We start from the raw sequence: 57,671 nt of genomic DNA on the forward strand, positions 1-57,671 counted from the left end.
AATTTTTCCAATGCGAAAATGCCTTTTTACCATTCAACAGAAACGGAGTTTTATTCCCGCAAAAAATCAACGGAAAATATGCCATGTTAAGCCGTCCAAGTGATAATGGACACACTCCTTTTGGAGATATCTGGATCAGCTATAGCCCAGATATGAAATATTGGGGAGAACACAGATTAGTGATGAAACCATCTCCATTTGAGCAAAGTGCTTGGCAGTGTACAAAAGTAGGTGCAGGACCAATTCCGATTTTAACTGACGAAGGTTGGTTAATGATTTACCACGGAGTTATCAATACCTGCAACGGTTTCCGTTATGCAATGGGTTCAGCATTATTAGAAACAGACGCTCCAGATCAAGTAAAATACAGAACACAACCTTATTTATTAGGGCCTGCAGAAACGTATGAGATGGTTGGAGATGTACCAAATGTAGTTTTCCCATGTGCTGCTTTACACGATTTTGAAGAAGATAAATTAGCAGTATATTACGGTGCTGCAGATACTCACGTAGCGATCGCCTTCGGAAAATTAAGTGAAGTAATTCAATTTACAAAAGATAATAGTTTATAATATAAAGATGCATAGTAGAGGTAAATTATTGTCCCTTGCCGTTTTTTTTGTTGGTTTGATAGGGTATGCGCAATCTGAAAAAGAGGTTACACCAAAAAGTTATATTGCGTATAAAACGTCAAAAGAAATTGTTATTGACGGCGATGAAGCAGATAAAGCTTGGGAAAAAGCAGCTTGGACAACACCTTTTGTCGACATAGAAGGTGTTGAAACTCCAAAATACAAAACTCAGGTTAAAATGCTCTGGGACGATAATTACTACTATATTCTAGCTAAGATGGAAGAGCCGCATGTTTGGGCAAATCTTAGACAACGCGATACTATTATTTTCTATAATAATGATTTTGAGGTTTTTCTTGATCCAGATAATGATACTCACAATTATTATGAATTGGAAATAAATGCATTAAACACCGCTTGGGATTTATTTATCAATAAACCATACCGCGAAAAAAATACCGTTTTAAACGATTGGAATATCGATGGTTTAAAATCGGCTGTAAAAGTAGACGGAACTTTAAATAACGCATCAGATATTGATAAAGGCTGGACATTAGAAATTGCCATTCCGTGGTCGGTTTATAAAACATCTTATCACGATAATATTGTTCCTAAAGATAAATTCTGGAAAGTCAATTTCTCTCGAGTAAATTGGCAGCATTCTGTTGTTGACGGAAAGTACGAACGAAAAAAAGATATAGAAGGAAAGTTTCTCCCAGAATACAATTGGGTTTGGTCGCCTATGGGAGTCATTAATATGCATGAGCCCGAAAAATGGGCTTATGTATACTTTTCTTCAAAAGAAAGCGAAGACAAATTTGTAATTCCGCAGGAAGAAAAAGTAAAATGGGAACTGTATACTTTATACAGAGCTCAAAAAAGATATTTCGAAAAGAATAAATCTTGGGCAAAATCCATTCAGAATATCAGTAAAAAAAATATAGTGGTTGACGGAAAGACTTTAAAGCCAATTTTAGAAAATCATTCATCAGGATTTAATATCTTGGTAAAAAGTCCTTTTTCAAACAAAACCTTAATAATTAAAGAAGATGGTAAAATTATTACGAACGAATAGCATTCGAAAACTATCAAAAGTTTTAGTATTAGCGCTTTCGCTGAGTTTATTCTCTTGCGGACAAAAAGAAACCAAAGATCAGGAAAATGGTAAATTCACTTTTGGTGTTTGGACCACTGCTGACGCTAAAAAATCGGATGCAGATTATTCTAAAGAATTCAAAAAATACAAAGACGGCGGAATCGATGAAGTTTTAATTAACACGCAAACAGATCCGAAACTATTAGCAAGATTAGTTCCGCTTGCAACAAAAGAAGGACTAAAAGTACACGCTTGGATCATGGCAATGAACCGCCCTAATGATTCTATAGCGTTACAGCATCCAGATTGGTATCAAGTAAGTAAAGAAGGAAAATCTTGTTTTGATAATCGTCCGTATGTAGATTATTACCAATGGCTTTGCCCAACTAAAGAAGAATCTAGAAATCACGTTTTGGGCTTGGTTGAAGGTTTAGCAAAAGTAGAAGGAATCGAAAGTGTACATTTAGACTACATTCGCTTCCCAGATATTTTCCTGCCAATCAGTTTATTGCCAAAATACAATTTGGTTCAAGATACAGAATTACCACAATTTGATTTCTGTTATTGTGATGCCTGCGTAAGTAAATTCGAAAAAGAACATCATAAAAATCCAAAAAATAGCCACAATACTTCAATTGATATGGAGTGGAAAAATTTCAGATTAAATGCGGTAAAAGCTGTGGTTGACGACGCATACAAAATTGCTCACAAACACAATAAAAAATTAACAGCAGCAGTATTTCCTTATCCAGAAATGGCAGATCATATGGTGCGCCAGCGTTGGGATAAATGGAATATTGACGAAGTGTATCCAATGATTTATCATAGTTTTTATGATGAAGAAATTGACTGGGTAGGTTATGCAACAAAACAAGGTGTAGCAGATCTTGAAGGAAAACAAACGAAAGTAAATACAGGAATTTATATTCCAGGTTTAAAATCGGATGCAGAATTGAAAGAAGCGATTCTAGAAGCTAAGAAAAATGGCGCAACAGGAGTTTCATTTTTTGACGGAAATGCTTTATCAGAGAGTAATTTAAAAACAATTAAGTCGGTAAAAGCGTCGTTATAGTCGATTTTACTGGGATTAAAAATTATTACTGATTAATTTAGCAACATTAAGAAAACTTAGTTTCTTAGAGTTGAACCAAAAATAAACCACATGTCAAATAGAAGAGATTTTATCAAGAAAACAACTTTAGGCACTTTAGCCATAAGTTCTGTTTTGGGCGTAAGCGGATTTGCTGCAAATCACGAAAATGAACCAGAAGCTGAATTAAAAGAAAAAAAACAGACTAAACCGATCATCATCTCGACATGGAATCATGGTTTGCCTGCTAATAAAGAATCTTGGAAGAATTTAAAAGAAGGAAAATCAGCTTTAGATGCCATCGAAGCTGGAATGAAAATACCTGAAGCCGATCCGACTGTTCGCAGTGTGGGTTACGGTGGATATCCAGACCGCGAAGGGAAAGTTACTCTTGACGCCTGTATTATGGATCATAACAGCAACTGCGGTTCTGTTTGCTTTCTGCAAGGAATTATGCATCCAATTTCTGTTGCGAAAAGAGTATTGCAAAATACGCCTCATGTGATGTTAGCAGGGCAGGGAGCGTTGCAATTTGCGTTATCTGAAGGCTTTAAAGAAGAAAACTTATTGACTCCAGAATCGGAGAAAGACTGGAAAAAATGGCTGGAAGATTCTAAATACAAACCAGTTATTAATATAGAAAATCACGATACCATCAGTATGCTAATGTTAGACCAAGAAGGCAATCTTTCTGGCGGATGTACCACGAGCGGTGCAGCTTGGAAAATGCACGGACGCGTCGGTGACTCCCCAATAATCGGCGCGGGTCTTTTCTTGGATAACGAAGTAGGAGCGGCTGCAGCAACTGGTTTAGGCGAAGCCGTAATTAGAACAGCAGGAAGTGCAATGGTTGTAGAATTAATGCGGCAGGGAAAATCGCCTTATGATGCTTGTAAAGAAATTACAGAACGTATTTACAACAAACATAAAAACCACAAAGACATGGAATATCTGCAAGTTGGTTTTATTGCTTTGAATAAAAACGGAGAATATGCCGGTTACAGTTTAAGATCTGGATTTAATTTCGCCGTTTCTGATGATGTAAAAGGTCACAGAATGGAAGATGCGAAATTTAAAATGTCTTGGGATAAATAATTGTCAAGTTTAAAACTTTATTAAAGTTTCAAACAACAGTTTGTCATTCCGATCCCGAGGCTTCGGGAGAGGAATCGCACTTGCGATTCGACAAAGATTGGCGACATTCTGTGAGGAGTTTCTAGTGTGATTTCTCCTTTCAGTCGAAATGACATATAAAAACTAAAAAACTATATCTCTAAAAGTAGCTTTATAAGTAACTGTTAGAGAAACCAAAAAACAAAGAATGAAAAAATTATTATTCCTATTAACCCTAATCACTTCAATTTTCTCGGCTCATGCGCAGAAAGTTTACACAGAAAGTGATATTAACATTATTCCGAAACCGAGTCAGATTCTTATTAAAACTGGTGTTTTTGAATTTACAAAAGATACAAAGTTTGTAGTAAATGGCGATTTCCAAAGAAATGCTGCAAATGCTTTAGCTTCTAAATTTGAAGTGGCTGCGGGATGGAAACCAGAAACGACAACTAAAGCTCCAGTAAGCAATTTTATTCAGTTTAAAGTAGATCCTAATTTAAAAAATGAAGCTTACGTTTTAGATGTAAATCCGACGAGTATTGTTATTTCTGCAAAAGGAAATGTTGGTTTTCTATATGGATTAGAAAGTGTTAGGCAATTACTTCCGGAAGCGATTGAAAGCAAATATGCAATCACTTCTGCAAAGTGGCAAATTCCAAATTTAACGATTACAGACGAACCACGTTTTAAATGGAGAGGTTTAATGTTGGATTTATCTCGTCATTTCTTCGATAAAAATTACATTTTAGCAACAATCGATCGTTTGGCGATGCACAAAATGAACGTTTTACATTTGCATTTGGTTGACGATCAAGGTTGGAGAATTGAAATTAAAAAATATCCAAAACTAACTGAAGTCGGCGCTTGGAGAGTTGATCAAGAAAATACTAGCTGGAATGCGAGATTAACAACAAATCCTGATGAAAAAGGAACCTACGGCGGCTTCTTTACGCAAGATGAATTAAGAGAAATTGTAAAATATGCTTCGACAAAAGGAATTGAAATTATTCCTGAAATTGAAATGCCAGCGCATGTAAGTAGTGCTATTGCAGCTTATCCAGAATTAGCTTGTTTTAATCAGAGAATTGGTGTTCCGTCAGGCGGAGTTTGGCCTTTGACTGATATCTATTGTGCAGGAAAAGAAACTACGTTTGAATTTTTGCAAAATGTAATTGATGAAGTAATTACTATTTTTCCATCAAAATATATTCATATTGGTGGTGATGAAGCAACGAAAACCAATTGGGCAAAATGTCCGCACTGCCAAAAAAGAATCAAAGACGAGAAATTAAAAGATGTCAACGAGTTGCAAAGCTACTTTGTAAAACGTATGGAAAAATACATCAACTCAAAAGGAAAAAGAGTTATCGGCTGGGATGAAATTTTAGAAGGCGGTTTGGCTCCAGATGCGACGGTAATGAGCTGGAGAGGAATGAAAGGCGGAATCGAAGCTGCAGATCAAGGTCATGACGTAATTATGACGCCAGAATCTCCTTGTTATTTTAACTTTTATCAAGGTCCGCAAAACGAAGAACCTTTAGCTTTTGATGCTTATAATCCGTTAAGTGAAGTGTACAAATTTGATCCTGTAGTTTCAACAATGACACCTCAAGAAGCGGGACATGTCTTAGGAGGACAAGCGAATTTGTGGGCAGAACATTTAGCGCTGCCAAAAGATTCAGAATACATGATTTTCCCAAGATTAGCGGCATTATCAGAAACTTTATGGAGTCCGAAAGAGAAACGCAATTGGAATGATTTCACAACAAGATTGTTTTCATTATTAAAACGTTACGATTATTTAGGAATCAATTATGCGAAAAGCGCTTATTTGGTAACGGCTTCTTCTACAGCTGATTTAGCTAATAAACAGATTAAGGTAGAATTGAAAAACGAGTTTCCTAATCCAGACATTCGTTATGTTTTAGGAAACCAGACCATTGATCACCATGCTATAAAATATACAAGCCCAATTGCAATAAAAGAAACAACGGTTTTAAAAGCTTCTTTATTCCAAGATGACAAGCCAGTGGGAAAAACATATACAGATACGATTGTTTTCCATAAAGCATTTTCGAAAAAAGTGAAATACTTGACGCCTTATAATTCGAATTATAAAGGCGATGCCAATACAATGGTAAATACGATCAGAGGAAGTAAAAATTTCCATGACGGACAATGGCAGGCTTGGTTAGTTAACGATATGGAATTGGTTATCGACTTAGAAAAAGTAGAAAGCATAGAGCAAGTAAAAGTTGGAGCTTTAGAAAGTCAAGGAGCAGGAGTTAATTTCCCAATTCAAGTTAAAGTGTTGATTTCTACAGATGGAATTAAATACACTCAGGTAGGGAAAATTATGCGCCCTTATGCAGTAAATGCTGTTCCAGAATTGAAAGATTTCCAAATCAATTTCCAAAAACAAAATGCACGTTTTGTGAAAGTTATTGCAAGCAACTTAAAGAAAAGTCCAAAAGGAGAAAGCTCTTGGTTGTTTGTCGATGAAATTTTAATTGATTAAATATTAAAAAAATGAAGAAGGTACTATTTAAGCTCGGGATATTATTGATTTGCTTGATGCCGTTTTTTACTAAGGCACAAACCAAAGGATTTTCTATATCTAAGGGAGAATTTCAACAAGACGGGAAAATAATTAAAATACATTCGGGAGAAATGCACTATGCACGTATTCCTAAAGAGTATTGGAGACATAGATTGCAGATGCTTAAAGCTATGGGAATGAATACCGTGGCTACTTATGTGTTTTGGAATTATCACGAAGTAGCACCAGGTGTATGGGATTTTAAAACAGGAAATAGAGATCTTTCAGAATTTTTACGTATTGCCAAAAGTGAAGGCTTATATGTAATTCTTAGACCAGGTCCGTATGCATGTGGCGAATGGGAATTTGGAGGATACCCTTGGTGGCTGCAAAATAATCCAGATTTAGTAATTCGTACCAATAACAAAGCATTTTTAGACGCTTGTAAAACGTATATAGAACATTTGTATGCAGAGGTAAAAGGTCTTTTTGCTAATCAAGGAGGACCTATCATTATGGTTCAGGCCGAAAATGAATTTGGGTCTTATGTTTCTCAAAGAACCGATATTAGTGCTGATGATCATAAAGCCTACAAAACTGCAATTTACAATATACTTAAACAAACGGGATTCCCAGAGCCTTTTTTTACTTCTGACGGTGCCTGGTTGTTTGAAGGTGGTATGGTAGAAGGCGCGTTACCGACTGCAAATGGGGAATCAAATATAGATAATTTAAAAAAACAGGTTGATAAATACCATAACGGACAAGGGCCTTACATGGTCGCAGAGTTTTATTCTGGCTGGTTGGATCATTGGGCAGAACCATTTATTAAAATTGGATCTGAGGAGATTGCAAGTCAAACTAAAAAGTACCTTGATGCAGGTGTTTCTTTTAATTATTATATGGTACACGGCGGTACTAATTTTGGATTTACCTCCGGGGCAAATTATAATGAAGAAATGGATATTCAGCCTGATATTACAAGCTATGATTATGATGCTCCTATTAGCGAAGCAGGTTGGGCAACACCAAAATTTATGGCTATACGTGAAGTAATGCAAAAGTATTCTAAAACAAAATTAGCCTCAATTCCAGCCAAAATACCAGTTGCAAAATATCCTAATCAGACTATCAAATCAAGCATGGATGTTTTAAGTTGGATAAAAAAAGAAAAACCAGTTGTAAATGACCAGCCTTTAACATTTGAAAAATTAGATCAAGGACATGGATATGTTTTGTATCGAAAAAGATTTACGCAGCCCATTTCTGGTCAATTAAAAATTGAAGGATTGAGAGACTTTGCTACAGTTTATGTAAACGGGGTTAAAGCAGGTGAGTTGAATAGAGTTTTCAAAAACTATGAGTTGACAGTTACGATTCCTTTTAACGGTATTTTAGAAATTCTAGTTGAAAATATGGGTCGCATTAACTACGGTGCCGAAATCGTACATAATACTAAAGGAATTATTACTCCAGTATATTTAAATGAATTTGAAATTAGCGGCGGATGGGAAATGTATAAAATGCCAATGAATGAAGTTCCAGCTGTTAAAAATGAAACGATAAAACCTGGACGTCCCGTCTTATATGAATCTACTGTAAGCATAGATAAACCTGCTGATACTTTTCTGGATATGACAGGTTGGGGAAAAGGAATTGTATTTGTTAACGGACACAATCTTGGACGTTACTGGAAAGTTGGACCGCAGCAAACGCTTTATGTACCAGGTTGTTGGTTGAATGCAGGCGAGAATAAGGTTGTTGTATTGGAGCAGCTTAATGAAAATAGCAAAACAGAATTGACTTTTACAGATCAGCCTATACTTGAAAAATTAAATTAAGATTACCTAATTAAACTAAAAACAAAGAATAATAAATTATAAATTAGATTAAAGATGAAAAGAGGAATATTCATTATCGCCCTTTTATTTTCAGCTCAGATATTCGCGCAGGCGATATATGAAGATGAAAGATACGTACCAGAAACAGATCCGGCAGTATTAAAAAACTTAGATGAATGGCAAGGCAAAAAATTTGGTCTGCTAATGCACTGGGGAACTTACAGCCAATGGGGTATTGTAGAATCTTGGTCTATTTGTCCTGAAGATTACGGATGGTGTGAACGTAAAAAAGGAAGTAATCCATCTAATTATAATGATTATATAAAAGATTACGAAGGGTTAAGAAAAACATTTAATCCTGTAAAATTTGATCCAGAAAAATGGGCAAAAGCAGCGAAATATGCTGGAATGAAATACATGGTTTTTACAACAAAACACCATGACGGATTTAATATGTATGACACTAAATATTCTGATTACAAGATAACTAGTAAAGATGTTCCTTTCCATACAAATCCAAAAGCAGATGTTTTAAAAGAGATTTTCAACTCTTTTAGAGGGGAAGGTATTTCAACTGGAGCTTATTTCTCAAAGCCAGATTGGCATAATGAAAACTACTGGGATCCTTATTTTCCACCATTTGACAGAAACGTAAACTACGATCCGTCTTTGTATCCAGAAAAATGGCAGAAATATGTTGACTTTACACACAACCAGATTTTAGAAATTTTGACTAATTATGGTAAAGTGGATATTCTTTGGTTAGACGGAGGATGGGTTCGTAAAAGAGATCAAGTAAACATCAAAGAAAACTATGACGAGAAATTTACTGAAAACGAATCTAAAAACGGTTTCATCAAACACAGAGTTGTAGATCAAGATCCAAAAATGGACGAATTGGTTGCAAAAGCACGTGCAAAACAACCAGGTTTAATTGTGGTGGATAGAGCAGTTCACGGTAAAAACCAAAACTATTTAACTCCAGAAGGACGTGTTCCTGCTAAGACTTTGCCTTATCCTTGGGAATCTTGTATACCTGCAGGCGGTGGATGGTCTTATTCTCCAGGTGCTACTTACATGACTGGAAGACAAGGTATTCACATGTTAGTTGACATTGTGGCAAAAGGCGGAAACTTATTATTAAATATTGCGCCAAGTCCAGAAGGAGAATGGGATAAAGGTGCTTACGATTTATTGCAGGCTTACGGTGATTGGATGAAAGTAAACAGCACAGCGATTTACAACACCAAACCAATCGAGCCTTACAAAGAAGAAAACATTTGTTTTACACAAAATAGAGCGGGTAATGTATTTGCATTTTATTTAGCTAAAGACGGGGAAGATAAAATTCCTGCTGAAGTTACAGTAAAATCTATCAGTCCTAAAAAAGGAACAAAAATTACCATGTTAGGTTCTAAAACTTCTTTAAAATGGACAAAAGAAGGAAACGGATTTAAAGTAATTATCCCAGAAAGTTTAAGAAACAACCTTCCTGCAAAAGAAGCTTGGACTTTAAAAATTGAAGCGATCAACAGATAAGAACAAAGCCTATGGTTTTAAATACTAAAGATAAATTTAAGACAGCATGTATTTTATACATGCTGTTTTTTAGCATAACAATTTTTGCGCAACAGCCTGCTGATTTTGTAAATCCGTTTATTGGGACTTCCAATTATGGGGCGGCTTATCCAGGACCAATTGCACCACGCGGAATGGCAAGTATTAGTCCGTTTAATGTGGCTGGAGTAAAAAACACACCGATGGAAAAAGACAGTCAGTGGCTTTCTAATCCCTATGTGAATGAGAATACCTTTTTGACAGGATTTAGCCAAGTGAATTTAAGCGGTGTTGGCTGTCCAGAATTGGGCGTTATTTTATTAATGCCAACGACTGGAAATATAGAAATCGATCATTTAAAATACGGTTCTACTTATTCTAATGAAGTAGCTAAGGCAGGCTATTACAGCGTAAACATCGACAAGTATAAAGTAAAAGGAGAGTTTACAGCTTCAAAACGAGTGGGAGTAAGCAGATTTACTTTCCCGAAAGGGCAATCTAATATTTTATTAAATCTTGGATTGGGATTGACAAATGAAGAAGGTGCAATGGTAAAAGTAGTTTCTTCTACAGAAATTGAAGGAATGCGATCTGTTGGATCCTTTTGTTATAACAGTCCAGAAGATGCATATCCAGTTTACTTTGTAGCTCAATTTTCGAAACCTGCGGCTAAATTTGGTGTTTGGAAAAAAACTTCAAAATACAACGGTGTTGAAGCACAATGGATGGGTTACAACGGAAAAGCTAGAATAATGGAGAATACAATCAAAACTGTTGTAGGTGATAGTATTGGAAGTTATTTTACTTATAAATTCGAAAAAGAAGAAACAGTTGAAGTGAAGATCGGAATTTCGTACGTAAGTATCGAAAATGCCCGTGAAAATTTAGCAAAAGAAGTAGGTAACAGATCTTTTGACGCAATTTACAAAGAAACCTACAACGAATGGAATGAAGAACTTTCTAAAATTTTAGTTGAAGGTGGTTCAAAAGATGATAACACGATTTTTTATACAGCTTTATATCACACTTTAATTCATCCCAATATTTTAAATGATATTAACGGACAATATCCCGTAATCAAAAGAAGTAAAATTGCTAAAACTGATGACACCCGTTATACCGTATTTTCTTTATGGGATACGTACCGAAATGTACATCCATTGATGTCTTTGGTTTATCCAAAACAGCAATCTGATATGGTAAAAAGCATGTTGACTATGTTTGATGAAAACGGCTGGTTACCCAAATGGGAATTGAATTCGACTGAAACTTTTACCATGGTTGGAGACCCTGCAAGTATTGTAATTACAGATAGTTACATGAGAGGAGTTCGTGATTATGATGTTAATAAAGCCTATTATGCGATGTTGAAAGGCGCAGATAATATTGAAAATAATCCGCTTCGTCCTGGATTGAAAGATTATATCAAAAAAGGCTATTTAACAACCGACAATAAAGGTCCAGTTTCTACAACTCAGGAATACAATATTTCAGATTATTCTATTTCGCTTATGGCCAACGAATTCGGGGACAAAGACAATGTAAAACGTTTTAAAGAACGTTCATTATCCTATAGAAAATTATTTGATAAAAACTTAAATCTGCTTCGACCAAGAACAGCTGACGGAAAATGGTACGAGCCATTTGATCCTGCTTCTGGAGCTAATTTTGAAGAAAATGTTGGCTTTATCGAAGGAAATGCTTGGCAATACGCTTTTATGGTTCCGCACGATATTAATGGATTAAAGAAATTAATGGGTGGTGATCAAGCCTTTTCGGCGCAATTGCAGAAAATCTTTGATATCAAACAATTTGATATGGCAAACGAACCAGACATTGCCAATCCTTATTTATTCAATTATGTGAAAGGTGAGGAGTATAAAGCTCAGGAAATGGTAAAGAAATTGGTTCGCGAATATTTCAAAAATGAACCAAAAGGATTACCAGGAAATGACGATACAGGAACCATGTCGGCTTGGTTAGTTTATTCGATGATGGGAATTTATCCAATATCGCCGGGAGATCCAGTTTACACCATTACAGCGCCAATGTTTCATAGAGTGACTATTAAATTAGATCCAAGATATTATAAAAAAGAGAGCATTGTAATTGAAAGACAAATCAATAATGACGGGAAAATCAATTCGATTGAGCTAAACGGAAAAACACTTAACAGCTTTTTTATTTCGCACGACGATTTTGTGAATGGAACAAAGCTAAAAGTGATTCAAAACTAAACACAACACAACTATGTTACAATTAAGAATGAAGAAAACGGCCATTATTTTTGTAATGGCTGTTGGTTTTTTAAACCAAACCCATGCCCAGAAAAAATATCCGTATCAGGATGCAAAAACACCTGTTGAAGACAGAGTAAAAGACTTGTTGAGCCGTATGACACTTGAAGAAAAAGTGCGTCAGATGGATATGTATAGAGGAGATTTTTTTAAAGATAAAGAAGATTTTGCGAAATCTAAATCGGCAGAAAAAATCGGGAATTTAGGAATTGGAGCTATTCATGATCTTTATCCGCGTTCGGCGAAAATGATCAATGATTTGCAAACCAATGTAATCAAAGGAAACCGCTGGGGAATTCCGGCACTTATTATGTGTGAAATGCTTCACGGTTATTTAGACGAAGGAAGTACGGCTTTTCCAATGAACATTGGACTTGGGGCAACTTGGGATGTTGCCGTAATGGATAAAGTTGGTAAAGTAATTGGTATGGAAGCCAGAGCACATGGAGTTCATTTTGGTTTTGGTCCAAACTTAGATTTAGGACGCGAACCAAGATGGGGAAGAGTTGCTGAAACTTTCGGAGAAGATGCATTTTTAAATAGTGAAATTGGTTTAGCATTCATTAAAGGATTACAGGGAGATGATTTAAAATCGGATCGATCTATTATTGCAGAGCCTAAACACTTTGCCGTTCATGGTATTCCGCAGGCGGGAGGAAATTCTTCGCCAATTTTGGTTGGAGAACGTTCAGCAAGAGAAGACCATTTACCATCTTTTCAAAAAGCATTTACAAAAGGCGGCGCTTTGGGAACAATGTGTGCGTATTCTGAATTGGACGGAATTCCTTGTGCAGCAAACCATTGGTTATTGACGGATGTTTTGAGAAACGAATGGGGTTTTAAAGGTCTTGTAGTTTCAGATTTAGGAGCAATAAAATACATTCAGACGACTCACAAAGTTGCTGATTCTCCAAAAGATGCTATTAGAGAAGCGGTTTCTGCAGGTGTTGATATGCAATTTTATGATTTTTCAAACGAGTTCTGGCAAAATACTGTTATTGAATTGGTAAATGAAAAAAAATTGACAATGGAAAATATCGACCGTGCGGCGGGAGCAGTTTTACGTTTGAAATTTTTATTAGGATTATTTGAAAATCCGTACACAGATAAAAATCTGATTAAAGAGCGTTTTCATACTAAAGAAAACCAAGCTGTTGCTTTAGAAGCTGCTCAAAAATCAATGATTTTGCTGAAAAATGACAATAATATTTTACCGTTGAGTAAAAGTATTAAAAACATTGCTGTCATCGGACCAAATGCAAACGCTTCAAGAATGGGAGGTTATGCTCCTAAAAATAGTGTTGGAACAACAGTTTTTGAAGGTATACAGCAAATTGTTGGAAAAACTGCCAATGTAGTTTACGAAGAAGGTGTTCCTTTAATTGTAAAAGGACAAATTATTCCATCTAAATATTTGTTTACTCCAGACGAGGCTCAAAATGGATTAAAAGGAGAATATTTTAACAACAGAAATCTTGAAGGAACCCCAGCATTGACTCGAATCGACAGTCAATTAGAGTTTGACTGGCCTTGGGCGCCTGGAGACGGTGTAAATGTGGATGATTTTTCTATTAGATGGACAGGATTCTTAAAATCAGATCAAGCCCTTGACGGTTGGTTAGGTTTAAGTTCTGATGACGGAATCAGAATGTATATCGATGACCAATTGGTAATTGACAACTGGACTAAAGGTGCGACAAGCATGGTTACAGTTCCAAAAAATATTGAAAAAGGTAAAAAATACAAAGTCCGCATTGAAATGTGGGAAGGAGGCTGGGGTGCCAGAGCGCATTTCCGTTGGAATTTAGAAAAAGTAAACTTACAGCCTGCAATCGAAGCTGCTAAAAAAGCAGATGTTGCCATTGTGGTTTTAGGAGAATCTAACGAATTGGTAGAAGAAAACAGAGACGTTGCTTCTTTAGACTTATTTGGAATACAGCAGCAATTGATCGAAGAAATTCAAAAAACGGGAACACCTGTAGTTTGTGTGTTATTAAACGGTCGCCCGCTTTCTACAAATTGGATTGCAGAAAATATTCCAGCAGTAATTGAAGGATGGTTCCCAGGAGAATTTGGAGGAAGAGCTGTTGCAGATGTTTTATTTGGAGATTATAATCCAGCTGGAAGATTACCAATAACAGTTCCAAAATCGGTTGGGCAGCTACCTATATATTATAACCAAAAACCATCTGCGATACATAAATATGTAGCAGAAAGCGAACATCCGTTATATTCATTTGGTTTCGGATTGAGTTATACGAAGTTTGAATATTCAAATTTAAAAATCAGTGCAAACGAAATCAAACCTAATGGAGAAGTGAAAGTTTCTGTTGATGTTAAAAATATTGGAAATCTTGATGGAGATGAAGTTGTACAATTATATATTAATGATGTTTACAGCTCTGTTACCACTCCAGAAAAAACGCTAAAAGGATTCAAAAGATTGAATATTAAAAAAGGAGAAATAAAAAATGTTGAATTTACACTTACACCAGATGAGTTATCTATCTGGAACAGAGAAATGAAGAGCGTTGTAGAGCCTGGAGATTTCGAAGTTATGGTTGGCGGAAATTCGACAGATTTACTAAAAACTAAATTTAAGGTTTCGAACTAAAATCGCTTAAACGCAGAATAATTTTAAACGTTTTTTAGATAAAAAAAAGAATACAATTGAAAAAGGCCAAAATCTATTAGATTAATAGATTTTGGCCTTTAAAATAAGGAAGAGTTAGATTACAAATGAAAACGTTTTCTTTCAATAAAACGCGAAACTTTCACCAACACCTTTTCAAAATTGTCATTTGTCGAAATTATGTATTGTTAACAAAACGTATTCTTAAATTTAACATGTTATTAACTCTAAAAAAACAACTAATATGATTAAAAACGTACTAAAATTACTGTTGGTCATATGCCTTTTCGGATTCCAAAGCCTTGAAGCGCAGACTACAGTAAAAGGAACGATAACAGATGCTCTTACTGGAATTCCGATTCCTGGAGCAAATATTATTGTTAAAGGAACAAAAACAAGTGCTTCATCAGATTTTGATGGTAAATACAGCATTAGTGTTCCAAATCAATCAGCAGTTTTAGTTTTTACTTATGTAGGATCTGCTACAAAAGAAGTTGCTGTAGGATCTCAAACTACTATTAATGTAGCTTTAGGTGCAGACACCCAGCAGTTGGGAGAAGTTGTGGTTACGGCTCTTGGTATTAAAAGAGAGAAAAAAGCCATTACGTATTCTGCACAAAACGTTTCAGTAGATGAACTTTCTGAAGCTAGATCATTAAACGTTGCCAACTCTCTTTCTGGTAAAGTTGCAGGTCTTAACTTCTCGACTACTTCAAATGGTGTTGGTTCTTCTTCCAGAATTACTTTAAGAGGTAACAGATCTCTTAATGGAAACAACCAGCCTCTTTATGTAGTAGATGGTGTGCCAATTAGTAACGGAACAACAACAACAAATCCTGATATTGATACAGGGGGAACTACACAGCCAGATGGTATTTCTAACATTAACCCAGAAGATATTGCTTCGATGACTGTTCTTAAAGGACCTTCTGCAGCAGCACTTTATGGTTCTAGAGCATCAAATGGTGTAATCGTTATTACAACAAAATCTGGTAAAGCAGGAAAAACCTCAGTTTCGTTATCATCTAACTTTATGGCTTCTTCAGCTTATAACTTGATGAATTTACAAAACGAGTACGGTCAAGGTACGAATGGAGTGTATGTTCCAAACTCATCTTCAAGCTGGGGAGGAAAATTAGACGGAAGCCAAGTTTCAAACTGGCAGTTAGTTCGTAACCCAAATTATGCTGGACCAGCTACACAAAGCTATTCTCCACAGCCTAATAACGTTATTGATTTTTACAAAACAGGTTACAACTTAGCAAATACATTAACTGTAACTGCTGGTAACGAAAAAGCGCAAGGTTATTTCTCTTATACCAACACACGTGCTGAAGGTATCGTTGGAGGAAACCAAATGGATAGACACAATCTTAACTTAAGATTGACGAGCAAAATCTCTGATAAATTATCATTAGATGTAAAAACAAACTACATCGTTCAAGATATTGATAACTTATTGAGAACTGGTGAAGAGTCTATTGGTACATCTGCATATTTATTACCTCGTAGTATCGCATACAACGATTACAAAAATTTCGAATATTTTGATGCTGCAGGACAAAGACAAGTCAACTATTTCCTTGACGAAACTGGAGCTCCAGGAGGAAACCCATTTTGGTCTGCATTAAGAGATGATGCTCGTACAGATAAAAGAAACAGATTTATTGGTTTAGCGTCTCTTAAATATGAGTTTACAAAAACGTTAAGCTTACAAGGTAGAGCTGGTTTAGACCAAATGACTAACAAAAACGTAAGAAACAGATATGCAACAAATGCATTTAACAGCAACATGGGTTCATACAGCGAGTCTTATGAAACAGTGAGCGAATTAAACGTTGATGCTTTACTTTCTTACAATGAGAAATTTGGTGATTTTTCTATCGGACTTAATGCTGGTGCAAACTCATTGCAACAAAATAGTTCAGCTTTAAATTCTGGTGGTGTTTTAAGTAAAAGAAACTTCTTCGCATTATCTAATGTGCAGACAGTTCAATCTACATCTACTGCTTCAGAAAAAAGAATCAATTCAGTTTACGGATTTGGTCAAATTGGTTATAGAAACTATTTATTCTTAGACGTAACAGCTAGAAATGACTGGTCTTCTACATTACCAACAGATTATTTCTACCCATCTTTTGGTCTTTCTGCAGTTCTTTCTGACATGTTTACATTGCCAGAAGTAATCAGCTTTGCAAAAATTAGAGGTTCTTATGCACAAGTTGGTAACGATACAGATCCATACCAAACACAACAAAGATTCTCATATATTGGAGGAAATGGTGGTATGTTGTACGGACAAAGCACAAAAGCTAATCCAAACTTAAAGCCTGAGATTTCTTCTTCTACAGAGTTTGGTGCAGATGTTAGATTCTTTAATAACCGTTTAGGTTTAGATTTTACATATTTCAATACATTAACAGACAATCAGATTTTCTATATTAACACTCCTGAATCTTCTGGATATTCTAGAGCAATCGTAAATGGTGGAGATATTGAAAATAAAGGTATTGAGCTTACGCTTACGGCAACTCCAATTCAAACTGCAAACTTTACTTGGGATATTACAGCAAACTATGCTTCTTATAAATCAAAAGTTAAGTCTATCTTTGAAGGAAGAGATGAGTTAGTTCTAGGTGAAGGACGTTTAGTTAGAAGTAAAGTTGTTCAAGGTGGTGAATACGGAGATTTATATATTAAAGGTTTCCAAAGAGATCCAAACGGAAATATTATTGTAAACAGTGCTGGTATTCCATTGGCAACAAATGGTTTCGATGTTCGTGCTGGAAACTTTAACCCAGACTGGACAGCAGGTTTCAAAAATAATTTCAAATACAAAGATTTCTCTTTAAGCTTCCTTGTTGATTTTAGAATTGGTGGAGAAGTTATTTCATACACTCAAGCAAGACAAGCTGGTTTAGGGGTAAGTGATGTTACACTTGCTGGAAGAGAAGGCGGAATAATTGTAGATGGTGTTGTTGCGGCAGGAAATGGTACATACACTCCAAATACTACAAGTATTACAGCAGAACAATACTGGACAGCTATTGGGCAAAGAACTCCAATTGCAGAACCATTTATTTATGATGCTACAAACATCAGATTAAGAGAACTTGTTTTTGGTTATTCTTTACCAAAACGTTTATTAGGCAGTTCAGGATTTTCAAGTATTGACTTCTCTTTAGTGGGTAGAAACTTATTCTTCTTCTTAAACAAAGCAGAACACTTTGATCCAGAAGCTGGAGCAGGTACAGGTAACTTACAAGGGATAGAATCTTTCAACATTCCTTCAACTAGAGATTATGGAGTTAATGTTAAATTCGGATTTTAATTAAAAAAGAGATATCATGAAATATAGTTTTAAAATAAAAACACTAGGAGTCGCTGTAGCGATGCTATCTACTTTTTCTAGTTGTACAAAGGACTTCGACGAAATAAATACGGATCCAAATTCGCTTACAGAAAGTCAGTTAGATCCAACTCTTGCTGGTCCTGCATTTGCATCTGCATTATACGCAGGTATCCACAACGGATCTTATTCTTCTCCAGGTGTAGATGATCAAGGTACTTGGGGTATTGCAACAGGTATTTTATCTTCAACTTTTATTCACTACTTAAATTGTGGATACGGAACGGAAAGAAATGCTTTCGTTAACGGATACGAAGGAAGAGGATGGACAAGATTTTATACAGTTGCTGCGCCAGCTTTGGCAAATGCTTTCAAAGCATCTGAAGGAAATGCTGAAGCTTTAGCAGTTCTTAAAATTTGGAAAGTTTTCATGTACAACCAAATGGTTGATGCTTACGGACCAATTCCTTACACTGAAGCAGGTAATGGTAAAGAAAAAGTTCCTTATGACAGCGTAGAATTCATCTATGAAGATTTCTTTAAATTGTTAGATGAAGCAAACGCAGTATTGAGTTCTTCTTCTACTGCATCTGTAGCCTCTCTTGCCCCAAATGATAGAGTTTATTCAGGAAGTGTTGACAAATGGAGAATTTTTGGAAACAGTATGAGATTGCGTTTAGCTTTAAGAATTTCGGATAAAGATCCAGGAAAAGCAAAGACTCAAGCTGAAGCTGCTGTAGCTGCAGGAGTTATGCAGACAAATGATCAAAGTGCATTCTTTAAAGCAAGTAACATTACTCCAAACAATTTAAACATGATTGTAAACAGCTGGGGTTATGTAATGACAGCTTCTATGGAAAGTATCTTAGTAGGATACAACGATCCACGTTTATCAAAATGGTTTGCCCCAATCGATACTGGAGTTTATAGAGGTAACCCTGTTGGAGGTTTAGAAGATCAATTTGGAACTACTAAATTCTCTGCTTTCAATAATGACGTAATGGGTAATGGTGCCACTAACAACCTTAGTGAAACTAAAAATATCGAAATCTTCATGGCTTCTGAAAACTATTTGAGCAGAGCAGAAGGTGCATTGAATGGATGGAACATGGGCGGAGATGCTAAAACTTTGTATGAAACAGGTATTAGATTATCTCTAGCACAATGGGGAATTACAAATGCTGCTGAAGTAGATGCATACATCAATGGTTCATCATTGCCAACTTTACCAAATATCCTAACAGTTTACCCTACTTTAGACTTAAGAGATATCCCTGTTAAATTGCCAGTAGCTTGGTCTGCATCTACTGCTGATCAACGTACACAGATTGCAGTTCAAAAATACTTAGCAATTTTCCCAGAATCTTGGGAAGCTTGGGCAGATTTACGTAGAAGCGATGCTAAAGTTATTTATCCTGTATTAAACACAGATAACCCAGACCCAGGAGTTGGAAAATCTCTAATGAAGAGAATCATTTATACTACAAATGAGTATTCTTCTAACAAAGAAGCAGTTGATGATGGTATCGCAAAATTAGGCGGTGCAGATTCAGGTGGAACTAGACTTTGGTGGGACACAAAATAATTAATTTGGTGAGTAATGATCGACACAATCCTTACTTAAAATTCAAAAGGAGAGGTAACTCTCCTTTTGTTTTATCCATATGTCAGTAATTTTTGGCATACAAAATTTCTTTTAACTACTGATGATTTTCTTCAATTCAACAAATCATCAAACCACAAAAACATAAATAAAAATGGTTGATACAAATACCACTAACTCCTCACAAACCAAACCAACCACATTAGTTCCAATTTTAATAATAGCAAGTCTGTTTTTTATTTTTGGATTTGTTACTTGGATCAACGGCGCTTTGATCCCGTTTATGAAAACAATTAACGAATTAACTTCAGCGCAGTCTTTATTAGTTGCGTCGGCATCTTATATTTCGTTTGTTGTAATGGCACTTCCTGCCTCTTATATTTTAGCTAAAATCGGCTATAAAAAAGGAATGTCTTTAGGATTATTCATTATGGGTTTCGGAGCTTTAATTTTTATTCCTGCAGCCGAAGCAAGAACGTATTGGATGTTCCTTACAGGAATTTTTATTCAGGGAGCCGGAATGACTTTATTGCAAACTGCATCAAATCCTTATATTACTATTTTAGGACCAATTGAAAGCGCGGCAAAAAGAATTTCTATTATGGGAATTTGTAATAAAATTGCTGGAGCTTTAGGCTCTCTTATTTTTGGATCTATTTTATTATCAGGAATTGATGAAATTCAGGAAAAACTGGCTGTAGTAAGCGTTTCTGAAAAAAATACATTACTAAATAATATGGCAGACAGTGTTGTAGCTCCTTATATTTCTATGGCAGTGGTTTTATTTATTTTAGGATTGCTGATTCGTAAAGCACCGCTTCCAAATGTTGAAGCCACGCCAATCGAAGAAACAAAAGAGGGAGAAACAGCAAAAACAAGTATTTTTCAGTTTCCGCATCTTTGGCTGGGCGTACTGACTTTGTTTATGTACGTTGGAGTAGAAGTTATTGCCGGTGATACGATTATAGCATACGGAATCGCGTTAGGATTTCCTGCAGCCGATGCTAAATTCTTTACAACATTTACTTTATTAGCAATGGTTGCTACTTATGCTTTGGGAGCATTTTTGATTCCGAAATATATCACGCAGGCTTTGGCTCTAAAAGTGAGTGCGGTTTTAGGAATTATACTGTCATTCTGCATTGTGTTTTCTAGCGGATTTACTTCTGTTTTATTCGTTGCTGCATTGGGAATTGCAAATGCTTTGGTCTGGCCGGCAGTCTGGCCGCTTACACTTAACGGTTTAGGTAAATTCACGAAAACTGGAGCAGCATTATTAGTAATGGCAATTTCTGGAGGAGCAGTTATTCCGCCTCTATATGGGAAATTTCTAGACGGAACAAAAGCTGATCTTATTGCACAGGGAATTAGCGAAGTAAATGCAACAGCAGCAGCCTCAACAAAAGGATATTGGATTTTACTTCCTTGCTATATTATTATCCTGTACTATGCGATTTCAGGACATAAAGTGGGGTTGAAGAAGAGTTAGATTTTTTTAATCTGAAAGATGTAAGATGTGATATGTAAGATGTAAGATGTGATATGTAAGATGTTAGATGTGATATGTGATATGTGATATGTGATATGTAAGATGTAAGATGTAGGATTTAAAGCTATATCTAAGAGACATTTTTCATATTGAAAAGTAAATTCAAAATCTTGCTTCTTGCTTCTTTCATCTAAAAAAAAGCAAAAACAAAGAAAAAGAAAATGATTTTAAAAAAGAGATATACTACAGCTGCATTATTGATGGTAATTGTTTTTTCCAATTCAGTAAAAGCACAAATTAAAGCTGTGAATATTGAAAGCAGTTATATTGCAGATCCGCCTGTTACAACCAACAGCCACGCATCGACATTGGTTGAATATAAACCAAATGAGATTATGGCAGCTTGGTTTGGCGGTAAATACGAAGGCGCAAAAGATGTCGGAATTTATATTTCTGATTATAAAGATAAAAAATGGTCAACGCCAAAAGAGCTTATTCAGCCATTAATCAAAAACGGAGATACGCTTCCTTGTTGGAATCCGGTGTTGTTTAAAAGCAAAAGCCAGAATTTGTATTTGTTTTACAAAGTCGGAAAAAATCCCAGAGAATGGTTTGGCGCTATGATAGTTTCAAAAGATAATGGAAAGACTTGGGGCGAACCAAAATATCTTCCAGAAGGATTTTACGGACCAATTCGAAACAAACCAATCGAAACTACGCCGGGCTTAATTCTCTGCGGCAGCAGTACAGAAAGTGTTGATAAAGACGAATGGAGAATTCATGTAGAAACCTACACAGAAGCTGACGATTCTTGGAAAAAAATTGAAGTTGAAAACAATAAACAATTAAATGTCATTCAGCCTACATTTTTAGTGCATAGTGAAAGTGATATTGAGATGTTGTCCCGCAGCAAGCACAATAGAGTAGTTGCAAGCTGGTCTGGAGATAACGGAAAAAGCTGGATAAGAACCAATACAATTAATGTGGTCAATTCAAATTCGGGAATAGATGCTTTAACTGTAAATAAAAATCTTTTTTTATTAGTGAATAATCCACTGCCACAGGGAAAAGATTGGTTTAACGGACGCAATATTTTAGACGTTCAATATTCGACAGATGGTTTGAACTGGAGAAAGTTATTTGATTTGGAAAATCAAGAAAAAGGAGAGTTCAGTTACCCAGCAATAATTCAAACCAGCGACAAGAAAGTACACGTACTGTATACTTATGATCGAAAATACATTAAACATACCTCTTTTGATTTATAATCTTTTAATGATGGTACGCGGATAACATTCATTTACTTCGTAAAGACGCTGATTTTACGATTTTATTTGATTAATTTTTATAATATCTGCGTTTATCCGCGTTTTTGCAAAGCAAATCCGTTTCATCCGCGTTCCATTCTATAGATAACCAATATGAAATTAAAACTTTTTTTTACGACCGTATTTTTTTGCTGCACTTTCGTGAATGCACAAATTTCCAAAACCTTTTATAAACATGATAAATATCTATCATCAGATAAATTGGAAGGCCGTTTTCCGGGTACAAAAGGAAATAATAAAACAGCAGCTTATATTCAAAAGTATTTTAAAAAATATGGTTTAAAAGAATTCAATAATTCCTATTATCAGCCTTTTAAAGTTTTTGTAAAAGAAGGCATCAATAAGATGAAATCAGATAGTGCTGCAACTCAAAATGTTTTGGGTTTTATCCAAGGATCTGATCCTGTTTTAAAAAATGAATATATTGTAATAGGAGCTCATTACGATCATTGGGGCTGGGGCGGACCAGGTTCTGGAAGTAAAAAGAAAGAAGCGTTTGCCATTCATAACGGTGCAGATGATAATGCTTCTGGTGTCTCGGCGCTGCTTTGCATTTTAGAAGAAATTTCAAAACAAAAAATCAAACCAAAAAGAAGCATCATTTTTATTTCGTTCAGCGGAGAAGAAGAAGGATTATTAGGTTCTAAGTACTTCGTAACCCATCTGCCAGTTCCAAAAGAATCCGTAAAAGTAATGCTCAATATGGATATGGTTGGAAGATTGAATGAGAAAAAAGAGCTTTATATGGGCGGTGCTGGAACTTTCCCAAATGGAGTCGAACTGATGCAAAAACTGCAGGAAAACTCAGGATTAAACCCAGTTATTCACGCAGGAGATGTTGGCGGTTCCGATCATGTTTCTTTTTATAAAGAATCTATTTCTGCGGTTGGTTTTCATACCGGCGGACATCCGCAGTATCATACACCAGAAGATGATATAGACCTCATTAATTCTGATGGGGGAGCGTTGGTTTCAAAATATATTTATAATGCCTTAACAGAAATTGCCAATTACAAAGAAACTTTGTTTTTTATCAAACAGAATTAAACAAAGCGATTAAAAATAAGTTAATTAGTTTTTTGTTGTTTGAAAAGGCGGTGTCTATTAAACGCTATAGATGCCGTCTTTTACTTTAAAAGCCCACGCTGCCATTGCATCAATAACGGGTAATAATCCCTTTCCAGCATCACTTAATTTATAAGTCACAAAAGGAGGAACGACAGGTTTTGCTTCGCGAATCACCAAACCATCCGCTTCTAATTGTTTTAAATGCTGAATCAGCATCTTCTCTGTTACAGCCGGAATTGCTCTTTTCAATTCGCTGTAACGTTTATCTCCAGTCGATAAATGATATAAAATAATGGGTTTCCAGTAGCCTCCAATTTTTTCCATAACAAAAGTTACAGGGCATTGTTCCAACGCATACTGCTTGTTTTCCTGAATAGTTGACGATTCTTTAATTGCTGTCATGATACATACTTTAGGGTAAGTACTTGTGTAAAAGTAAGTACAAAGATACCTTTGTCTTGTTAAATAAAAAAACTTTAAAGATGAAAATTATAATTTCAGGTTCGTTAGGAAATATCGGAAAGCCTTTAACGGCTCAATTAGTAAAATCAGGACACGAGGTAACGGTTATAAGCAGCAATGCAGATCGAAAAGCTGCGATTGAAGATCTTGGTGCAAAAGCAGTAATAGGATCAGTTAGCGATGCCGATTTTCTTTCAGAAACTTTTAAAGGTGCAGATGCCCTTTTCGCCATGACGCCTCCAAATATGGGCGGTGTAAATATTATTCAAAACACTACAGATGCTGGCACCGCTTTCGCGAAAGCGATTCAGAATGCCAACATTAAAAGACTAGTAATGCTAAGCAGTATAGGAGCTGATTTACCAAAAGGAAACGGACCAATTGCGGGTTTGTATAATATTGAGAAGATTTATGAGAAACTAAATACTTCAATTACATTTTTGAGAGCTGGATATTTCTACATTAACTTCTTCAACGATATTCCGATGATAAAAGGAGCAGGGATTATGGGAGCAAATATTCCAGCAGGAAATCGTATTCCGTTAGTGCATCCAGAAGATATTGCATGGGCTGCTGCAGAAGAATTACAAAAATTACCAGAAGGAAAAAATGTGCGATATATTATTAGTGATGTTTGCACGCCTTCAGAAATTGCAAAAACATTCGGCACAGCAATTGGAAAACCAGAACTTCCTTGGGTTGAATTTACTGATGAACAATATTTAGGCGGAATGACTCAAGCTGGAGTTCCAGAAGAAATGGCTGGTTTATATACCGAAATGGGAAGCGGACTTCGCAACGAAACCATTGCAGCAGATTTTCTAAACAATGATGGAAAAGTTCAAGGAAAAATCAAACTAGAAGATTTTGCAAAAGAGTTTGCTTCAAAATTCTAATCAAAAAAACATTCCGCTTCTATTTACAGTAAGCGGAATGTTCAATTTAAATAATGAGTTATCATTATTTCATACCCTTTATAATTTCACCGAAGACTCAAGCGATAGCGAACAGACTAAGTAATCATCTCGACAAAATCTGCTTCCCATGACCACAAACCATCAACCATCAACCATCAACCATCAACCACCAACCATTAACCATCAACCAACAACTTACAATTTATAAGAGAAATTCTTAGACTTAACCACTTTTCCTTTATCAGTAATTATTACGCAGCTGTATTCTGGGAATTTTTGGAGCAGCAGTAAGCCTTCTTTTAGACCTAAAACCATCATTGAAGTACTTAATCCGTTTGCCGTTTCGGCGTTTGGACCAAAGACAGTTACACTGCACAAACCAATTGCGGGATACCCAGTTGCAGGATTTATAATATGGGAGTAGCGTTTTCCATTAAAAACAACAAACTTTTCATAACTGCCAGAAGTAGTGACAGCGCCTTCTTTTAAAGGAACAACAGCTAAAATTTTTTCAGGTTTAAACGGATTCGTAATACCGATTTTCCAGTCCTTTCCGTTGGGTTGTTTTCCCCAGGTGCTCATATCGCCAGAACCATTGATAATTCCGGCTTTAATGCCTTTTTCAATCATCATGGCGCGGCATTTGTCAGTGGCATAACCTTCGCCTAGAGCACCAAATCCGATTTTCATACCTTTTAATTTCAAAAAAATAGTCGATTCTGTGCTGTCCAAAATAATATTCTTGTAACCCACTTTTTCAACCGATTTTTTTATGGCTTCCGCCGAAGGCATTTCCGTCATCGAACCGTCAAATTTCCAGATTCTGTCCATTGCAGCAAAGCTTACGTCAAATCCGCCATTTGTTATTTCAGAAAGTTTAACAGCTCTTTGGGCAAGTTCAAAAACTTCTCGATCTACTTTTATAGGTTGAATTCCCGCATTCTGATTCACTGCAGAAATTTGAGAATCGGCTTTCCAGTCCGAAATTAAGTTTTCTATTCTAGTAATTTCAGCAATCACAATATCGATATTTTGTTCAGCTGAAAGCGAGTCTTTATCGACAATACTAATATCAAAACGGCCGCCCATTAAGAGCGTTGTTCTTTTTCGTAATACTTGCGAATAGCCTGTAAAGTAGTGAACCGTTACGAAAAGAATTAAAAGTTTATTTATAATTGGTTTTTGCATAAAAAATCATTTTTTAGAGCTCCCCCGGAGCGAAATATTTATAGTTATAATTTAGACGTTTCAAATTAAAGCTTCGCCAGAGCGATATGTAGTTTATATATGTCGCTCCGCTGGAGCTTTAACTTTGTGTGAACCAAATGTAATCTATAAATATGTCATCCCTCTGGGATTCATTTATAATTGCGATCTAAATTCTATAATCTATCCCGAGGCTTCGGGACTACAGTCTAAAATCCAAAATCCAAAATCCAAAATCCAAAATCTACAATCTACAATCTACAATCTACAATCTAAAATCTAATCCTAATAGCAATCCGTTAATAATTGACCATTTTCTTTGTATTCAGAAAGACTTTTAATTCCATTTTCCAGACACAATCCATTCAAAACAGCTTCAACATCTTTCTGCATGGCAAGCGAACCACAGATCATGATTACACCGCCTTCTTTCAATAAATTCATGAAAAAAGAAGCATCTTTTTGGATTAGATCAATCACATAAATATTAGCTCCTTCACGAGATAATGCTACGTGAAAGCGATCCAGATGTTGTTTTTGAATCATCACTTTTGCAAACTTTTTATAAGCCAAAAGCGTTGGAGTTACCATTCTAAAACCGCTGTACAAATGTATTTCCTTCTTAGCTTTATTCTGTTCAATCATTCCCAGGAAAGGAGCAATTCCAGTTCCGTTAGAGATGAGAGCCACTTTTGGTGCTTTTTTTGGAAGGTGAAAAGTAGGGTTTTTAAGAATTCTAGCTTTTATCGTATTTCCAGGTTCCAAATTATTTAAAAAGCCAGAACCTAATCCGTTTTCATGCAGTTTTACAACCAATTGTATGTTTCCAGAATGATTTCCAATAGAGTAGAGGCGTTCTCTAGAATCATTTGCAGGGTAAATTGCCAGTAAATCACCAGAAACAAATTTAGCCCTAGAATTAGCGCGTAATGTTAGTATAAAAGTATGTTCGGTATCAGAAATCGGCGTCTTATCTAAAACCATTAATTTCTGCAGTCCTTTCGGTACGTGATTGTATAATGAAGGAGTTGTCGCCAAAGGAATTCCCGTTTTAGCACTCCATAATTTTATCCAGTTTACAAATTCAACAGCCGATTTGTCGTTAACGGTTTGTAAATCTAAATAACGATCTGCCCAATTTTGATTGGCTAAAAGCTGATCGATTTCAATCGCAAACTGACAGAAATCTGGGTACGCTTTAGAGCCAAAACCAACGACAGAAAAATTAATTTTCTGATCCTGATTTTGCTTTTCTAATACAGCTTTGAATTTTTTTGCGTTAGAAGGCGCATCACCTAAACCATGAGTAGAAGTAAAGACAATTATATGTTCTGCCTTTGGATATGCCGAAAAACGATTCAGTTCGGTAATAAAAGCCTTGTAGCCTTGATCGGTTAATTGTTTCAGAATAGCATTAGCAAATCTAAAAGAACTTCCGTTTTCAGAACCAACTAAGAGAATAAAAGCACTTTCGTGAGCTGTGAATTTGTTTTTAATTCGACTTGATCTTCTTTTTAAAGTAATCGCAAAACCAGAATAAATAAAGAATAAAATATTGATGCAAGCTATTGCTAAGATTACAGCCCAGACTCCGTTAATTCTACCTGTATGAAGATCAAGGCTCAAAGCAGCAAATTGTTTGGTTACCGGCGAAAGTTTTTCTGAAATAACAGCACCAGAAACCTGATTAACTTCGATCTCGCGATCTTTTAATTCAATGACATAATATTCTTCAGGATCATCTGTAAAAGGAAACTCAATTTTTTTTACATCAGAAAGTAAAGTAGTTTTAAATATAGAAGCCGTTTTGTCTTTCTCCGAAAATTCAGTTTTTAAAGGCTTTGCTTTTTCTTCGCCCATAAAAAAGTTAAATCGTTCCAACGATAAATAGGTTCCTGTTAATGCAATAATTAGAATTGGAATTAAAGCCAATCGCCCCAAAACAACATGGTAATATTGGGCAAAATATTCTTTAATTACTTTGGAAAAGAAATTACGAATACCGCGCTGTCTCTTTAAAACAAGCACAAAACCCGAAAGCGAAATCAGCAGCAGACAAAAAGAAATTATGCCGACAAAAAAACGTCCTGCTTCATGAAGAAACAAAGAACGATGAAAGCTTGTAACCCATTGAATAAATTCGCTTTTTTTTACAGGAGTTCCTAAAGCTTTTCCAGTTTTGGGATCAACATAAGCATTAACATCATTTCCGTGTTGATCAATTGCCTGAAGCGTTACAAACTGATTGTAATCGACACTTAATTCTGTAATTTCTGGGTACGCTTTTTTTAGAATAGGAAGAGTTTCTCCTAAAGTTATTTCATTAAAATTTTCAGTTTTGTACGGAAGAGTTTTTTCCTGCACTGCATCGACCGCCAGAATAATTCCGGTTACCGTGGCTAAAAACAAAAATATAGAAGAAAATAAGGCCAGGGCCAAGTGTGCGTAACGCCAGAAAGAAAGAGTCATTGAATGTATTAAAAGTAATAAATGTTTAAAGCTTTGTCAAAGTTTTTAACTTTGACAAAGCTCAGATTTCAATTTTAAGCAGAAAAAAATAGAATTCATGCTTATAGAGGTTAAAAAATAATATGCTGAATATTAAATTTTGCTTAACCTTACGTATTTAATATAGCCTTTTCCATCTGTTTTAGCAGCCAGACCTTCTGTTGTAAGCGGAATTTCAAGATCGCTTACATAATACTTTTGATCTTCAACAGCTGTTTCAAAACGTAGTTTGTAGCCTTTGTTAATTTTAGAATTTTCAATTTCTATTGTTGTCACACTGCGATCTCCGCCAGTAACAGATGCCCCTGTTTTTGCACTGATATCATCATTTTTTTGAGTATGGAATTTGTTCCATTCTTTTAATGATTTGTACCACTTTTTATCATCGCCCATTACATAAAGTGTTTTTTCGTATTCGCCGTTTCCATTAACGAGTGAAACTACAATATATGCACCTTCTCCCATATAATTATTCATCTGCAGCATGCATTTGTATTTGCTTGACTGTGCATTAGATTGAAGAGAAAGTAAAAAAACAAATGCGCTTGTAAGAGCAATTTTAAATATAGATTTCATATTTTTTTAATTGTAATTTGGAATTTTATTTTTGAAGTTTAAAACTATTTACTTTAAGAATTCAACCGAAATATTGTTTTTTGTAAGCAGATCATTTTCTTTTGCCAAAGCGTAAGCTGTCTCGTCAAATTCTGTATTGATGTCTTTTTTGGCTCCAACAGAAACAAGATATTTTAAAATTGAATCATCTTTAGAAGTCATAGCCGCTCTGTGCAGTGCCGTTAAACCATCTTTATTTTTAGCATTTACATCTACTTTTAAATCAGTAATTTTTTTAAGGAGAGAAACATCATTTTTAGTAATTGCCAAATGATACAAAGTGTTTCCGTCTTTTTGCGCTGCAGCCAAATTTAATCCTTTATCCTGAAGTAATTTTGCTTTTGCATCAAAAGGATCTTGTTTAGGAGCATCTTTATCTTTTCCCGCAGGACGATAAGACTGTACTAAATAAACTCCTAAATTATTGCCGTCTTTGTCTTTTACATTAATATCTGCACCTTTCGCTAAAAGCAGACTTACAGCTTCTGGAGTTCCAGATCTTACGGCATATGTCAAAGCAGATTCTCCTTTTACGTTTTGAGCGTTGATATTTTTTGCATTAGGAAGAAAAAGTTCTAAAGCAGCAGTTTCTCTTGCAGATGCTGCAGCCATAATTGGAGTATTTCCTTCTTTATCAGCTTTATTAACATCAACACCTTTTCCTAAAAAGTATTTGATAATTTCAGTTTGATTGGGTTTTCCAGCTAAAATATGCAATACATTTTGTCCTGCTTTATTTTGTGCAGTTGCTTTTATTTTTACTTCTTCAACCAAATATTTGTACGTTTCTATTGTATTAGTTTCTCTTCTGCTTCCCTGTGCAGCAATTAAAAGCGCAGTTTCTGTTGGTTTAATTCCTTTTTCTAAAAGTTTTTTCAATAACGGAATATTTCCAGATCTTGCAGCATACGTAAAAGCAGTATTTCCGTCATTATCAACATCTTTAAGAGACATTCCTTTAGTTGCGAAATATTCTGCAGCTTTTAAATCTTTATCTGACGCAATTGCCAGAAGTAAAAGGTTTGCTCCATTTATATATTTTTTTGTCGGATTTACTCCAGCCTTAAAAAATGCATCGTACATCGCAGGACTCGACTGCCCGTTTGATGCTGCGAAATCTGCAGGAGTAGTTCCGTGGCTGTCTTCAAAATTTACATCAGAACCTTTATTAATAAGATATTCTACTAATTCTGTATTTCCTCGATAAGCCGCCCAATGCAAATAAATACGATTATCGTGCGTTAATTTCGTAACCGAATTTCCTGGCTGTTCAATTAAAAATTTAATAGTTGCAACAGGCGCATCATTATTAATTGCCAGCGTTGTAACATCAAAAGCATTGGCATTTGCCTCTGAAGGATTATTTCCTTTTGCTATTTCGGCCTTAACAGTTTCGATATCTGGAGAAGTTTTCCAAAAAGATTGTTCTAAAAGAGTATTTTTTTGCTGAGCACTTACAAAAAGCGTAACAGCAAATGCAAAAGAAGCGAAAAGATTCTTTTTCATGTTTTGATAATTTATGGTTATAGAATTATTCAAGATTAAATTTATTTTCAGATATGTATTTTACTCTATTTAGAATAAATAAAAATAAAGCAAATGTAAAGATTAATATTTTTAAATCAATACAAATTTGTTGTTAAAACTGATTTTTAATCTAGTATTTCGGAATTTTAAGAATGTCTTAAGCTGATTTTAATTTTTATATTCAAACAATATCCTTTAGACAATTGATATTTGAAACTATTAAGATCAGAGTAATTTCTTAGATAAAAATTATATATTTTTTGAATTTATTTACCTTGAATAATGTTTTTACCAATCTTTCCTGTTAAAAGCAATTGTTGGTCTTTTTTGAATGTACTTCACATCAATCTTAAAAGTGTTTTTTAGTCTAATTATCTGTTATAAAAAATGTTATGTTTTTTAGTAACACAATATTATTTAGAATAATTATTAATAACTAGTTTTTTTTTATTTTGAAATTGATTTTAAAATTAATCTTTTTCCAAATCAACTGTTGATAACTGCTTAGCTCTGTACCTCAAAAAATATCATTTTAAGATGTTGATAACTTACTATTAATTTTAGGGAAACAGTTAGTTCATTGAGAATTACAAGACATTATTTTCCTGTTGATAAAATTCGCAGAAACTCCAATTTTTGAAGTTTTCAAACTGTTGATAATTGGAGAGATTTTTAACATCTAAAACTGGACAAAAGGATAACTGTGGGCTAAATTTGTAATTATAGAAAATCACGCCGATACCACCTGCAAAAGAGCGCTCGATTTTTTATTTCAAAATAGTCACTTAAAATTCTATATATATGTCAATTTTCGATAAAAGAATCAATTATAAACCTTTTGAATATCCTGAGGTTCTCCAATTTACCGAAGCAATTAATAAAGCTTACTGGGTGCACACCGAAGTAGATTTTACTGCCGACACACAAGATTTTCATGCTCATTTAAATCTGGCTGAAAAAACAGCAATTAAAAATAGTTTATTGGCTATTGCACAGATCGAGGTAGCTGTAAAAAGCTTTTGGGGAAATATATACGAGCATTTTCCAAAACCAGAATTCAACGGATTGGGAACTACTTTTGCAGAATGTGAATTCAGACATTCTGAAGCATATTCTCGTTTGTTAGAAGTTTTAGGTTACAATGATGAATTCGAAAAACTTTTAGATGTTGCTGTAGTACGCAGACGTGTAGATTATCTTTCTAATGTATTAAAGGATACCAAATCTCAGGACAACAGAAAATACATGGTTTCGCTGATTTTATTCAGTATTTTAATCGAAAATGTTTCTTTGTTCAGTCAGTTTGCAATTTTATTGTCGTTCACAAGATTCAAAGGCTATATGAAAAATGTGAGCAACATTATTGCTTGGACATCTATCGACGAACAAATTCATGCGAATGGTGGAATTTATATTATTAATAAAATCCGTGAAGAATTTCCTGAATATTTCGATGCTGAAACATTAGAATTAATTAGAGAAACAGTTAAAGAATCTATAACTGTTGAAGCCGATATTTTAGATTGGATTTTTGAAGACGGAGCGATCGAAACTATTAATAAAGAAGACTTAGTGAACTTCATGAAATTTAGAATTGATGAAAGTTTAAAACAAATAAATATTGAAACGATCTTTAATGTTTCTCCAGACGAATATTCAAAAATGACTTGGTTTGAAGAAGAAGTTTTTGCAAACAGTTTAGACGATTTCTTTGCCAAACGTCCTGTTGAATATACGAAACATGATAAAAGCATTACCGCAAACGATCTTTTCTAATACAAGCCCAGAATACTTATGAATACGATAGACACAAACCCAGTAAATAATTTTGAATCACAGAACGATAGTAAAATGTGGTGGAAGAACTCTGAAAGTGAGCAAATTTTAAATCGCGGATACCTTTTAAAAGGTGAAACGGTTGAAGGTGCAATCGATCGAATTTGTACCGCTGCCGCTAAAAGACTTTACAAACCAGAATTAAAAGAATCTTTTGTTGAAATGATCGAAAGAGGCTGGATGAGTATTAGTTCGCCTGTGTGGGCAAATATGGGAACAGAAAGAGGTTTGCCAATTTCTTGTTTTAATGTACACGTTCCAGATAAAATTGAAGGAATCACCCATAAATTGGGCGAGGTAATTATGCAGACTAAAATCGGAGGCGGGACTTCTGGTTATTTTGGTGAATTACGCGAGCGCGGAAGTGCCGTAACAGATAACGGAAAGAGTAGTGGAGCCGTAAGCTTTATGAAACTTTTTGATACTGCAATGGATACAATTTCGCAAGGCGGAGTTCGTCGTGGCGCATTTGCAGCTTATTTAGATATTGACCACCCGGATATCGAGGAGTTTTTGAAAATTAAAAGTATCGGAAACCCAATTCAGAATCTGTTTACAGGAATCTGTGTTCCAGATTATTGGATGCAGGAAATGATTGATGGTGATGCTGATAAAAGACAAATTTGGGCGAAAGTTTTAGAAAGCCGTCAGCAAAAGGGATTGCCGTACATCTTTTTTAGTGACAACGTAAATAAAAACAAACCACAAGTTTATAAAGATCAAAACTTAAGAATCAATGCCAGTAATTTATGCAGCGAAATTATGCTTCCGTCAACTCATGATGAATCATTTATCTGCTGTCTTTCTTCAATGAATTTAGAGTTGTATGAAGAATGGAAAGATACTGAAGCGGTAAAACTGGCAATATTTTTCTTAGATGCTGTTTTACAGGAATTCATCGAAAAAACTGAAGGAAACTATTATCTTTCTGCAGCTAATAAATTTGCTAAAAGACACCGTGCTTTAGGTTTAGGCGTTTTAGGATGGCATTCTTATTTACAGAAAAACATGATTCCGTTTGAAGGAATGGAAGCTAAAATGAAAACTACAGAGATTTTTAAACATATTAGCGATAAAGCAGATAAAGCAAGTCAAGAATTAGCTAGAATTTACGGAGAGCCGGAATTGTTAAAAGGTTACGGAAGACGTAATACAACCACAATGGCAATTGCACCAACAACATCTTCTTCTGCAATTTTAGGACAAACTTCTCCAGGAATTGAGCCTTTTAGCAGTAACTATTATAAAGCAGGATTGAGTAAAGGTAATTTTATGCGTAAAAATAAATACCTTAAAAAACTGTTGGAAGAAAAAGGTTTAGATAATGAAGAAGTTTGGAGAGGAATTATGCTGAATGGCGGAAGTGTTCAGCATATGGAACAGTTGACTCAGCAGGAAAAAGATGTCTTTAAAACATTTAAAGAAATCAGTCAGTTAGAAATTGTACAGCAGGCAGGAATCCGCCAGAAATTTGTGGATCAGGGACAAAGTTTAAATCTTAATATTCCAGCAGAATTGGCAATTAAAGATGTAAACCGTTTAATGATCGAAGCGTGGCAGCAAGGAGTTAAAAGTTTATACTACCAAAGAAGCCAGAGTGTTTCTAAAGAATTAGTAACAAGTCTTGTCTCTTGCAGCAGTTGCGAATCATAAAAAAACAAAGCCGAATCTAAAATAAGATTCGGCTTTTTTATTGTTGCTGATAGTTTCACGCAGATTTTCAAAGATTTGGGCAGATTTAATAGATTTTTTATTTCTGTACTGCTTGTTATGTCGACAGAGGAGACATCTCCGCTAGATTTAGAACGCTAAAAAAGGCATTTTACTTTGTATTAATAAACCTAGCAGGCTATGTGTAAAAGCGTTCTTTTTTAATTCTTTACAAACAAATCAAAATACTAGGTCTCTATGTGTTTAAAAAAAAACTAAACCATAAACTTCAACCAGCTCAAATTTCCTGAGTTTAATGTAAGTCAAGAAATTGACAATTCTTTTTTAGTGTTATTTTAATTTAATTATCATAATATATTAATTTAGTGCCAGAAATTATAATCCCAAACCAATAAATACCCGCAGTAAATAATGGAAAATATCACAGTAATTATAATGTTACTCTTTGGCGTGGCTTTTCTTAGCCTTGTTAGTAAAAGATATAATTTTCCGATTCCAATTGTTTTGGTTTTATGCGGTGTTGTCATTAGTGTTGTTCCAGGACTTCCTGTAATTGCTTTAAGTCCAGAAATAGTATTTATCGTATTTCTTCCACCTCTTTTGTATCATGCCGCGTGGCATACCAGCTGGTCAGACTTTAAGCAATCCATACGTCCGATAACTTTTGCCGCCGTTGGTTTGGTGTTTTTTACTACAGGATTAGTTGCTGTTTTTGCGCATTGGCTTATTAATGATATGTCTTGGCCGTTAGCCTTTTTACTTGGTGCTATTGTTTCGCCTCCCGATGCGGTTTCTGCAACTGCTATTACAAAAGGATTAGGATTAAATCCACGATTAATTGCCATTCTAGAGGGAGAAAGTTTAGTAAACGATGCAAGTGGTCTTGTAGCGTACAAATATGCTCTTACTGCGATTACAGCAGGAAATTTTATTTTATGGCAGGCGGGATTAAATTTTGTTTTAATGTCGGTTTTAGGCATAGCCATAGGTTTAGCTGTTGGTTATATCATGTATTATATTCATAAGAGATTTGTTTGTGATGATATTATCGAAGTAACGCTCACATTATTGACACCATTTGCTTCTTATCTACTTGCAGAACATTTTGAAGGTTCGGGAGTTTTGGCTGTCGTAACAACAGGTCTTTTTTTGGCTGCGAGATCGGGAACCATATTTTCTCATGAAAGCCGAATTATGACAAATACAATTTGGGATGTTCTAAACAATATTCTAAACGGTTTGATTTTTATTTTAATCGGACTTCAGTTAAGGCAGATTATTGCAGGAATCAGTAATTACTCTGGAAATTCATTGTTTATCTGGGGAGCTGTTATCAGCATTGTGGTTATTTTGGTTCGTTTTTTATGGGTTATTCCAGCTGCGATTCTTCCGAGAATAATAAGTAAAAAGATCCGCGAAAAAGAAAAATTTGATTATCGAAATATGATCATTTTCGGATGGTCTGGAATGCGTGGTGTAGTTTCCATGGCAGCTGCTTTGGCACTTCCCTTAATGTTGAATAAAACAGAAGCATTCCCGCTTCGTAATTTGATTATTTACTTGGTTTTTTGCGTAATACTATCCACTTTGGTTATTCAAGGGCTTACACTTCCTTGGCTAATTAAAAAACTAAAAATCGAGCGTTATTCTATTTTGGCAGAAGAATATGAAATCCGAAATAAAATAGTTTCTGAGACAATCGCACATATCGAAGATAATTTTTCTTTACTAGACGATGAATTACTCCATAACATTAAAAGCAAGTATGAAGTTAAATTTAACCGACTCCAAAAGACAGAACTTCCGGCTAATTTTTTCGGAAATGGAAAAGTATTGGGTGGACAAATTTTTAATGAGTTTACCAAAGTTCAGATTGATCTTTTGAACGTTGAACGCAATAAACTAGAAAGTATGCACAAAAAAGGATTAGTAAATGAAGAGATTTTTCGCAAAATTGAAAAAGAACTTGATTTAGAAGAAACCCGTTTGTGGATGGAAATGTATGAGGAAAATTAATTTTTAATTTTTAATTGTGAGTTGTGAATTGTGAGTTGTGAGTTGTGAGTTGTGAATGAGCTTTATATAAAGAATAATTCTTAATTCACCATCAAGCATTAACTATTACCATCAACAATTAATAATTCACCATCAACCATCAACCATTAACCATCAACTATCAACTATCAACCATTAACCATAATAATTCACCATTAACAATTCACCATTAACAATTCACCATTAACAATTCACCATTAACAATTCACCATTAACAACTCACCATTAACAACTCACCATTAACAACTCACCATTAACAATTCACCATTAACAACTCACCATTCACAATTAAATAACCCCCATCTTCTGCATTAAAAAAGTAGCGCTTTTATTTTTACAGATACCGTTTCTAAGTTTATAATCGAAATGCAGTTCGTTATTTTGAATTTCGACTTCAAAGCATTGATTGGTTAAAATTTCAGGATATTCGTTTGTTGTTAAGCAGACTTCAATGTCATGTGTAGCGATTGCGCCAACGGCTTTTTTAGAAATTATTTTCTTTACGACTTCAATTGTTCCGTTTCTTTTGTCATCCGAATTTGTTCCTCTTAAAATCTCATCTAATAGAACAAAAGCTGGCTGATTTTCAAGAGCATCCATGATCTGTTTTAAACGTTTAATTTCAGCAAAAAAGTAAGATTCGCTGTCTGATAAAGAATCAGATAATCGCATTGAAACTAATACTGGAAGTGGATGTATTTTAGCTTCTGAAGCACAAACAACTGAACCTATTCCGCCAAGCAACATATTAATCCCTAAGCTTCTTAAAAAGGTACTTTTTCCCGACATATTAGAACCAGTCAAAATCACGAAAGAAAGCGGGTGAAAATTAGTGTCATTTCCAATTCGTGTAGCAGGATTTAATAACGGATGACTTAGATTTTTAAATTCAATTTTATATTCAGAATTAATTTCAGGGAAAACAAAATCAGAATTGTTGTAAGCTAAATTGGCAAGACTATTTAAAGCTTCCATTTCGCCAATGATAGAAATCCAATTATCGATTTCAGAAGCGTAATTTTCTTTCCATTTTAAAAGTGCTCTTAAAACATGAAGGTTGAACAAGAATGTTCCGTTAAAAAGAATCGCAGTAACAAAATTACTGATCGTATCCATTCTTGAAAATAGTTCTGAAAGCTGTTTCAAATGCTGGCTTGCTTTGGCATTTTTATAAACTAGCTGTTCTTGTAAGTGGATTAATTTTTTAGATTGAAAAGATTCTTTTTCGATTTTTTCCAACAATAAACTATACTGTTTGATGATTTTATCAATATTATCTGCCTTTGCTATTTCTCCCTGAATCCTTTTTAATGACCTTCCTAAAACAATTAAATTGGCAATAAAAATGTAAGTCAGGTATGAAAGTAAAATAGTTTTTGAAGTGATAAAATAGGCTGCTAAAACTCCAAAGAATAATGTTGGAAGAATAATGGAAAGCGCAACTAAAACTTTAGGTAAAGTATTATTATTAAAAGAAATCCAATGTTTTATTGCTTTATAAGATGCTTTAGAATCTTCACTAATAATTGCTAAAGCCTGAAACTCTTGTCTCCAGTCTACTTTGTTTTTTAGTTCGTTAACAGCTTCTTGGTTTTGTAAAATTGCAGCTTCAGGAAGAGTATGCAGTAATAGATCGGCAAGTGTTTTTTTTCCGATATATGATGCCGTTCTGTTTAGGTTTTGAAACAAAGAATGTTCTCCAAAAATATCTAAATCATACGCATATGGATGATGAAAATCGATAAATTCAGCACCATTTTCAAAAGGCGTTTTTTCTCTTTTTAAAAAAGAAATTTCGTTTTGATTGATTTTAAGGAGTGTTTCTGCCAAAAGTTTTTGAAAAGACAAACGAGAATGTATTCTCATTAAAATGATAAAACCAGCAAAAGACAGAACAGCTAAAATCACATAAAGTATTTCGTTTGTTTTGATGTAGTAAAACATAAAAAACAATAAAAGAAAAATACTCAATAACCTCAAAAGGCTTATGCTGTTATATTTTTTGTTGGTTTTATTATATAGTTCTGAATACGTGCTGACTTTGTCCTGATATGCTTTCATTAGAATAATTTACTGAAATACAAATATAGCTTTTAAGTGACAAAATCATCAGATATTAGAATTAATCTTCGTGCATAACTAATACAGGAATTGGTACTTCTTTTGATATTTTTTTACTAAAACTTGAATCGAAAAGACTTTCAAAGAAAGATCTTTTATGTGTGATAGTGGTCAAGATATCAATGTCTTTATAAAGAATAAAATCTATAATTGTTTCTTTAACCTCATCACTTGGCAATACTAAAAATTCAACATTGTCATTGGCAAATTCGTTTTCCCATTCTTTTATAGTTGTATCTGCCACGTCTGAATTGGAAGTTTTTACATATAAACTTTTCACTTTAGCATCTGTTTTCTTCGCTATTTTCAAGATTTTTTTAAGTTCTTTTTTATCTTTTTCACGGTAGCGAGTGGTAAAACCAATAGTTTTTATTTTCTTGAATTTTGCCTCAACTGGAACGCACAATACAGGAACCTCAACTCCCGAAATTACTGATTCGGTATTAGATCCAGTAAAAAATTTAGTCCAATCAGAAACGCTGTTTGTTCCCATTATTACAAAATCTACGTTGTCTTCTTTAACCGCATTTTTAAGGTTGTATATAAGATCGCCGTCCATTAAACGGTGTCTCATCACAATATCATCTAATTTACGTTCGGCAGCGATAGCTCTTAATTTTGGAATTTCATCTTTGAACATTTCAAATTTGGCTAACTCGATCGAACTATATATAGAAGCGTAATTCTCTGGAAAAAATTGGCTGTCGTAAACTGGAATCTCAAATGTATGAAGCAAGATTAATTCGGCTTTTACAATTTTAGCAAATTCTAAAGCATGGACAAATGCATTTGTTGCAGCATCAGAGAAATCGGTAGGGAATAGTATCTTTTTCATTTTATTAGGATTATGGTTTGTCTCTCAAATTTACTCATTCTCGGAGTAAAACAACCTGATAATTATCAGTATTTTAACACTTAATGATTTGTTAATAATTCTTAATTTGGTGATTTGAGGCTGAAATAGAAATTAAGATACATTCTGCCTTTTTTTATACCTTTGCAGCATGATAAATCAAGATTCTATAGTTGCTTTGGCTACACCTTCTGGAGCTGGGGCTATCGCCATAATTCGAATTTCGGGAGCTGAGGCTATTACGATAGGTAATTCAGTTTTTAAATCAATTAAAAATAAAGATTTAACCAAACAAAAAACACATACACTGCATTTAGGACATATTGTAGACGGAAGTAAAACGCTAGATGAAGTTTTAGTTTCGGTATTTAAAGGTCCGAATTCCTATACAGGAGAAGATACAATTGAGATTTCTTGTCACGGCTCAACTTATATTCAACAGCAGATTATTCAGTTATTACTTCGAAATGGCTGTAGAATGGCCGATGCAGGGGAGTTTACACTTCGTGCTTTTTTAAACGGAAAACTAGATTTGTCACAAGCAGAAGCAGTTGCCGATTTAATTTCTTCTGATAATGAAGCTTCTCACCAAATTGCCATGCAGCAAATGCGCGGGGGATTTAGTAATGAAATTGCAAAACTTCGTGAAGAACTTTTGAATTTTGCTTCCTTAATTGAATTAGAATTAGACTTCGCTGAAGAAGATGTGGAGTTTGCTGATAGAACGCAGTTTCATGAATTGTTAAACCGAATTGAATTTGTTTTAAAGCGCTTAATTGATTCATTTGCAGTTGGGAACGTAATTAAAAACGGAATTCCAGTTGCTATTGTCGGCGAGCCGAATGTTGGAAAATCGACTTTATTGAATGCTTTACTGAATGAAGAAAGAGCGATTGTTTCGGACATTGCAGGAACAACTCGTGACACAATTGAAGATGAATTGGTAATTGGCGGTATCGGATTTAGATTTATTGATACTGCTGGAATACGCGATACCAAAGATGTTGTAGAAAGCATCGGAATCAAAAAAACTTTCGAGAAAATAGAGCAGGCTCAGGTGGTAATTTATTTGTTTGATGGATTAAAATTCCAAACTTCAAGTTCTGATTTTGTTTCAGAAATTGAACAAATCAAGAATAAATATCCATTAAAACCTTTGCTTATTGTAGTTAATAAAAAAGATATTTTATCTGAAGAAGAAGTTCAAAACATTACAACTAAACTTGAAAATCTAAATGCAAAACTTCTTTTAATTTCAGCTAAAGAAAAAATTGGGGTAGAGGATTTAAAGAATGAATTACTTTCTTTTGTAAATACAGGAGCACTTCGAAATAACGAAACAATTGTTACTAATACAAGGCATTATGATTCGTTATTAAAAGCGTTAGATGAGATTCAAAAAGTAAAATTCGGATTAGAATCTGGTCTTTCAAGCGATCTTATGGCGCTTGATATTCGTGAAGCTTTATATCAATTCGGGCTGATTACAGGTCAAGTTTCAAATGATGAATTACTGGGGAATATCTTTGCTAACTTTTGCATTGGTAAGTAGACAGTCAGGAAAGTGAAACCCCATCATGGGAAGCAGCAAATAAAATATAGTTGAGATAAATCTATTATCAATTCTTACTGATTAAAAATGCCTCATTTACAAAATGAGGCATTATTTTATAATGGTATGTTTATCAAATTTTTATCTGGCTGTTAAGTTTAGAGAGACAACCGAAATATTACCGGTTCCGTCATAACGCTCTCCAAAAATTTCAATATAATCGTCTTTTTTCAACTGAATGGTGCCCATGATTGGCAGGGCAAGAATACCCGAAGCCGAGGTGAAAAATCCAGATGCAGGCCTCCCGTAAACCTTAGTGTCAGTTAGCACTGTACCATTTTTAGCCAGATAAAGGACCAAGGTCATATCTGAAGCAGTTCCTTGGTAGGAAACAGATGCAGCGACTTGGAAGTATCTGGGTTTATTGCCTTTGTAAACGATTCTGTTATTCCCATCCTTGGTAAAACGAAACAGATTATTAGAAGTCGTAGTACCGGCGATTTTTACTTTTGCTCCGTTGGTGGTAAATGTTGTAGTGGCTCCTGTCCCTATGGCGGCGACAAGATTGATATCTCCAGTAGCATCACTGTCGCCTTCTCTTGGAATTCCTGGTGAATCTACAGTCCATGCAGTGCTGAAATTATAACCCGGATAAGTTGCCGCTGGTGCATAACCCAGTACATATGTACCAGCTGTACCGGAAAAAACGGTACCCAGTAAAATACCCGTTCCAACTGCGAGAGTTGAACTGCTGACGTCTAGTGCTGTATCTCCTGTAGAAGTGGTGCTGAAACCGCTGTTTTTTTGGATGAGCCCGAAGCTGTCAGTAAAAGTTTCAAAAACACCATTATTGGAACTTAGCCATGCCTGGCTGTTAAGCAGTAAGTTGCCGATATTGTAATATCTAATACCGTTGGCATTATTTATAAACTGTACAATGTTACCAAAAACCAAGCCCAGTCCGCCTATATTTCCGACACTTCCTGTCATTCCGTCTACAATTACATTTTGAATTAAGAATGAGGATGAAGTGGCTATTCCAGGTCCGTTTATTTCGAAGGCTTTTATTCCTTTTAAGGTAAGAAAGCGTATGCTGCCGCCAGTAGCCCCTTGAAAAATAACTGGTGCTGTTGAGGAAATAATATCCTCATTGGCATCTTGACCCGTAATGTAAGCGTTATTAATGTCAATTGGAAGATCAAAATTTACTTGCCCGTTTATTTCATATAAAGTATTGGTATTCATTAGGTATTTCGAACCGCCTCCAGCAGCCTTTTCAGAGGCCAAAACTGTTGCCAGAACATCTGTGGATTTTATGCGTTTAAAATTCAATCTGCCGCTTGAAGTACTGTTAAGCGGATTCCATGTGGCAGTGCCGGTTGAATAATAATAAAAAAGTTTTAAAGTTGTGTCGTATACCAATAAACCATCAGTAGGCGCTGCAATTGCATTTCGCTGCGTGGTAGTCATTCTCGGAGCTAGAAGTCCCTGAGTGGTAGATGTAATGTCCAATATCGAACTGGGATCGGGTGAAGTAGTTCCAATCCCTATTTGTGCTGTTGCCACAGATGCAATTAGAATGCAGCAAAGCAGCAACATATTTTTATAAGATTGAAGTGTAGATTTTCTTGCCATAATGTGGTATATTAAGTTAAGTAGGAAAGGTTTATAGTTTGTAGTTAAAAAATTATTTTCTAGAGGTGGAGATAACGATTTTTTGGGTTATTTTTTGACCATCTTTAGTTAAAAACACCACGATGTAAACACCATCACTCAAGCCGCTGGTTGAAAAATGGTAGTCTTGTTGAGTTGTCAAATTTTTTTGAAAGCTCACTGTTTTGCCTGCTATATCATAAAGGGTATAAGACTGCAGTGGTAAATGATTTGGATTTGACGCTCTTAAAATACCTTTTGCATTATCCTGAAAAATAAAAAAGTTTTTCATGTCTTCCGCTGGATCAACGCCTAGAGTCTGAGCAGTAAAAGTGATTTTAAAACGCTCTGTGTAAGTTCCAGCTGTTACCGAGGCGAGATATGGTGCAGTTTTAAGATCATGATAAGAATCATCTGCCGCATCATAAAGGTAAACAGGTTGTGCAGCGTCAAAATTGACAATTTCGGGAATGTAAAATTTAAAGGTAGAATTGACAGCTGCCTTAACAATTAAAGAAATTCTTTTTGACGTATCAAAATTGATACCTTGGATTATGTAGCCGGCGTCCTGAAGCCAGAAGGCTACATCATTCGGAAGATTTGCGGTCATATTTATGGCATCGATTCCAATATCGACTTGGTCAGTTGCTTCCTGCGTAAAAGCAAGTGCAAGCTGACGTGTAAATTGATCATTAATTATGGCATTTAGTTTAAAGTGAGAAATTGCAGAAGGAAGTTCTTCCTGAGTTTCTTCCAGTTGCGCAGCGTGTTTTTCAAATTGTGATCCACCAGCGGCTTCTTTCATGAAAATACGATGAGAATTTTTAAAAGTGGCGGTTCCATTTGCAGTACCATTAAGTAAAAATCCTTGTCCGACAGGCGCATACCTTCGAATAATTGGAGTTCCTGTTCCTGACGCGGGTGCACCAGTATTTAAAGACCCATCTTGGTTGTAGGAATTAAAAGCAGGAGGTGTATAGATGCCGTTTGAAGTGAGGTTTACTGGTGCATATGCTCCATAACCGCCGCGATAATCACTTAGATAATGAGAATTTACGGATTTATCCTGTTCCCAGAAATAGGCAATACCTCCAGTAATTGTGGCATTGGTACCATCTAATAAAAAAGCATTTAGATGAAGTGCTGACGGATAAGGATTTCCCGTTAAAGTTGCAGCGCCAGCTCCCAGTGTAACTGTAATATTTCCATTATTTGGTCTTCCTCTAAAATCATAGCGTTGCGCACTTCCTGGATTGTTTGCTGTTCCCATTTGTGCAGGATCTACAGGATCTGTGCCGCTGGTTCCTTTCATAGTAAAACCTTGACCTGGTAGAAGATCGGAGGCACCTCCCACAAATACCCATTGTGAATAATTGTTAGCATTGACCAGTTTGTAGATCCATGACGAAGCAATTGACAAAGGATTAGAAGTACCATTATAATTTCCTGCCGGCAGTATAACGGCAGCGATAGAGAGCGTTGGACCAGTAGGACGGCTGAGCATAGTTATGCCAAAATTTGAATTGCCAGCGGCTCCCGAGGGATTTCCGACTGGAGAGCACCAGTAGTTGTAGTCAAAATTGTCACCTGTCCCTTCCTGAAAAACAGACAAAGTCCCGAGACCAGAATTGGCGAAGCTCCCACTTGAACCTTGAAGAAGCTGTGCTTGATTCCGCAAGTACAAATTTGAATTCGCCGACAGATTTATATCCTGTCCTACATATAGGATTTCATTTTTCACATACATACCAGTATTGGAACTAAAGTAAATCTGACCAATTGATTTCGCTGTTGTAAAAACTAATAACAGTAATAAAGTTTTTTTCATAATTTTATTAATAATGCAATAACGTGATATGATCTTTGGAACTCCAAAAGTCTGTAGATCTTAGTGATTTTGAATTATAATTTATTTCTGTTGCTTATTACATATGCGCCTAGCACAACACCGGCAAACAACAAAATATTGGCTCCCTGATTGATTGGTAATACAGGTTCTTCATCGGGAAGACCTGGAGGAGGTGGGCCGCCGTTTTGGGAAAAGCCGTTAGAACATAGCGAAAAAAATAGGACGGAGTAAATTTTGTAGTTTCTAAGTTTCATAATTGATTGGGGGGCTAAATCAAAAAAAAACAGGATATAAATTGAAAATGTACATCTCTTTGAGACCATTATTCTTTATATGTCCTGTATTGCGTATAACGCATTATAACCAAACTTACTAAAATAATTCTTACGTGTAGCTGCATTGTTTAATGTTTAACTAAATCTTTTCTTACAAGAAATAATTTAGAAAAAGCCTTCTTAAAATTGTTAAAAACAAGGGTGACCATCTGAATCTATCAGCCTCCTCGTAAAATTAAAAATTGAAAAAGTAGATGAAACGTACTTAAAAGAATTGACTAAATAAAGAGTCAGAATGTTAGAGTAATGTTGATTTTGGACTACATGCGATCGACAATAGCAACAAAATTATCTGGTAGAGATAATGGTAGAAGAGCTTAGTAATAGTTCTATCCTTATAACATTACAACTATCAGTTCAGACAAGGTTTGATAGTATTGGGAACAAAACGATAGATGAGTTCTTAGCCGTTATAATATTAATTGCACAGAGGTGGAACTGCATGGCGAATCCTGAGAAGCAAAGGGTAAATAAGGGATAATTGTTGATTTATATATGCACATAAATCAAAAAATGAAAAAAGTACTTTTTTGAAATAAATTTCAACAACGGATTTGCACTTTGAAAACTGGTGTTCAATGTCACTGGTTTTTACGTACTATTTTTTAGAAAAGAAGATGTACAAAACAGCTAATTTATTTTACGAATTCTGAAAAAAAGAAACAAACGAAATTCAAAATCAATAGGCTTTATTGAAGAGATTACTCTCTTGCTTATGAATATTTATAGTTATCACTTTTTCAAATCGGCCGTGATGGCTTACTGAGACATCCTGAAACCTATTTTCTAAAGAAACAAAATAAGGAATATTATTTCTGTCTTTAAAAATTGATTTCTTTTCAATCTCTATCACACGGTTGAGGTTATCTAAAACGCAGGCTGCAATAGTATGAATGTAGTCTTTCGAAAGAAATGTTTTAGTGTAGTATGTATTTTCAGAACAAGTAACTTTTCCTCTTATAAAATTATGGTTTTGTGATTCTATAAAGCAGGAAAGTTTTTTAGGAATATATTCCCTTATTTTTGTTTTGCGATTATAGACTTTATAAGCAGCTTCTTTCATGCTCCAAAGTATCCAAATCATGCTTTCCGGATCTAAAGAATCTGCAATTAGCAACTGTTCTTCGGGAGTAAAAATTTTTTCTACATAACCCTTGCGCCGCCAATTGCTTTCCTTACGGGATTGCAAAATATCTATTACATCATTGCCAATCATTTTTCTGCCAGTTTGGTTTCTATGATTTCTACCGCAGTTTTAACATCCAGCATTCGCTCCATATCGGTGTTATCAATAACAACATCAAAAGCTTCTTCAATATCAAGAACGATGTCAACCAGATTAGCCGAATTGATACTCAAATCATTAATGAAGTCAGTATTTTCAGTTAGGTTATCGTATGCTTCTGTATTTGTGGTATAAGGCTTTATAATTACTTTTAGTTTGGCGATAAGTTCTTCTTTGTTCATATATTTATTTTTGAAATTTTTTTAAAATTATACAAGCATTTACATCGCCAAAACCAAAACTTGCTTTGGCAATTATTTCAGGATTTATATTAATCGTTTTTGAAGGCACTTTTGAGGAATCAATAAGCGCCGTAATTTCCGGATGAAGGTCTTCGCAATTGGTATTTCCAAAAACAAAACCTTCATGAAGCTGCAATACTGTGGCGACACTTTCGATACTTCCGGCTGCGCTTAGACAATGTCCGGTCATGCTTTTTAAGGAATTGATATACGGAAAGTTAGTGCCCTTTCTGTTTAGTGCTTTTGTCCAGTTTTCAATTTCAAAACTGTCCTTTGTAGTGGCGGTAAGATGTCCGTTTATGGCGTCAATAGCATCAGCAGAAATACCAGAATTTTCAATTGCAGTTGTAATACATCGCTGTACTGCTGTGCCGTTGGGAGCTGTCATACTTCCGTTACCGCGCTGTCCTCCTGAGTTTACACTTCCGCCTAATATTTCGGCATAAATAGTTGCGCCGCGTTTTAAAGCAGTTTCTAAATCTTCTATTACTAATGCCCCGGCGCCGCTTCCGGGTACAAATCCTGCAGCCGTGGCACTCATAGGTCGTGAACCTTGTTCCGGATTATCATTATATTTTGAACTGCAGACACGTAAGGCATCAAAACCCGCCCAAATATAAGGACCACTGTCGCCTGTACTTCCTGCCAGTATGCGATTTGCCTGTCCGGATTGTATGCGATCATAGGCCATCATTATAGCCTCTGTACCAGTTGCGCAGGCAGATGAGTTGGTGGTAACCTGATTTCCGAGTCCTAACTTTCCACCCAAATAGGCACTTATGCCGCTGTTCATGGTTTGTGCTACAACAGTGCTGCCTAACCTTCGCACCTGTAATTCGTCTATTTTATAAATGCTTTCGCGGAATTTATCGATACCAGATGTTCCAGAGCCAAAAATAGTACCGCTGTCCCAATCAGGCTCTTCATTAATTTCTATTGATAATCCCGCATTTTCCCAGGCTTCCATACCTGCAATTACACCATATAAAATGCCCGTGCTGTTAAAACCGCGAAGTTCCAGTTCTGTAAAATATTGTGATTTAAGTTCTTCAGATATTTGAGGCTGACCAGCAATCTGACAAGAGAACTGCAATTCCTGTAGTTGTGCATCATGCCGAATTCCCGATATTCCGTTTTTTATGGAATGACTAAACGCTTCAATTCCAACTCCGTTGGGAGCCGCAACGCCTAATCCTGTTATCACAACTCGCTTCTTCATAATTTATTAGTAATCATACCAGCCAAAATACCTTTACAGACTTCTTGTCCGGCTTCGTTTTTCATAATGACATCACACTTCAGTTTTCCAAATCTGAAAAATGATTTTTGAGAAGTTACTGTTACTTTCTCATTTGGATATACGGGCTTTAAAAACTGCATATCGGCAGAGGTAAAAGCAATTACTGTATCTTTATTAAAACTATCACCGAGCAGGTAAATGCCAAGGCAGACCATACCAATCTGCGCCATGGTTTCTGTCAGGATTACACCTGGAGTTACAGGATTATCTTTAAAATGACCTTTGTAAAAATCAAGGTTTTCATTAAAAGTATAAGTTCCGGTAACGCTATTTTCATCAACATGAAGCAGTTCATCTACGAACAAAAAAGGTTTGCTGTAAGGTAGCTTTGCTATAATATCGGTCAATTCCATAATTTATTTCTAAAAATTACCATTGTAATAAAACTCTTTGTGCGGAAAATCCAGGCCCAAAACTAAGCATCAAACCTTTTTCTCCTGGTTTAGGATTTCCATCCATAATTCGTTCCAAAACATATAATACTGTTGCGCTCGACATATTGCCATATTGTTTGAGAACTTCTTTAGTATCATCAATATTTTTTCCCAAGCCAGCGAAAAGAGTTTCAACTGTGTTTACAATTTTTTTGCCACCAGGATGAAATATCATGTGGTCAATGTCTTTGATTTCTAAATTATTTTTCCCCAAAAACGGGTGAATAATAGCACCAAAATGCGATGCAATCGTGTCGGGAACTTCAATGTCCAAAACCATTTGTAAGCCTGTATTGGTCAGTTTAAATCCCATCATGTGTTCTGCTTCATAAAAATGATACATTTCTTCGCTCAAAATTTCTGGGCCATAATCTTCTTCATAAGAAGAAAGTAAACAGCAGGCAGCTCCATCTCCAAAAATAGCCGCGCTTACAATATTGGGCATCGAAAAATCATCAAGCTGAAATGTTGCTGTTGGTGATTCTACAGCTATAACTGCTGCACGCTTTCCGGGATTAGCTTTCAGAAAGTTTTTGGCGTAAATAATACCGGATATTCCGGCAGCACAACCCATTTCTGTAACAGGAAGACGGATAATATCCTGTCTCAAATTCATTTTATTGATGAGGTAAGCATCCAATGACGGAATCATTATACCAGTACAGCTTACAGTAATGATATAATCAAGCGTCTGCGGATCCCAATTTGCTTTCTCGAGCGCATTCTGCAATACCTGCTCGCCTAAAATTATAACTTCGCGAGTATAAATATCATTTTTTTCTTCAAATGATGTTGCGGTAAAAACTTCAGCAGGATCCATTATAGAATAACGTTTGTCAACGGCTGCACCTTCAAATATCTTTTTTACTTTTTTTATAAAACGTTCGTCTTGTCCGTGAAGCCAGCCCTCCAGCATTGGAAGTATATCGGCCGTTTCACGTGAATATTGTGGCAGCTGCTTGGCAGCAGTAACTATTTTTACACTCATTTTTTCGTAATTATCCACTGGTAGCGGAAAGCCCATTTCCAGTTTATGGTATAGTTTTTTAAATTTGTTTTTTTAGAGAATTCTTCCAGTTCTTTCTTTCTAAATCCTCTTAAAATAGATATCAGTCCATCTTCGCGCGACATTCTGTTCAAATTAAAAATAAAACAGATCAGTTCAAAAAGACGGTATGCTGTTTTACTTCGATGCAGGTCATTGATAATGATTCCGGCCTTGGCATTCTTATTAAAGATAGTAATTATATTTAATATTTCCTCATTTGAAAAGTGGTGCAGGGTAAGGGTGCATAGAACAATATCATACTTAAAAGCTTTAAAATCTTCACTAAAAATATCCATGCATTTATAGTCAATATTTGGATATTCTGTCGATAATGTTTTGGCATAATTTACAGTAAATTCATTGGCATCTACTCCGATAAGTTGTAAATTAAGCTTGTTTTTTTGACCGAATTTTGCCAGCATGCGCAGCATATCTCCATTTCCACAGCCAATATCAGCTATTGTAATTGTTTTAGTTTTGTCGAGCTTTTTTACTAATGTTTTTACGCCGTGAAGCGTAACTTTATTCCCACCGAGTAATTGATTAATGTTTGCAATTTGATCAAGTGCCGCCCTTAATTCTTCTCCCTGAAGAGAAAAATCATCCATTATTTCGGTTTCCTGCGTTCTGTATTTGGTATTTATGGACATTTATTAATTGCTATAGGTTTTCCGTGTGTTTGTTTAATTATTCCTTTCAAAAGAGCGGGAAATGATGCTGCGATTGTAATGAACAGATTGGTAATCGTTTTATAGGTTAAGATGCGGGCCAGAATTCTTCCCATAAATAATCTTTTGCCAAAGTGTTTTTTCCATTCTTTGCTGTATTTTTTTTCTAATTCTTCGCGGGAAATTGATTCATTCGAAAAATATTCTACAACCAATTCTGATGCTATTTTTGCGCTGTGAATTGCCATCGCCATTCCGTTGCCGCACAGCGGATGAATAAGTCCTGCCGTATCGCCAATCATTATAATATGATTTTCTACAACCTTTTTTTTCTCAAAAGAAATCTGGCTTATGGTAAGTGGTTTATCAAAAACAAGTTTGCTGTTTTCAAAAATAAATTTTAGATGTTTGTTTTTATAAAGTACATGCTGCTGGTAATCCTCAATATTTTTATATTGTTTAAAAGTGGCGTAATCTGCCAGATAACAAATGTTTATGAGATTGTTCTCTACTTTAGAAACGCCGCAATAACCGCCTTTAAAGTTGTGCAGTGCTACAAGATCGTTATCAAGATTACCCGAATAATGTGCTTTTACAGCCAGCCACGGTGATTTTTTATGAAAGAAGTTCCGATCTAAAACCTGATCTACATTGGAACGTTTGCCAAAAGCGCCCAAAACAATTTTAGCCGTTAAAATTTGATTTGAAGTAGTAACGGTAAACATATCATTACTAAAAGAAACATCAGTAACATTTTCTTTAAAGATAGAGCAGCGGTTGGCTAATGCTTTATGATATAGGAAATCGTCAAGTGCATACCTGCTTATTCCAAATCCTCCTAACGGAAGTACCGCCTTTGCAGTTTTGCCGTTATTAGCAGTAAATTCAAATTTAGAAATATTTGTTGGATGAAGTTCTGAAACATCGGCGCCAAGCCAAACCAGATAAGGTAAAATCTCATTTGAAATATATTCGCCACAAACCTTATGTCTGGGATAACTTGATTTTTCAAGCAGTGTTATTTTCAAATTCTTTTGTGATAGATGTATAGCCGCTGTTAAACCAGCCAGTCCGCCGCCAATAATTAATACATCAGAATTTGTTTTCATAATTACCAATTTAGGCATTAAATATGAAACAACATAACCTTTATTAGATATATTTTTGCACTCTAACTACATCCAAAGATTTCATTTCTGTAATAAGTTTATGAGACAAAAGGGGGCAATAATGAAACATTTTAACAAAACTAAAAATCAAATGTTTTTTATTATTTATATTCAAACACTCAAAGATGATACAGCATTAAACTGTAAATACTAAATTGTAACTCTTTATTAGATTAATCTCGTAAAAAGTGTTTATTTTCCTGCTTTTTTGCAATGATTTTAGGTATTTTGTATCAATTGGTTTTAGATATTGCAGTTTTGTTTATTAAAAATATATATTTGCTACAATAAAAGCAGAAAAGAAATTAATCCACAGCAGCAACATATTAAAATTGACGAGGAATACTATAAGGAACTTTTTTATTCCTTATATCCAAGACTTGTAAGCTATAGTTTCAAATATTTGAAGGATAAATTTGAAGCAGAAGAAGTAGTTGAAAATGTCATGCTGCAATTATGGGAGGACCGTTTGAAATTTGAAAAAGTGGATGATGTGAAATCGTATATCTATAAAATGGTCAAAAGCGGTTCTCTAGGAGCCTTAAAAGAACAGCAAAAAAAGGTTAAGCTTGAGGATGAAGCTTCTGATAATGCGCTTGAATTTGATTTTAATATTCTCGAAGAGGAAGTTTATGCTGTCCTGATCACTGCCTTAGATTCTCTACCTGAAAAATGTAAAGAAGTTTTTGAACTTTCGTGCTTAGAAGGAATGAAATACAAAGATATTGCACTCCAGCTTAATATTTCTATAAACACTGTCAAATCACAACGTTCACGTGCTATTGAATTGTTAAAGACAAAACTTACAAATTACCCAGAATTACTGTTTTTTTTATTTTTTTTGAAAATTTAACTTAAATCTTTCCACCCTTTTTTAGTGTTTGGTACTCTTAGTTATATAACATTTACTTAAAGTGTTAATAATAGATACTTAATATTAAAAATATGTCTTTAGAAAAAAAAGAATTTCTAATCGCTGATCTTATAAGAAAAGAGCTTTCTGAGGGCGGTTTATCTACGGCAGAAAATGCTGTACTGCAGCAATGGCTTTCGGTGCCGGAAAATCAGCAGTATTATCAAAAGCTGATTCGATTTGAAACCTTAAAATCCAAAGAGGCATTTTACAACTGTATTGATACAGATGCCGCTTTTGCAAGAGTCAGAGAAAAGATCAGGCAGGATCATGCACCTGTAATTTCATTTTTCAACTACAGACAGTTTCTACAATACGCAGCAGTTTTTGTAGTCCTGCTTGGACTTGCTGCTGTATTTATTTTTAGAAATAGTGAAATCAATCCAAAAAATGAAGTAGTAGTTCGAAGCATTGCTCCAGTATACCATAACCCAACTTTGGTTTTGGCAGATGGGACAGTTGTTTCCTTAGAACCAAAAAAGGAAAAAATTGTTTCTAAAAATGGTGTGATCTCTAATGTAAATAGTGTTTTGGTTTATGATGCCAAAGATTTAAACGGAACAACTTCAACGGGGGATAATACTTTAATAGTTCCTGTGGGCGGTATCTATGCCGTAAACCTTTCGGACGGCACAAAGGTTTGGTTAAATTCAAAATCATCCTTGAAATATCCAGTTGAATTCAGCTCAGATAAAAGAATAGTTACTCTTGAAGGAGAAGCTTATTTTGAAGTAGCTAAAAATCCGCACAGTCCATTTACTGTAAAAACAAAGTCAGGTAATGTAACAGTATTAGGAACACATTTTAATGTGAGTTCTTATACAGAAGATCAATTATTTGCAGCAACTCTGGCAGAAGGGAAAGTTAAGGTTTCAGGTATTTCCACTGAATCAGAAAAGACGTCTGTTGTTTTAACACCAGGACAGCAGGCAAGAATATATCATAAAAATGAAGAAATCAAAATAACAGAAGTTGATCCTGCGGCTTACACGGCATGGAAAGACGGTAGATTTTATTTTGAAAACGAAAGCCTGAAAAGCATTTTGACCAAGATGTCCAGATGGTACAACTTTAATGTCAAGTTTGAGAATAAATCCTTGGAGCAGATCAAGTTTACGGGTGTTGTTTTAAAACAAGAACCTATAGACCGCCTTCTGGATATTATCAGTAAAACATCGAATGTGAATTATAAAATAACCAAAATAAACCAAAACTATGAAGTAACCGTAACTAAGTAAATAAAAAAAACCGGAAAATATTGCGAGTATTTCCCGGCGAGTATTTGTTCAGTCGAAAAAAAGAAGTCAAAATCTATTAACCAACCAAAACATTTAAAAGTATGAAAAAAAACCTATCCGCAAAAGATTGTGGGGTAAAATCCGCTCTTTGGGATAAATTTCTTGCCATTATGAAGAAATCCCTAATATTATCAATATTTTTTACCCATATAGTCGCTTTCGCTTATGCGCAGAAAGTCACTATTAAGGCAAGAAACCAATCTGTATCGGCTGTTTTAAAAACTATTACCCGCAAGACCAATGTGGAATTCTTCTATAGCGATGATGTATTTGATGCACAGAGAAGAGTTGATATAGCTGTCAATAATGCCGATGTTATGGCAGTAATTAAACAATTAATTGGTGAGGGTTATAAGGCAGAATTTGTAAACAGCAAACTGATTGTTATTGCACTAAACCCAAAAGTAAAGACAGTCCAAACTTCTGTAATGGAAGAAAAAGTAAAAATTAAGGGAGTTGTTACCAATTCAAAAAAAGAATATTTAATTGGTGCAACTGTCTGGGTAAAAGGCACAAAAGATGGTGCTATTACCAACTTTGACGGCTCGTATGAAATCATGGCCAAAAAAGGTGATGTACTGATTTTTGAGTATATGGGTTATAAAAAACTAGAAATTATAGTTTCTGACAGTTTGATTATCAATCCCATCATGCTGGAAGATATCAGCAAACTGGATGAAGTAAAAATCGTTTCTACAGGTTATCAAAATATTGATAAAGAACGTTCTACAGGTTCTTTTGCTGTAATTACGGCAAAAGATTTAGAAAAAGTTCCGGTTAATAACGTGTTACACAGATTAGAAGGTCAAGTTGCGGGTTTGCAGCTGGATATTCAGGATTCAGACAATACTTTTGTATATCAAAATAAATTTGGCAGTAATCAGGGAAAATTTAGCTATAATGTTGCCATTAGAGGAAAATCTACTTTTGATTCTTTTGGAACTAATTCAATGCCATTAGTTGTGCTTGATGGTACACCTACAGAATTGGACATCAGAACGATAAATCCAAATGATATTGAAAAAATTACTTTTCTAAAAGATGCAGCTGCAGCTTCTATTTATGGGGCAAGAGCGGCAAATGGGGTTATGGTAATTAATACTAAAAAAGGAAAACAAGGACAAACCAGAATTAATTTTTCTCAAAATTATAGTTTCTCTAACAAACCTTCTTTATCAAAATTACCCCTGATGAATTCGTCTCAGGTTTTAAATTTAGAGCAGGAATTTGTAGATAAAAATCTGGTTACAGATCCGGCAAGTGTAACCTACATGCTTACTACGCCGGTCAGCCAGGGAATGGATTTAATGTTTCAGTACAAACGCGGGCAGATCACACAGGCTCAGAGAGATGCCGGGTTAGATGTTTTACGCGGTCGTAATACTTATGGTCAGGCAGAGCAGTATTTGCTACAAGCTGCAACAAGCCAGAATTATGATTTGTCTTTTAGCGGAGCAGAAAATGATTATTCTTATTTCATGTCAGGTTCTTATTCTAAAGAGGAAACTCAGTCAAAAGGAAATAGCGGACAGCGTTTGACTTTACTATCTAATCAGGATTTTAAGCTTTTTAATTATGTAAAAATGACAACCAGCTTAAGAGGGTCGATTTTTAAATACAATGATAATGCCTTAGGACTTTCTCCATTAGGAACTTCACCAACAACTTTATTGCCTTACGATCAAATTGTTGGAGATAATGGTAATTCAGTTGATTATTACCGTCGTTATTATGCTGCACAAACAATTCCGTTGGAGCAAAAAGGATATCTGCCTTGGACGTACAATTACATCGATGAATTAAATAATATGGACAGAACAATGGATGAGCAGAACTTTGGAGCTACCATTTCTGCTACACTTCCTTTATTAAAAGGCTTAGATGCTGTTGGTACTTATTCTGTAGAAACTTCAACTTCATCAAGTGACAATATCTATAATGAAAATACCTATTACGCTCGTGATATGGTTAATTCTGCTACATCAATAAACAGTAGCGGTGATTTAGTATACGGAATTCCATTAGGAGGTATTTTTCAAAATAATACATTCGGAAAAATGAGTTCTACCATGAGAGGACAGCTAAATTATGACGGCATCATTGGTGAAGATCATTTGATTAATGCTATGGGAGGTATTGAAGCAAGAGAGACTGGTGAAACTCAGGATTCGAGAACACTTTATGGTTACAATTCAAAAACGCAGACTTCTGTAGATATCCCATCACAAAATTATGTAGACGTTAACGGATATAATTATACTCTAAGCAATGGTAATGTGCATAAAGATTTCCGCAGAAGATTTTTATCTTATTATGCAAATGCAGGTTATACATTCAAAAATAAATACACACTTACAGGAAGCGCAAGATTAGACGATTACAACAATTTTGGAGTAAGCAAAAAATTAAGAAGAACACCATTATGGTCTGCCGGAGCTAAATGGAATATTAAAGAAGAATCTTTTCTTAAAGACGTAAACTTAGTTAATAATTTAGCTTTCAGAGCGAGTTACGGATTTAACGGAAATATCAACTTAAATGTTTTCCCTTTTACAAACATAAGTTTAAGTGATTTAGATACTTTTTCACAGCAGCCTTATGCTTTTATCAGCCAGCCGGCAAACCCTAATTTGCGTTGGGAAAAAACAGCAATCTTAAATTTTGGATTGGATTTTTCGCTCTTAAACAGCAGATTAAATGGTACAATAGAATATTATAAAAAAGACAGTAAAGATTTAATTGTAGAATTCCCTGTATCACCATTTTATGGTGTATCAAATAATACGTTGGTACAAAATGCAGCAACTTTAGCAGGGCATGGAATCGATTTAAGTTTAAATGGAACCATCCTTAAAGCAAAAGATTTTTCATGGGATTCTGCTCTAGTAGTTTCTTTCAATAAGACAGAAGTTACAGATTCTCGTTTCCAAAACTACAGCCAGTATTTAAATGGTTCAGGAGGTACGCCGCCTATCGAAGGCTACCCGTTGAACAGTATTTTTGCTTTTAGGTCAGCAGGATTAGACGCAACTGGAAGAACTCAGGTATATGATAAAGATGGTAATATCGTAAATTCTTTTACTTCTCTAAAAGATATTGCGGACATGAAGTACATGGGAACTAACATTCCTTCGTATTACGGAAGTTTCAGCCAGACTTTCAATTATAAAAAATTGTCATTATATATTTTGGCAACTTACAAGTTTGATTATGTATTATTTAAACCAACTTACGGAGGTTACGTAAACAGACAGGGCAGATTTAATCAATATGATTTAAATACAGATATCGATCAAAGATGGAGAAATCCAGGAGACGAAGCGACAACTTCTGTACCAGGAATTCAGGGGTCAACAGGACTAAGTTATGTAAGATATATGTTTGCAGATGACAGAATTATTGAAGGAGATCATATCCGTTTCAGAGAACTTTCATTAAAATATGATTTGACAAGTCTGATTGACAGAGGAATTGTAAGAGGGGCTTCGGTAAATTTTACAGCTAGAAATCTTGGTTTCTTCTGGAGAAAAAATAAAGATGGCTTAGATCCTGACTTTTTACCTTATACAGGAGCTAATATGAAACTGCCTGCAACGGCGATTTATTCAATTGGTTTTAATGTTAATTTTTAATTTTTTAAAGATGAAAAAATATTTAAAATACATAGCAATTGCTGCAGCGGGAGTTCTTGTTTTAAGCTGTGATAATTATGTGGATATCAAAACAGAAGGGAAACTAATACCTGAAGAAACATCAAATTATAGATATCTTCTAAATAACAGTTCTACATTAGACAAAACTTATGGTAGTATAGATGTAGCATCAGATGATATTAGTTTTCAAAATGAAGCTCATACCACTGCATTAGCGGCTGCAGATTACCTTCGACCTTTTAGAAATTTGTATAAATGGTCTGATGTTGTCTATTTTGACGGTGAGACGGATTATGATATGAGTAATCTTTATAATGCATTATACACTGTTAATGTAGTTATCAATGAAGTAATGAAAAGTAAAAATGGAACGGAAGCCGAAAAAGCAGCCATAAAGGGTGAAGCAGAAGTACATCGTGCTTTTATTTTTCTAACGCTGGTGAATACTTTTGGAAAAGCGTATGATGCCAATACTTCGGCTACAGATCTGGGAATTGTTCTTTTTACAACACCAACTGTTTCAGATGACATTAAAAGAAGTTCTGTACAGGATGCTTACAATCTAATTCTTAGCGATCTTAATGATGCAGTAAATTCAGGATTAAAACCTGTAAATTCTGGCAACAATGTGGCCTTTCCATCCAGAGCAGCGGCATATGCACTTTTGGCGAGAACCTATTTGTATATGCGTAATTATCCGCTGGCTTTGGAAAATGCCGAAAAAGCACTAGCATTACAAAACACACTTAACAATCTGGAAGATTATGAATTTGCGGCTTATCCGTCAAGAAAACTTGATAAAGAATTGATTTTATCAAAATGGAATGGATATAGTTCTTACTCTTATGCACCGCAAATATTATCGTTAAGCAATGAGTTGATCAATTCGTTTGATACCAATGATTTACGCTACGTACTTTTTAC

At 35.0% G+C, this 57,671-nt stretch carries 39 protein-coding genes (2 of these 39 running past the window's edge); 23 read left to right on the plus strand and 16 right to left on the minus strand.

The features are described from left to right. From EDB96_RS16855 to EDB96_RS16920, 14 genes are all read left to right on the plus strand, one after another. A protein-coding gene (locus EDB96_RS16855) for a glycoside hydrolase family 130 protein (RefSeq protein WP_057116060.1) crosses the window boundary here: on the plus strand, window positions 1-572 show its 3' portion. Its footprint begins 394 nt before the window's first position; the window shows 572 of its 966 coding nt (coding positions 395-966); its start codon lies off the left edge, out of view; its stop codon occupies window positions 570-572. A 7-nt stretch (window positions 573-579) separates the two neighbouring features. Continuing rightward, window positions 580-1,647 carry a carbohydrate-binding family 9-like protein gene (locus EDB96_RS16860; protein WP_134142109.1) on the plus strand — a complete coding sequence of 356 codons (1,068 nt, stop codon included), beginning with the start codon at window positions 580-582 and terminating at the stop codon, window positions 1,645-1,647. Further along, window positions 1,622-2,740 (plus strand): putative glycoside hydrolase, encoded by a 1,119-nt coding sequence (locus tag EDB96_RS16865; RefSeq protein WP_134142110.1) that lies wholly within the window; start codon window positions 1,622-1,624, stop codon window positions 2,738-2,740. Before EDB96_RS16860 ends, EDB96_RS16865 begins: the two co-directional genes overlap by 26 nt. 90 nt (window positions 2,741-2,830) lie before the next feature. Next, the gene (locus EDB96_RS16870) at window positions 2,831-3,853 is read left to right on the plus strand and encodes an isoaspartyl peptidase/L-asparaginase family protein (RefSeq protein ID WP_134142112.1); all 1,023 of its coding nucleotides are present in this window, start codon (window positions 2,831-2,833) and stop codon (window positions 3,851-3,853) included. 226 nt (window positions 3,854-4,079) lie between these two features. After that, window positions 4,080-6,392 (plus strand): beta-N-acetylhexosaminidase, encoded by a 2,313-nt coding sequence (locus EDB96_RS16875; protein ID WP_134142114.1) that lies wholly within the window; start codon window positions 4,080-4,082, stop codon window positions 6,390-6,392. A gap of 11 nt (window positions 6,393-6,403) precedes the next feature. Further along, window positions 6,404-8,254 carry a glycoside hydrolase family 35 protein gene (locus EDB96_RS16880; protein ID WP_134142116.1) on the plus strand — a complete coding sequence of 617 codons (1,851 nt, stop codon included), beginning with the start codon at window positions 6,404-6,406 and terminating at the stop codon, window positions 8,252-8,254. Window positions 8,255-8,308: 54 nt separating this feature from the next. Then, complete coding sequence (locus EDB96_RS16885; RefSeq protein ID WP_134142118.1) at window positions 8,309-9,793, plus strand: alpha-L-fucosidase; 1,485 nt, start codon at window positions 8,309-8,311, stop codon at window positions 9,791-9,793. A gap of 11 nt (window positions 9,794-9,804) precedes the next feature. Continuing rightward, window positions 9,805-12,048 carry a GH92 family glycosyl hydrolase gene (locus EDB96_RS16890; protein ID WP_134142120.1) on the plus strand — a complete coding sequence of 748 codons (2,244 nt, stop codon included), beginning with the start codon at window positions 9,805-9,807 and terminating at the stop codon, window positions 12,046-12,048. 13 nt (window positions 12,049-12,061) lie between these two features. Beyond that, complete coding sequence (locus EDB96_RS16895) at window positions 12,062-14,722, plus strand: glycoside hydrolase family 3 protein (protein ID WP_134142122.1); 2,661 nt, start codon at window positions 12,062-12,064, stop codon at window positions 14,720-14,722. Window positions 14,723-14,984: 262 nt separating this feature from the next. Beyond that, entirely contained in the window at window positions 14,985-18,071 is a 3,087-nt protein-coding gene (locus EDB96_RS16900) for a SusC/RagA family TonB-linked outer membrane protein (protein WP_134142124.1), read from the plus strand. Between the two features lie 16 nt (window positions 18,072-18,087). Further along, entirely contained in the window at window positions 18,088-19,674 is a 1,587-nt protein-coding gene (locus EDB96_RS16905) for a SusD/RagB family nutrient-binding outer membrane lipoprotein (protein ID WP_134142125.1), read from the plus strand. Between the two features lie 172 nt (window positions 19,675-19,846). Beyond that, entirely contained in the window at window positions 19,847-21,181 is a 1,335-nt protein-coding gene (locus EDB96_RS16910) for a sugar MFS transporter (protein ID WP_134142127.1), read from the plus strand. A gap of 221 nt (window positions 21,182-21,402) precedes the next feature. Further along, a complete protein-coding gene (locus EDB96_RS16915; RefSeq protein ID WP_134142129.1) occupies window positions 21,403-22,449 on the plus strand; it encodes a sialidase family protein in 1,047 nt (348 codons plus the stop codon). Window positions 22,450-22,602: 153 nt separating this feature from the next. Further along, window positions 22,603-23,556, plus strand: coding sequence for a M20/M25/M40 family metallo-hydrolase (locus EDB96_RS16920; protein WP_166669318.1), 954 nt, complete (start codon window positions 22,603-22,605; stop codon window positions 23,554-23,556). A gap of 57 nt (window positions 23,557-23,613) precedes the next feature. On the opposite strand, the gene EDB96_RS16925 is transcribed toward EDB96_RS16920, so the two are convergent. Then, a complete protein-coding gene (locus EDB96_RS16925; RefSeq protein WP_057116048.1) occupies window positions 23,614-23,979 on the minus strand; it encodes a winged helix-turn-helix transcriptional regulator in 366 nt (121 codons plus the stop codon). 80 nt (window positions 23,980-24,059) lie between these two features. Between EDB96_RS16925 and EDB96_RS16930 the strand changes: the two genes are divergently transcribed. After that, complete coding sequence (locus EDB96_RS16930) at window positions 24,060-24,935, plus strand: NAD(P)H-binding protein (RefSeq protein WP_134142130.1); 876 nt, start codon at window positions 24,060-24,062, stop codon at window positions 24,933-24,935. Window positions 24,936-25,151: 216 nt separating this feature from the next. Here EDB96_RS16930 and EDB96_RS16935 read toward each other — a convergent pair whose 3' ends face one another. From EDB96_RS16935 to EDB96_RS16950, 4 genes are all read right to left on the minus strand, one after another. Next, the gene (locus EDB96_RS16935; RefSeq protein ID WP_134142132.1) at window positions 25,152-26,144 is read right to left on the minus strand and encodes an FAD:protein FMN transferase; all 993 of its coding nucleotides are present in this window, start codon (window positions 26,142-26,144) and stop codon (window positions 25,152-25,154) included. A gap of 303 nt (window positions 26,145-26,447) precedes the next feature. Next, window positions 26,448-28,631, minus strand: coding sequence for a PepSY domain-containing protein (locus tag EDB96_RS16940; RefSeq protein WP_134142133.1), 2,184 nt, complete (start codon window positions 28,629-28,631; stop codon window positions 26,448-26,450). 132 nt (window positions 28,632-28,763) lie between these two features. Continuing rightward, window positions 28,764-29,246, minus strand: coding sequence for a DUF2271 domain-containing protein (locus EDB96_RS16945; protein WP_134142134.1), 483 nt, complete (start codon window positions 29,244-29,246; stop codon window positions 28,764-28,766). A gap of 48 nt (window positions 29,247-29,294) precedes the next feature. Further along, the gene (locus tag EDB96_RS16950; protein WP_134142136.1) at window positions 29,295-30,791 is read right to left on the minus strand and encodes an ankyrin repeat domain-containing protein; all 1,497 of its coding nucleotides are present in this window, start codon (window positions 30,789-30,791) and stop codon (window positions 29,295-29,297) included. An 822-nt stretch (window positions 30,792-31,613) separates the two neighbouring features. On the opposite strand from EDB96_RS16950, the gene EDB96_RS16955 reads away from it, so the two are divergent. From EDB96_RS16955 to EDB96_RS16965, 3 genes are all read left to right on the plus strand, one after another. After that, window positions 31,614-32,588 (plus strand): ribonucleotide-diphosphate reductase subunit beta, encoded by a 975-nt coding sequence (locus EDB96_RS16955; RefSeq protein WP_057116042.1) that lies wholly within the window; start codon window positions 31,614-31,616, stop codon window positions 32,586-32,588. Window positions 32,589-32,606: 18 nt separating this feature from the next. Further along, window positions 32,607-34,301 carry a ribonucleoside-diphosphate reductase subunit alpha gene (locus EDB96_RS16960; protein WP_134142138.1) on the plus strand — a complete coding sequence of 565 codons (1,695 nt, stop codon included), beginning with the start codon at window positions 32,607-32,609 and terminating at the stop codon, window positions 34,299-34,301. Window positions 34,302-34,730: 429 nt separating this feature from the next. Beyond that, window positions 34,731-36,335 carry a Na+/H+ antiporter gene (locus EDB96_RS16965; protein ID WP_057116040.1) on the plus strand — a complete coding sequence of 535 codons (1,605 nt, stop codon included), beginning with the start codon at window positions 34,731-34,733 and terminating at the stop codon, window positions 36,333-36,335. Window positions 36,336-36,662: 327 nt separating this feature from the next. Here EDB96_RS16965 and EDB96_RS16970 read toward each other — a convergent pair whose 3' ends face one another. Both EDB96_RS16970 and EDB96_RS16975 read right to left on the minus strand, forming a co-directional pair. Continuing rightward, window positions 36,663-38,435 carry a MutS-related protein gene (locus EDB96_RS16970; RefSeq protein WP_134142139.1) on the minus strand — a complete coding sequence of 591 codons (1,773 nt, stop codon included), beginning with the start codon at window positions 38,433-38,435 and terminating at the stop codon, window positions 36,663-36,665. Between the two features lie 61 nt (window positions 38,436-38,496). Further along, the gene (locus EDB96_RS16975; protein WP_134142140.1) at window positions 38,497-39,330 is read right to left on the minus strand and encodes a universal stress protein; all 834 of its coding nucleotides are present in this window, start codon (window positions 39,328-39,330) and stop codon (window positions 38,497-38,499) included. A 169-nt stretch (window positions 39,331-39,499) separates the two neighbouring features. Between EDB96_RS16975 and mnmE the strand changes: the two genes are divergently transcribed. Continuing rightward, window positions 39,500-40,900 carry a tRNA uridine-5-carboxymethylaminomethyl(34) synthesis GTPase MnmE gene (gene mnmE, locus EDB96_RS16980; protein WP_134142142.1) on the plus strand — a complete coding sequence of 467 codons (1,401 nt, stop codon included), beginning with the start codon at window positions 39,500-39,502 and terminating at the stop codon, window positions 40,898-40,900. A gap of 141 nt (window positions 40,901-41,041) precedes the next feature. On the opposite strand, the gene EDB96_RS16985 is transcribed toward mnmE, so the two are convergent. The 9 genes from EDB96_RS16985 to EDB96_RS17025 form a co-directional block, all read right to left on the minus strand. Beyond that, window positions 41,042-42,535, minus strand: a complete 1,494-nt coding sequence (locus tag EDB96_RS16985) for a hypothetical protein (protein WP_134142143.1) — start codon at window positions 42,533-42,535, stop codon at window positions 41,042-41,044. Between the two features lie 52 nt (window positions 42,536-42,587). Continuing rightward, window positions 42,588-44,381 (minus strand): T9SS type A sorting domain-containing protein, encoded by a 1,794-nt coding sequence (locus tag EDB96_RS16990; RefSeq protein WP_057116035.1) that lies wholly within the window; start codon window positions 44,379-44,381, stop codon window positions 42,588-42,590. A gap of 1,035 nt (window positions 44,382-45,416) precedes the next feature. Beyond that, window positions 45,417-45,953: a 4'-phosphopantetheinyl transferase superfamily protein gene (locus EDB96_RS16995; RefSeq protein ID WP_057116033.1), complete on the minus strand. Its 537-nt coding sequence runs from the start codon at window positions 45,951-45,953 to the stop codon at window positions 45,417-45,419. Further along, on the minus strand, window positions 45,950-46,204 hold the full coding sequence (locus EDB96_RS17000) for an acyl carrier protein (protein ID WP_057116032.1): 255 nt from the start codon (window positions 46,202-46,204) through the stop codon (window positions 45,950-45,952). The genes EDB96_RS16995 and EDB96_RS17000 overlap by 4 nt, the downstream gene beginning before the upstream one ends. Window positions 46,205-46,208: 4 nt before the next feature. After that, complete coding sequence (locus tag EDB96_RS17005) at window positions 46,209-47,483, minus strand: beta-ketoacyl-[acyl-carrier-protein] synthase family protein (protein WP_057116031.1); 1,275 nt, start codon at window positions 47,481-47,483, stop codon at window positions 46,209-46,211. Next, on the minus strand, window positions 47,480-47,917 hold the full coding sequence (locus EDB96_RS17010) for a 3-hydroxyacyl-ACP dehydratase FabZ family protein (RefSeq protein WP_134142144.1): 438 nt from the start codon (window positions 47,915-47,917) through the stop codon (window positions 47,480-47,482). Before EDB96_RS17010 ends, EDB96_RS17005 begins: the two co-directional genes overlap by 4 nt. Before the next feature lie 16 nt (window positions 47,918-47,933). Then, complete coding sequence (locus EDB96_RS17015; protein ID WP_134142146.1) at window positions 47,934-48,986, minus strand: type III polyketide synthase; 1,053 nt, start codon at window positions 48,984-48,986, stop codon at window positions 47,934-47,936. Further along, a complete protein-coding gene (locus tag EDB96_RS17020; protein WP_134142148.1) occupies window positions 48,983-49,696 on the minus strand; it encodes a methyltransferase domain-containing protein in 714 nt (237 codons plus the stop codon). The genes EDB96_RS17015 and EDB96_RS17020 overlap by 4 nt, the downstream gene beginning before the upstream one ends. Further along, window positions 49,687-50,823, minus strand: a complete 1,137-nt coding sequence (locus tag EDB96_RS17025) for an NAD(P)/FAD-dependent oxidoreductase (protein WP_134142150.1) — start codon at window positions 50,821-50,823, stop codon at window positions 49,687-49,689. Before EDB96_RS17025 ends, EDB96_RS17020 begins: the two co-directional genes overlap by 10 nt. A gap of 310 nt (window positions 50,824-51,133) precedes the next feature. Here EDB96_RS17025 and EDB96_RS17030 point away from each other — a divergent pair, with 310 nt between their 5' ends. The 4 genes from EDB96_RS17030 to EDB96_RS17045 form a co-directional block, all read left to right on the plus strand. Continuing rightward, window positions 51,134-51,736, plus strand: a complete 603-nt coding sequence (locus tag EDB96_RS17030; protein ID WP_166669319.1) for an RNA polymerase sigma factor — start codon at window positions 51,134-51,136, stop codon at window positions 51,734-51,736. A gap of 92 nt (window positions 51,737-51,828) precedes the next feature. Further along, on the plus strand, window positions 51,829-53,034 hold the full coding sequence (locus EDB96_RS17035; protein WP_134142152.1) for a FecR family protein: 1,206 nt from the start codon (window positions 51,829-51,831) through the stop codon (window positions 53,032-53,034). A gap of 101 nt (window positions 53,035-53,135) precedes the next feature. After that, entirely contained in the window at window positions 53,136-56,726 is a 3,591-nt protein-coding gene (locus tag EDB96_RS17040) for a SusC/RagA family TonB-linked outer membrane protein (RefSeq protein ID WP_134142154.1), read from the plus strand. Between the two features lie 10 nt (window positions 56,727-56,736). Beyond that, on the plus strand, window positions 56,737-57,671 hold the 5' portion of the coding sequence (locus tag EDB96_RS17045) for a RagB/SusD family nutrient uptake outer membrane protein (RefSeq protein ID WP_134142155.1). The gene runs 463 nt beyond the window's last position; the window shows 935 of its 1,398 coding nt (coding positions 1-935); it begins with the start codon at window positions 56,737-56,739; its stop codon lies off the right edge, out of view.

Source organism: Flavobacterium sp. S87F.05.LMB.W.Kidney.N, from assembly GCF_004366435.1.
Taxonomy (GTDB): Bacteria; Bacteroidota; Bacteroidia; order Flavobacteriales; family Flavobacteriaceae; genus Flavobacterium.

Coding starts and splice junctions, on each gene's coding strand:
- EDB96_RS17005 (WP_057116031.1), bottom strand. CDS start 47,483: ATGAAGAAGCGAGTTGTGATAACAGGATTAGGCGTTGCGGCTCCCAAC.
- EDB96_RS16995 (WP_057116033.1), bottom strand. CDS start 45,953: ATGATTGGCAATGATGTAATAGATATTTTGCAATCCCGTAAGGAAAGC.
- EDB96_RS16910 (WP_134142127.1), top strand. CDS start 19,847: ATGGTTGATACAAATACCACTAACTCCTCACAAACCAAACCAACCACA.
- EDB96_RS16860 (WP_134142109.1), top strand. CDS start 580: ATGCATAGTAGAGGTAAATTATTGTCCCTTGCCGTTTTTTTTGTTGGT.
- EDB96_RS16890 (WP_134142120.1), top strand. CDS start 9,805: ATGGTTTTAAATACTAAAGATAAATTTAAGACAGCATGTATTTTATAC.
- EDB96_RS16915 (WP_134142129.1), top strand. CDS start 21,403: ATGATTTTAAAAAAGAGATATACTACAGCTGCATTATTGATGGTAATT.
- EDB96_RS17010 (WP_134142144.1), bottom strand. CDS start 47,917: ATGGAATTGACCGATATTATAGCAAAGCTACCTTACAGCAAACCTTTT.
- EDB96_RS16900 (WP_134142124.1), top strand. CDS start 14,985: ATGATTAAAAACGTACTAAAATTACTGTTGGTCATATGCCTTTTCGGA.
- EDB96_RS17020 (WP_134142148.1), bottom strand. CDS start 49,696: ATGTCCATAAATACCAAATACAGAACGCAGGAAACCGAAATAATGGAT.
- mnmE (WP_134142142.1), top strand. CDS start 39,500: ATGATAAATCAAGATTCTATAGTTGCTTTGGCTACACCTTCTGGAGCT.
- EDB96_RS16945 (WP_134142134.1), bottom strand. CDS start 29,246: ATGAAATCTATATTTAAAATTGCTCTTACAAGCGCATTTGTTTTTTTA.
- EDB96_RS17025 (WP_134142150.1), bottom strand. CDS start 50,823: ATGAAAACAAATTCTGATGTATTAATTATTGGCGGCGGACTGGCTGGT.
- EDB96_RS16905 (WP_134142125.1), top strand. CDS start 18,088: ATGAAATATAGTTTTAAAATAAAAACACTAGGAGTCGCTGTAGCGATG.
- EDB96_RS16955 (WP_057116042.1), top strand. CDS start 31,614: ATGTCAATTTTCGATAAAAGAATCAATTATAAACCTTTTGAATATCCT.
- EDB96_RS16870 (WP_134142112.1), top strand. CDS start 2,831: ATGTCAAATAGAAGAGATTTTATCAAGAAAACAACTTTAGGCACTTTA.
- EDB96_RS16940 (WP_134142133.1), bottom strand. CDS start 28,631: ATGACTCTTTCTTTCTGGCGTTACGCACACTTGGCCCTGGCCTTATTT.
- EDB96_RS16990 (WP_057116035.1), bottom strand. CDS start 44,381: ATGAAAAAAACTTTATTACTGTTATTAGTTTTTACAACAGCGAAATCA.
- EDB96_RS16865 (WP_134142110.1), top strand. CDS start 1,622: ATGGTAAAATTATTACGAACGAATAGCATTCGAAAACTATCAAAAGTT.
- EDB96_RS17000 (WP_057116032.1), bottom strand. CDS start 46,204: ATGAACAAAGAAGAACTTATCGCCAAACTAAAAGTAATTATAAAGCCT.
- EDB96_RS16875 (WP_134142114.1), top strand. CDS start 4,080: ATGAAAAAATTATTATTCCTATTAACCCTAATCACTTCAATTTTCTCG.
- EDB96_RS16920 (WP_166669318.1), top strand. CDS start 22,603: ATGAAATTAAAACTTTTTTTTACGACCGTATTTTTTTGCTGCACTTTC.
- EDB96_RS16975 (WP_134142140.1), bottom strand. CDS start 39,330: ATGAAAAAGATACTATTCCCTACCGATTTCTCTGATGCTGCAACAAAT.
- EDB96_RS16930 (WP_134142130.1), top strand. CDS start 24,060: ATGAAAATTATAATTTCAGGTTCGTTAGGAAATATCGGAAAGCCTTTA.
- EDB96_RS17015 (WP_134142146.1), bottom strand. CDS start 48,986: ATGAGTGTAAAAATAGTTACTGCTGCCAAGCAGCTGCCACAATATTCA.
- EDB96_RS17040 (WP_134142154.1), top strand. CDS start 53,136: ATGAAAAAAAACCTATCCGCAAAAGATTGTGGGGTAAAATCCGCTCTT.
- EDB96_RS16985 (WP_134142143.1), bottom strand. CDS start 42,535: ATGGCAAGAAAATCTACACTTCAATCTTATAAAAATATGTTGCTGCTT.
- EDB96_RS17035 (WP_134142152.1), top strand. CDS start 51,829: ATGTCTTTAGAAAAAAAAGAATTTCTAATCGCTGATCTTATAAGAAAA.
- EDB96_RS16885 (WP_134142118.1), top strand. CDS start 8,309: ATGAAAAGAGGAATATTCATTATCGCCCTTTTATTTTCAGCTCAGATA.
- EDB96_RS16880 (WP_134142116.1), top strand. CDS start 6,404: ATGAAGAAGGTACTATTTAAGCTCGGGATATTATTGATTTGCTTGATG.
- EDB96_RS16965 (WP_057116040.1), top strand. CDS start 34,731: ATGGAAAATATCACAGTAATTATAATGTTACTCTTTGGCGTGGCTTTT.
- EDB96_RS16960 (WP_134142138.1), top strand. CDS start 32,607: ATGAATACGATAGACACAAACCCAGTAAATAATTTTGAATCACAGAAC.
- EDB96_RS16935 (WP_134142132.1), bottom strand. CDS start 26,144: ATGCAAAAACCAATTATAAATAAACTTTTAATTCTTTTCGTAACGGTT.
- EDB96_RS16970 (WP_134142139.1), bottom strand. CDS start 38,435: ATGAAAGCATATCAGGACAAAGTCAGCACGTATTCAGAACTATATAAT.
- EDB96_RS16895 (WP_134142122.1), top strand. CDS start 12,062: ATGTTACAATTAAGAATGAAGAAAACGGCCATTATTTTTGTAATGGCT.
- EDB96_RS16925 (WP_057116048.1), bottom strand. CDS start 23,979: ATGACAGCAATTAAAGAATCGTCAACTATTCAGGAAAACAAGCAGTAT.
- EDB96_RS16950 (WP_134142136.1), bottom strand. CDS start 30,791: ATGAAAAAGAATCTTTTCGCTTCTTTTGCATTTGCTGTTACGCTTTTT.